Here is a 51,964-nt window from a genome sequence, read left to right as displayed (position 1 = left end):
GAACGTATCCTGCTCCAGGAAGCCGAGTAGGAGATGAGGTATCTCAACGGTTTCGGGTCGGTCGGTGATCCACCCCTGAGCAAGGTAGCCGTCGTCGGTGGCGTAGAGGGAAGGGCATCCTGTGACCTCTGAGCCACCCTTTCCGAGAAACCTTAGGCCCATGTCAAAGCCTCCTATCTAGTTGGGTGCACGAAGTTTCTCGTGCTGAGTACATGATCCCTGAATCGCCGACCTTTGTTGCCTGATAGATGAATCTGAGCAACTTTTTGCAACTTCCTGGTTTTACTGCTCAGCGACTCCTTAGCGTCTGAGCTGACCCCCGTGACATGTGACGCCACCCGGTCACGGGGTGCCTACCAACACCGGACTACAGGAGTCGAGATGGACAGGCGCACACGACTATTCGTGTTCCCAGGCGGATTCTTGGAGGTCGCCGACTACGGCGACGCGAACGACGGTCTGGGGGTGTACCTGGAGTTGCGGACTCCAACCGATCATGCGCTACCGCGACGGGTTCCGGGTGCTGCCGTCGTGGATCACCGCGTCAGCGCTGTCGAACCTGCAGACGCCGAGACATGCGCCACGGTGCTGCGACTGCTCCGAGACCTGCCGTGATCGTGCTCGGCTGGGTTGTCGCGATCGGGCTACCGCTGGCGGTGACGGTCGCAGTGATCGTGTGGCCGGAACGGATTCCGAAGGATTACACCGTCAAAGAGATCCTCGAACGGATCGAACGCGAGGATACGGGCGGGATGAAGTCCCACGCATCACATGAGTACTGATCGGCTCCCCTCGGGTCAGCTATATGAAATGGCTTACGGCACCGGTTTGCGGCGGGGCCACCCGAGTGCGATGTCGTCCAGGGCGTGTGGGTCGACTCGCAAGCGAAAGCCGTTGCCATGGGCTGGCAACGGCTTTCGCTGTGCAATCGGACCTACTCGATGATCACGATGCGCACGTCCTCGTCGGCGGCGTCCGTCGGCTCGTGCGTGGTGACGAACCAGTGGGTGACCTCGCCGTCGGCCAGGTCGTCGGCGATGTCGTCTGCGCCGGGGAGCACCGAGAGTGCGCCCGCGGTTGCCGCGGACAAGGATTCGAGGAAGGCGACTCGACCCGAGACGGCCGTGGTGAAGGTCGTCGACTCGTAATCGATGTCGTATGCCGAGCGGACCTGCTCGGCCTGCTCGAGCGCCTCGGTCTGGCTGAAGGCGCGTACCGTGCCGTCGGCCGCGAGGACGACGAAGGCCGGGTGTTCCTCCGCGAGCGGGCGCACCCGATCGGCATAGGAGACCGGATGTGCTGGAGCGGAGGCCAATTCGGACTGTACCGCCGGATCGCTCAGGACCAGCCAGTTGATCGAGCCGTCGACCGATTCCAGTGTGATACCGAAAACGGCTCCGGCGGTGGCCATTTCGGCGGCGGACAAATCACCGGCGAACAAGCAGGCGGCACCGGCCTTCTGGATGGCCCAGATCGCGACCACCGCATCCACCGAACGCGGCAGCGCCAACGCCACCACATCGCCGGGTCCGGCACCGTGTGCGATGAGCACCCGGGCCAGTTGCGAGGAACGGCGATCCAGGACGTGGTAGGCGATGTCGTCGCCGTCGGCCAGCAACGCGGGCGCCTCGGGATCGGCCTCGACCACCTCGGCGAGCACCCGCGACACCGTGCGGGCACCGACCCGACCCAGCGGCTCCGGTGCGGGCGCTGATGTCGCGATACCGGATTCGACGAGCAGACGCGCCCGCTCATCGGCATCGAGGATATCGATATCGCCGACCAACCCGGCGGGATCGCCGATCAGCGCGTCCAGGACCCGAATCAGCCTGGTGGACAGGGTTTCCACATCATCGGCGGTGAACCGGCTGATGAGGTACTCCAGGTTGAATTCGAGGGCGGACTCCGCGATCACCTGCAGGGTGAGCGGGTAGTGGGTCGCGCTGTGCACACCGACATCGGTCACCGACATGCCATCGATCGAACTCGCCGCGGCGATCGCCTCCCGATCTATCGGGTACGACTCGAACACCAGCAGGGTGTCGAAGTGCGAGGCGACGCCGGCGGCCCGCTGGATATCGGACAGACCGACGTAGTGGTGGTCGAGCAGTTCGGCCTGCTCGCGCTGCAACCGCTCGAGCTGATCGCCGATGGTCCCGCGGTCATCGATACGCACTCGCACCGGGAGCGTGTTGATGAACAGACCGACCATCGACTCCACACCGGTCAGCTCGGCGGGCCGACCCGACACCGTGGCGCCGAACACCACATCGGCGCGGCCGGTGAGCCGGCCGAGCAGGATGCCCCAGGCCGCCTGCACCAGGGTGTTGACCGTAATGCCGAGTTCGGCGCAATGCTTGGTCAACTGACGGGTGCGGTCGGCGTCGATCCGGGTGATCAGCTTGGCGGTCTCGTAGGTTTCGGCCGTCCGGGCAGGCGCGGCCAATTCCGTCGGTTCGGTCGAACCGTCGAAGGCATCGGCCCAGACCCGCAGCGACGCGTCCTGGTCGCGGGTGGCGAGCCAGTCCAGGAAGTCGCGGTAGGAGCAGACCTGCGGCAGTGCCGACTGATCGCCACGCGTCGCGTAGAGCACGAGCAGATCCCGCATCAGCAGCGGCATCGACCAGCCGTCGAGCAGCACGTGATGTGTGGTGATGGCCAGCGACCATTCTTCGGCGGCGGTGCGCAACAGCGTGTAGCGCACCAGCGGCGGAGTGGACATATCGAAGCGTTCCGCGTGGTCTGCCTCGATCCGACGTCGCAGTTCCGCGTCCCGCTCTGCCTGCGGCACTTCGGTGAGATCCACAACGCGCCACGGCACTTCGACCCGATCGAGCACGACCTGCCGGACCTGACCGGTGGAGTCGGTGACGAATGCGGTGCGCAGATTCGGGTACCGATCCATGATCGCCTGCGCGGCCGCGTTCAGCCGCGCCACATCCACCGTTCCGGCGAGCCGCACCACGGCTTGGATGGTGTAGACGTCCAGAGTGGCCGAGGACATCAGCGCGTGGAAGAGCAGACCGGACTGCAGTGGCGAGACCGGCCAGACATCGTCGAGGCCCGAGTAGGTCTGTTCCCACAGTTCGATATCGGCCTGGCCGACCTGCACCAGCGGCAGATCCGACGGCGTATGACCACCGGCATCCGGTCGCTGCGCATGCTCGGCCAGCGCGGTGAGCGCGGTGACCCACAGATCCGCCAACTCCTGCACCCGCTCCGGGGACAGCAGCCCGACCGGGAACTCGAAGGTGGCCAGCAGCCGCGGACCATCGTCCTCGTCGCCGACGGTGACGGCGATATCGAGCGCCCCGTTCGCGGGCATCGTGGCATCCCGCTCGGTCTTGATCGCGGCTTCCTGGTACCGGAAGCCGATCTGACCCGCCGCGGGCAGCGGCAGCAACCCGTGGCCGACGCCCTGATCGGGCACCGCGAGCAGCTGTTCCTTGACCGACTTGATGACCGAACCAGCAGCAGCACCACCATCGAACGCGTCGTCCAGATCGACCCCGCCCAGCCTGAGCCGGGCCGGGTAGACGGCGGTGAAAGCACCCACGGTGCGCGACAATTCGGCACCGGCGACCGCCACGCGGCCATCACCGTCGAGCCGGATCAGCACATCCGATCCGTGCTGCGCACCGCGCCAGCGCACCAGCGCCATGGCCAATGCCGACAGCAGTCCGTCCGGCACGCTGCCGTGGAACCGCGTCGGAACCGTGGTGAGCAGTACCTCCGAGATATCGGTCGGCACCTCGATGCGCACCCGTCGCGTGGTGGCGACGGTGTCCAGCGCCGGATCGAAGGCTCGCGCCCCGAGCAGCGGATCGGGGGTGGCCGAAACCTCCTGCCAGAACGGCAGTTCGGTGGCACGGTCGCGCGCCTGCTCGGTCAGAGCGTAGGCCCAACGCCGCAGCGAAGTACCGACCTGCGGCAGGGCGGCCTGGTCGTCGGCGATCAGGTCGAGCAGATCGCCGGTCAGGATGCCGAGGGACTGCGGATCGGCCGCGAAGCCGTGCACCACGACGAGCATGAATTTGCCGCCGTCGAGCCGGTCCGCGCTGCAGCACACGAACTGCGCCATAACACCGTTGGCCGGATCGAGGCGATCCGCGGCGGCCGCGCGTTCGTTGTCGGCGAGCCGCATGAGCTCGTCATAGCCGTAGTCGGCGTCGAGGGTGGTGTCGAAGGCGACCTCGTGGACCAGCGCATCGATATCGATGGCACCGCGCTCGAGCGCCTCGAACTCCCAGCCCTCGCCCGCCGGACGCAGGCGAGTGCGCAACGCGTCGTGCCGGTCGACCAGGGCGGTGATCGCCGCACGCAGCCGATCCCGGTCGAGGTCGTTGGGCAGTGCCACCGCCGTCTCGTAGGAGAAGCGCTGGTACGCCGTGCCGTTGGCCAGCACCGCCGCGATGTTCGGCGGCAGCGGAATCTCGCCGATCCCACCGCCGGGCAGTTCGGCCATGGTCGGCTGCCGCAGATCCGCGGTCGACGTCGCGATCGCGGCGAGTCCGGCGACGCTGCGCCGGTCGAAGACCTCGCGCACGGAGAACACCACACCGAGCGCCTTCGCCCGCGATACCAGCTGGATCGACAGGATGCTGTTACCGCCGAGTGCGAAGAAGTCGTCGTCGGCGCCGATCCGTTCCATGCCGAGCACATCGGCGAACACACCGGCCACGATCTGCTCGACCGGGGAGACCGGCGCGCGGAAGGTGGCATGTTCGAAGGTGGGCTGCGGCAAGGCCTTTCGATCGAGCTTGCCGTTCGCATTGAGCGGCAAGGCGTCCAACTCCAGGAAGGCGCTCGGCACCATGTACGACGGCAGCTCCGCCGCCAGTGCCGATTGCAGCGCATCCTTGTCGAATTCGCCGGTGGCCGGAACCACATAGGCGACCAGACGGTCACCCAGTGCCGGATCGGTATGCGCGAGCACCGCGGCGGAGGCGATCGAGGTCTGCCGCAACAGGGCCGCCTCGATCTCACCGAGTTCGATCCGGAAACCGCGGATCTTCACCTGGAAGTCCGTACGACCGCGGTACTCCAACTCACCGTCGGCATTCCAGGCCACCAGGTCACCGGTGCGGTACATCCGAGCGCCGGATTCGAACGGATCGGCCACGAACCGCTCCGCCGTGAGGTCGACCCGACCGAAGTAACCGCGCGCCAATTGCGCACCGGCCAGATACAACTCACCGGAGACGCCCACCGGCACCGGACGCAACCGCGCATCCAGCACGTAGACCCGGCTGTTCCACTCCGGCGCACCGATCGACACCGAGACGGTATCCGCATCGGTCACCTCGTGGTTGGTGATCGAGACCGCGGCCTCGGTCGGACCGTAGAGGTTGAACAAGGTGGCCGTGTTCGACTCACGCAACCGCTGGGCCGTCGCGGCGGGCAGTGCCTCACCGATGGCCAGCACCCGGCGCAACGACGCGGGCAGCTGCCCGTCCGATTCGATCAGCAGGGCATCCAGCATCGACGGCACCACATGCAAGGTGGTGACCGCGGTATCGCGCATCAGCGTGTTGAGGTAGCTCGGATCGCGATGTCCGTCGGCGGACGCGATGACCAGTCGACCACCCGAAACCGCCGCCGACCAGAACTCCCACACCGACAGGTCGAAGGTCGCGGCCGTCTTCAGCAACACCGCGTCCTCGGCACCGAGGCCGAATTCGGCGGTCTTCCACAGCAACTGGTTGACGATCGCCGCATGCGGCACCGCGACACCCTTGGGACGACCGGTCGAACCCGAGGTGAAGATCACGTACGCCGTATTCGTCGCGCGCAATGGCGCGATCCGCTCCGCGTCGGTGATCGGGGCGTCCGCGATATCCGCGAGTGCGTCCATCCGAACGACCTCGGTCACCGAGGTCTGGAAATCGGTGTCGGCGTTGGTCACAACACACAGCGGCCGAGCGGTGTCGAGAATGTAGTCGGTCCGCTCACCCGCCTGATCCGGATCCAGCGGCACATACGCGCCACCGGCCTGAGTCACCGCGTACATGGCGATCACCAGGTCCACCGAGCGGCGCAATGCGAGCGCCACCCGAGTTTCGGGTCCCACACCCAGCGAAATCAGATGCCGGGCAAGCTGGTTCACCCGGGAGCCGAGCTCGCCATAGGTCAGCATCGCGGAGCGATTCGGTGAGGGGTGGTGGTCGGGCGACGGGTGGGCAATGGCGGTGCCGTCGTCGCCGACCAGCGCGACCGCGTCCGGCGTGGCCGCCACGGTTCGATCCAGCAGCGACGCCAGCGTCGCCGACGAATCCACCTGGTGCGCTGTCGCATTCCAGCCGGAAACCAGTTCACGGCGTTCATGCGCGGCCATGATCTCGAGATCGCCGACAGCCGCGCGCGGCGCCGCGATGATCTCCGCGAGCACGCGGGCGAAGCGATCGGCGAAGCCACGGACGGAATCGGCGTCGAACAGGTCGGTGGCGTAGGTGAAGTACCCGCCGATGCCCGCCGCGGTGCCGTCCTGCTCGTAGCTGTCCGCCACGATCAGGTGCAGATCGAACTGCGACAGCTGGGTGTCGATATCGAATCCGGCCACCGTGAGTCCGGGCAGTTCCAGCGTGGTCCGCGCCAGGTTCTGGAACGACAGACCCACCTGGAACAACGGATGCCGCGCCTGCGACCGCACCGGGTTCAGCACCTCGACCAAACGCTCGAACGGCACATCCGCATGCGCGAACGCCTGGATATCGGTTTCGCGCTGGCGCCGGAGCAGATCCGCGAAAGGCTCGGCCGAATCCAGCCGGGTACGGAACACCAAGGTGTTGACGAACATGCCGATCAGATCGTCGAGCACGGCCTCACCGCGGCCCGCCATCGGCGTACCTATCGCGATGTCATCGGTGCCGGACAACCTGGACAGCAAGACGGCCAGCGCCGTATGCACCACCATGAACAACGTCGCACCCTCGGCGCGGGCCAGCGTGACCAGCGCGCGATGCGTTTGCGCATCGATGCTCAGCTCGACCTTGCCGCCCGCGAAGGACTGCACGGCGGGACGCGGGCGATCCGAGGGCAGATCCAGCTGGTCGGGCATATCCGCCAGCGCCGACTGCCAGTAGGCGATCTGTTTGGCCGCCAACGACTCCGGATCGTCCTCGCTGCCGAGCAGCTCACGCTGCCAGACGGCGTAGTCCGCGTACTGCACCGGCAACGGCGCCCACGTGGGGGATTCGCCGACCGAGCGGGCGGCGTACGCGGTCATCAGATCCCGGGTCAGCGGGCCCATCGACGAACCGTCACCCGCGATGTGGTGCACCACCAGCACGAGCACGTACTCGGCTGGGGCAGCAGCGGTGCCCACGCCGGGACCCGACGCCACAGCGGTGGGTGCGTCCGTCACGTGGAACAGCTCGACCCGCACCGGCACCTCGGCGGTGACGTCGAATGGCGCCGCCATCACCGCGATCACCGTGGATTCCAGCTCCGTGGTCGTGATCGGCCGCAGCCGCATTGCCGAAACAGCCTGTGCCACCGGCAGAATCACCTGGGCGGGGGCACCCGCGATCTCCGGGTACACCGTCCGCAGAATCTCGTGCCTGCCGACCAGATCCGCCATGGCCGCCCGCAGCGCGTCGACATCGAGCGCGCCGGTCAACCGGACCGCGATGGGCAGATGGTAGGCCGCCGACTCGGTGTCGAAGCGGTTCAGGAACCACATCCGCTGCTGCGCCAGCGACAACGGCACCGGATCCGGCCGCGCGGCGGCGACCAGCGCCCGCCGCTCGCCTACACCGGACAGCTGCTCCAACTTCACGGCAAGAGCCGCCACGGTCGGCGCCTCGAACAGCGCTCGCACCGGCACCCGCCCACCGATCGCGGCGCTCAGCCGGCCGACCACCTGGGTGGCGACCAGTGAGTTGCCGCCGAGTGCGAAGAAGTCGTCGTCGGCACCCACCCGCTCGATACCGAGCACATCGCCGAAGACGCCCGCCACGATCTCCTCCACCGGCGTCGCCGGGGCGCGGAATTCGCGGCTGGTGAAGCTCGGTTCGGGTAGCGCCTTGCGGTCGAGCTTGCCGCTCGAATTCAGCGGGAAGGCGTCGAGCACCACGACGGCCGCCGGAACCATGTATGCCGGAAGCACATCCGACACTGCGGCCAGCAGCTCCCGCTGGTCGACCGCCTGTCCCGGCGCGGGCACCACGTACGCGACCAACTGATCGCCGAGCGTCGACGCGGCTACCAGCGCCACTGCCTGGCTCACCGCGGCATGCGCGAGCAGCGCCGTCTCGATCTCGCCGAGCTCGATGCGCTGGCCGCGGAACTTCACCTGGAAGTCGGTGCGCCCCAGGTATTCCAGACGCTGCCCCGAACCCGCGGGTGCACGCCAGAGCACCAGGTCGCCGGTGCGGTACATCCGCTGACCGCGCGCGAACGGGTTGGCCACGAAGCGATCCGCGGTCAGATCCGGTCGGGCGAGGTAACCGCGCGCCAGCTGATCACCGGCCAGGTACAGCTCACCGGCGACGCCGGCGGGCACCGGCCGCAGCCGCGAATCCAGCACGAACACCTGAGTGTTCCACTGCGGCAAGCCGATCGGCACCGTGCGCACATCGGTGTCGCCCGCGGGCCAGTAGGTCACCGATACCGCGGCCTCCGTCGGCCCGTACAGGTTGTGCAGCGCCGCCCCCGAAACGGCCCGCCACGCCGTCACCGTTTCCGGCGGCAGCGCCTCACCGATGACGAACACATCGCGCAGGGTCGGGCAGGAGCCCGCCGCCAGCTGTGTCGCGAATACCGTCAGCATGGACGGCACGAAGTCGGTGACCGTAACCCCGTGCGCGGCAATCGCATCCGCGACGTAGGCCGGGTCGCGATGGCCGTCGTGGGTGGCGACCACCAGCTTCGCGCCCGCGCGCAGTGGCATGAAGTAGCCCCACAGCGACACGTCGAATGTGGTCGCGGTCTTCTGCAGGTACACGTCGTCCGGGCCGAGCGGGTATTGCGCGAGCATCCACTCGATCTGGTTGTTGATCGCGCCGTGCGATACCGCGACGCCCTTCGGACGACCGGTCGAGCCCGAGGTGAAGATGACGTAGGCCGGGTTGTCCGGGGTGAGCGGGCGCAGTAATTCGCCGGGTTCGATCGGAGCGGATGAGAATCCGTCCAGCTCCAGCGAATCCAGTTCGAGCACCGCGATGTCAGCGGGGACCGGCACCGCGTCGGCCGCGGTGGTAACCACGCATGCGGGCTGGGCGGTTTCCAGGATGTGCGCGATTCGCTCGGCCGGATGATCCGGATCCAGCGGCACATACGCCCCGCCGGCCGCGACGATCGCGTACATGCCGACGACCAGGTCGAGCGAGCGCCGAACGGCGAGGCCGACCAGCGATTCGGCACCGACACCTCGCGAAATCAACAGGCGGGCAAGCTTGTTCACCCGTTCGTCGAATTCCCGATAAGTCAATGTCGCGGAATGACTCGATGCGGGGTGGTGCTCGCGCGACGGATGGGCCGCTTCGGCGCCCTGGTATACCACCGCGACGGCATCCGGATGCGCCGCCACGGCGCGCCGGTACCCGTCGAGCAGCAGCTCGGGTGCCACCGGATGCGTGGTGGCGTTCCAGCCATCCAGCATCCGTTCCCGCTCCGCCACGGTGAGCAGCTCGAGATCGCCCACCACCGCCTGCGGCGCGGTGATGATCGCACCGAGCAGCCTGGTGAACCGGTCGGCGAACCCTTCGACCGTGCTCCGGTCGAACAGGTCGGTGGCGTAGGTGAATATGCCGTTGATGCCCGCCGCGGTCCCGGACTCGTCGTAGCGGTCGGTGAGGATCAGGTGCAGATCGAACTGGGACAGGCGGGTATCGAACTCCACACCGGAGACCGTGAGCTCCGGCAATTCCAAGGTGGTCTGGGCCAGGTTCTGGAACGACAGACCCACCTGGAACAACGGATGCCGCGCCTGCGACCGCACCGGGTTCAGCACCTCGACCAAACGCTCGAACGGCACATCCGCATGCGCGAACGCCTGGATATCGGTTTCGCGCTGGCGTCCGAGCAGCTCGGTGAACGGCTCGTTGCGATCCAGCTGGGTACGGAACACCAAGGTGTTGACGAACGTACCGATCAGATCGTCGAGCACGGCCTCACCGCGGCCCGCCATCGGCGTACCTATCGCGATGTCATCGGTGCCGGACAACCTGGACAGCAAGACGGCCAGCGCCGTATGCACGACCATGAACAGCGTCGCGCCCTCGGCCTGCGCCAGGTCGCCCAGACCACGGTGGGTATCGGCGTCGATGCGCACCTCGACGGTGCCACCCGCGGAGGACTGCACCGCGGGCCGCGGTCGGTCCGCGGGCAGATCCAGCTGCTCCGGCAGTTCGGCCAGCGCGCTGCGCCAGTAGGCGAGCTGCTTGGACATCAGCGAATCCGGATCGTCCTCGCTGCCGAGCAGTTCGCGCTGCCAGATGCTGTAATCCGCGTACTGGACCTGCAGCGGTGCCCAGTTGGGTGCGACACCGGCCGAGCGCGCCGCGTACGCCGTCATCAGATCGCGCGTGAGCGGTGCCATCGAGGAGCCGTCACCGGCGATGTGATGCACGACCATCGCGATCACGTATTCCGCAGCCGCACTCTGCGCCGAGGCAGCGGGTTCGAGCTCGAACAACCGCACCCGCACCGGCACCTCGGCGGTGACGTCGAACGGCGCCGAAATCAACTCGACCACGGCGGATTCGACCTGATCCAGGGTGACACCGCGGATATCCAGCTCCGGAATCGCCTGTCCCACAGGCAGAATCAGCTGCACCGGTCCCGACTCGGTCTCCGGGTAGATCGTGCGCAACACCTCGTGCCTGCGCACCAGGTCCGCGATCGCGGCGCGCAGCGCGTCCACATCGAGCGCGCCGGTCAGCCGCACCGCGATCGGGACGTTATAGGCGGCGGACTGGGTGTCGAAGCGGTTGAGGAACCACATCCGCTGCTGTGCCAGCGAAAGCGGAATATTTTCCGGCCGCGGACCGGCGACCAGCGCGTGCCGGCCGTGCCCGTCGGCCTGCTGTTCGACCCGGATGGCCAATGCGCCGACCGTCGGCGCCTCGAACAGCAGCCGCACCGGCACACGGGTGTTCAGCGTCTGGCCGAGGCGGGCCGCGACCTGTGTCGCGAGCAGCGAGTTGCCGCCCCACGCGAAGAAGTCGTCATCCAGGCCGAGCTTGCGCACCTGCGCTCCGGAATCGAGGCGCAGCACCTCGGCGAAGGTGTTCGCGACGATTTCCTCGACCGGGGTGACCGGCGCGCGGAAGACCGCCTTCTCGAAGGTGGGCTCCGGCAATGCCTTGCGATCCAGCTTGCCGTTCGCGTTCAACGGCAGCGCATCGAGCGCGACGAAGACCGACGGCACCATGTAGGACGGCAGTTCGGCGGCCAACGCCGATTGCAGCCGCGCTTTGTCGAGCTCACCGGATTCGGACACCACATAGGCGACCAGGCGGTCACCCAGATTCGGGTCGGTGTGCGCGAGCACCGCCGTGGCCGAAACCTCGGGCCGGCGCAGCAGGGCCGCCTCGATCTCACCGAGCTCGATGCGGAAGCCGCGGATCTTCACCTGGAAGTCGGTGCGGCCGCGGTACTCCAGCTCACCGGCGGCATTCCAGGCCACCAGGTCACCGGTGCGATACATCCGCGTGCCCGCCCCGAACGGGTTGGCCACGAAGCGATCCGCGGTCAAATCGACGCGTCCGAAGTAACCGCGCGCCAATTGCGCACCGGCCAAGTACAACTCGCCGGAAACGCCGACCGGAACCGGACGCAGTCGCGAATCCAGCACGTACACCTGGCTGTTCCACTGCGGAGCACCGATCGGCACCGACACCGTGTCCGCATCGGTCACGGTGTGCGTGGTGATCGACACCGCGGCCTCGGTCGGGCCGTACAGGTTGAACACCTCGGCCGCGTTATCCCGCCGCAACCGCTGCGCGGTCGTCGCGGGCAGCGCCTCACCGATCGCCAGCACCCGCCGCAGCGACGGCGGCAGGTGGCGACCGGATTCGGTGAGCAGCGCGTCGAGCATCGACGGCACCACATGCAGTGTCGTGACGCCGGTCGAGCGCATCAGGTCGTTGAGGTACGCGGGATCGCGGTGACCGTCGGGGTCGGCGATGACCAAACGGCCACCGCATACCGCGGCCGACCAGAATTCCCAGACCGAAAGATCGAAGGTGGCCGCGGTCTTGAGTAGCACCGCGTCATCGGCGCCGAGGCCGAATTCGGCGGTCTTCCACAGCAACTGGTTGACGATCGCCGCATGCGGCACCGCAACGCCCTTCGGCTGGCCGGTGGAGCCCGAGGTGAAGATCACGTACGCCGTATTCGCTCCCGTCAGCGGCCGCAGCCGGTCGCCGTCGGCGATCGGGCCGTGCGCGACGGCAGCGAGATCCAGTTCGTCGATCGACACCACCGTGGTCACGGCGCTGTCGAAACCGTCGCGGCCGGTGGTCAGCACGCAGACCGGTCCCGCGGTGCGCAGGATGTAGTCGGTGCGCTCGGCGGGCTGATCGGGATCGATCGGCACGTACGCCGCACCCGATTTCGCCACCGCGTACATCGCGACCACGAGATCCACCGAGCGCCGAATGGCCAGCGCCACTCGGTCCTCCACGCCGACACCGAGGGTGATCAGGTGCCGTGCCAGGCGGTTCGCGTGAGCGTCCAACTCGGCGTAGGTCAGCGTCGCGTCCTCGGCAACCAGCGCCACCGCATCCGGGCTCGCCGCCACCGTCGCGTCCAGCAGCGACACCAGCGTGGTCGAGGCGTCGATATCGAGCTCGTGCGCGGTGTCGTTCCAGGCGTGCAGGATTCGCGTGTTCTCGGCGGGCGAGAGCAGATCGATCTCGCCGACCCGGACCTCCGGATCGGCCAATACCGCATCGAGCACCAATTCGAAGCGGTCGGCGAAGCCCTGCACCGTCGCCTCGTCGAACAGATCGGTGGCGTAACCGAATTCGGTGAGAATCTGGGCGGGCGTACCGTCATCGGCATAGCGGTCGTACAGCGTGACGTGCAGGTCGGTCTTGGCCAGCTGCGAATCGAAGTTCACCGCGCTCACCGACAGGCCGGGCAGCGTGAAGGTGGTCTCGGCCAGGTTCTGGAACGAAAGTCCGATCTGGAATAGCGGATTGCGCGCCGTGGAACGCTCCGGGTTGAGCACCTCGACCAGCCGCTCGAACGGCACATCGGCGTTGGCGAAGGCCTCCAGGTCCCGCTCGCGCACCTCGGTGAGCAGATCGGCGAAAGTAGCGCCGGGCTCGACGATCGTCCGGAACACCAAGGTGTTGACGAACATACCGATCAGATCGTCGAGTTCGCGCTCACCACGACCCGCGATCGGGGTACCGACCGCGATGTCGTCGGTACCCGACAACCGCGCGAGCAGTACGGCCAGCGCCGCGTGCACGACCATGAACAGCGAGGCGTTATTGGCCCGCGCCAGCTCGTGCAGCCGGGCGTGCTTATCGGGTGCGATCTCGAAGCGAATCGCCTTGCCCTGGAACGACTGCGCGGGCGGGCGCGGCCGGTCGGCGGGCAGTTCCAGCTGATCGGGCATACCCGCGAGCGCGGACAGCCAGTAGGCGACCTGCTGTGCCGCCAGCGATTCCGGATCCTCCTCGGAGCCGAGCACCGCACGCTGCCACAGCGCGTAGTCGGCGTACTGCACCGGCAGCGGCTGCCACTGCGGGATCTCGCCCTGGGCCCGTGCCACATACGCCGCCATGACATCGCGGGCCAGCGGACCCATCGACGAACCGTCGGCCGCGACATGGTGCACCGTGAACGCCAGCACGTGTTCACGTTCGGCGATCCGGAACAGGGCCACCTTCAGCGGCACCTGCACGGTGACATCGAAGGTGGTCAGCGCGAATGCGATCACCGTGCGGACCAGGTCCGACTCCGGGATATCGGTGACGGTCAGCTCCGGCACCGCCTGGTCGGCGGGCAGGATCACCTGGTGCGGGCCACTGGCCGAACTCGGGTAGGTGGTGCGCAGCACCTCGTGCCGGGCGAAGACGTCGCCGAGCGCCTGCTCGAGCGCCGCCACATCCAGCGCACCGGACAACCGCACCGCGAGCGGAATATTGTCCACCGCCGAGGTGGTGGTATCGAACTGGTTGAGGAACCAGTACCGCTGCTGCGCGGGCGAGAGCGGCACCCGGGCCGGGCGCTCCCCCGCGACCAGCCGCGGCCGGCTGCGGCCGGATCCGGCATTGTGTTCGGCCTTGGCCGACAGCGCGGCCACCGTCGACGCCTCGAACAGATCGCGGACCGCGAGATGGGTATCCAGCGCCGCGCCGATGCGCGCGGTCACCTGGGTCGCCATCAGCGAGTTGCCGCCGAGTTCGAAGAAGTCGTCGTCCAGGCCGACGCGCGCGACACCGAGCACATCGCTGAAGACGCCCGCCACGATTTCCTCGATCGGGGTGGATGGTGCGCGGAATACCTTCGCCTCGAATACCGGCGCGGGCAGTGCCTTGCGATCCAGCTTGCCGGAGGCGTTGAGCGGGAACGCGTCCAATACGACGAAGGCGGTCGGCACCATGTACGCGGGCAACTCGCCCGCGAGTTCGGCGCGCACCTGGTCGATATCGACCGTACGATCCGCCGCCGCGATCACATACCCGACCAGCTGATCGCCGAGGCGCTCATCGGAGCGGACCACCACGGCCGCCTGCGCGATCGGCGCCAGCGCGGTGAGCGCCGATTCGATCTCGCCCAGTTCGATGCGCAAACCGCGCAGCTTCACCTGGAAGTCGGTGCGGCCCAGGTATTCCAGCTCACCGCTGGCGGTCCAGGTGACGAGGTCACCGGTGCGGTACATGCGCTCGCCGGTGCCGAACGGGTTGGCGACGAAGCGATCCGCGGTCAGATCCGGACGCGCCACATAGCCGCGCGCCAACTGCTCGCCCGCGAGGTACAGCTCACCGGCCACACCGACCGGAACCGGGTGCAGTCGCGAATCCAGCACATACACCTGGGTGTTGAATACCGGAGCGCCGATCGGGACCGAGACGGTATCGGCGTCGGTCACCTCGTGATAGGTGACGTCGACCGCGGCCTCGGTCGGACCGTACAGGTTGTGCAGCCAGACACCGGTCAGCTCGCGCAACCGCTGTGCGGTCACCGCGGGCAGCGCCTCACCGGAGGCGAAGACATTGCGCAGGTCGAAGCATTCGCCCGCGCGGTCGTCGGCCACGAAGACCGACAGCATGGACGGTACGAAGTGCACCGTGGTGACCTGCTCGTCGGCAATGGTGCGCACCAGGTAGGCCGGATCACGATGGCCGTCCGGCTTCGCGATGACCAGGCGCGCGCCGACCTGCAGCGGCCACCAGAATTCCCATACCGATACGTCGAAGGTGGCGGGCGTCTTCTGCAGCACCACATCGCCACGATCCAGCCCGTATTCCGCCTGCATCCACACCAGGCGGTTGACGATCGCGGCATGACTCACCGCCACCCCCTTGGGCCGACCGGTCGACCCCGAGGTGAAGATCACGTACGCGGTATTCGACGGCCGCAGCGGCGCAAGGCGTTCCGCATCGGTCAGCGGCGCGGCGGAGTATGCCGAGAGATCCAGCGCCGCGATGTCCAGCGCCGTCGTGGTGCCCGCGTCGAACTCGTCGGCGGCGGTGGTCAGCACGCAGACCGGCTGCGCGGTGTCGAGCACGTACCGGGTGCGCTCGACCGGATGATCCGGGTCCAGCGGCACATACGCGCCACCGGCCACGCTCACCGCGTACATGCCGATCACCAACTCGAAGGATCGGCGCATGCCGAGCGCGACCATCGAATCGGGTCCGACCCCCAGCGAAATGAGGTGCCGGGCCAGGCGATTCACTCGGGCGGTGAATTCGCCGTAGGACAGACTCGTCCCCTCGAACGTGAGCGCGGTCGCCTGCGGGCTCGCGGCCGCCTGCTCCACGAACATCGAGACCAGCGTGGCGCGGGCATCGACGGCATAGGCCGTCTCGTTCCACTTGTCGAGCACCGTGCTGCGCTCGGCGGCATCGAGCAGATCGACATCGCCGACCGGGGCGCCCGGATCCGCGACCACCTGGTGCAGCAGGCGGACCAGGCGCTGCGCGACGCCGGCGATCGTCTTCGCGTCGAACATATCCGTCGCGTAGGCGAATTCGGCGGTCATACCGTCCGCGTTCCCGGCCGCGTCGAACCGGTCGGCGAGGTTCAGCTGCAGATCGAACTTCGCGGTCACCACATCGAGCGGCACTGCGGCCACCTCGAGACCCGGCAACTCGAACGACGCCGCACCGGTGTTCTGGAACGACAGCATCACCTGGAACAGCGGATGCCGGGCCTGCGAACGGGCCGGGTTGAGGATGTCGACCAAACGCTCGAACGGCAGGTCGGCGTGGCCGAAGGCGGCCAGATCGGTTTCCCGGGCCCGCGCGAGCACGTCGGTGAAGGACGCACCGGCATCGACCGGCGTGCGCAGCACCAGCGTATTGACGAACATGCCGATCGCATCGTCGAGTACGGCCTCACCGCGACCCGCGATCGCGGTGCCGATGGCGATGTCATCGCTGCCGGACAGACGCGCGAGCAGTGCCGCGAACGCCGCGTGCACCACCATGAACAGGCTCGCGCCGTGCGCGCGGGCCAGTGCATTGAGCTCGGCCAGCAACTGTGCGTCGATGCCGAATTCGTAGACATCACCGCGGTTGGACGCGACGGCCGGACGCGAACGATCCGACGGCAGATCCAGCTGATCGGGCAGCCCGGCCAGATTCCGCGACCAGTACGCGACCTGCTGGGCGATCAGCGATTCCGGATCGTCCTCGGCGCCGAGGGTGTCGCGCTGCCAGAGCGCGAAATCGGCGTACTGCACCGGCAGCGGCGCCCAAGCGGGCGATTCGCCGCGGTTGCGGGCCGAGTAGGCGAGCATCACATCGCGGGCCAGCGGACGCACCGACCAGCCATCACCGGAAATGTGGTGCACCACCAAGACCAGCACGTGGATGCCCGATGCGAAGCCGTCTGTGTCTTCTGGTCGCTCCGCAGGCTCCGCTCCCGCTGGCGCCTCGAGCCGGAACAGCTTGGCACGCACCGGAACTTCGGCGGTCACATCGAAGCCGGTCAGCACCAGTTCGCTGATCGAAGAGCGAATATCGGTCTCGGACACCACGACCGGGGTCAGGTCGAGGTGGACCTGACCGGTGGGCAGTACGACCTGCAGACCTTGACCATCCGTGGTCTCCGGGTAGACGGTGCGCAGCACCTCGTGCCGATCCATCACATCGGCGACGGCCGTGCGCAGCGCATCGGTGTCGAGTGCGCCGGTGAGCCGGACCGCCAGCGGAATGTTGTTGACGGCGGTCTGGTTGTCGAAGCGGTTGAGGAACCACATCCGCTGCTGGGCCAGCGAGAGCGGAATCTGTTCCGGCCGTGGCCCGGCCGTCAGTTCCCGGCGTCCGCCGCTGCCCTGCTGCCCCTCCATGCGCGCGGCGAGCGCGGCGACATTGGGTGCCTCGAACAGCATCCGCACCGGAATGCGAGTGTCGAGCGCGGCGCCGAGGCGCGCCACCACCTGGGTGGCGATCAGCGAGTTACCACCGAGATCGAAGAAATCGTCGTCCAGACCGACCGGACGCGCGCCGCCGGCGGTCGACAGACCGAGCACCTCGGCGAAGGTGTCGGCCACGATCTCTTCGATCGGGGTCGACGGCGCCCGGAATTGCTTGGCCGCGAACACCGGTTCGGGCAGCGCGCGCCGATCCAGCTTGCCGTTGGGGTTCAACGGCATGGCCTCGAGCACCACGAGCGCCGCGGGCACCATATACGACGGGAGTTGCGCGGTCAGGTGCGCGCGCAGTTCGTCGACGTCGACGGTGGCGCCGTTCGCGGGTACCACATAACCGACCAGCTGATCGCCGGTCGTGGCGTCCGAACGCACCAGCGCCACGGCCTGTGCCACCGCATCGTACGCGGTCAGCGCGGTTTCGATCTCCCCCAGCTCGATACGCAGACCGCGCAGCTTCACCTGGAAGTCGGTGCGGCCGAGGTATTCGATCGCACCGTCGACATTACGGGTCACGAGGTCACCGGTGCGGTACATGCGCGCACCCGGTCCGCCGAACGGGTTCGCCACGAACCGATCCGCAGTCAGATCGGCACGCCCGAAGTAGCCGCGCGCCAACTGCGCACCCGCCAGATACAACTCACCCGCGACACCCGGCGCGACCGGATGCAGCCGCGAATCCAGTACATACGCCTGCGAATTCCACACCGGCAGGCCGATCGGCACCGCGCCTTCGACCTGCTCGGCCACCGGGCCGTGGGTCGCGTGGACGGTGAATTCGGTCGGGCCGTACAGGTTGTAGAGCTCGGCCGAGCTGACCCGGCGGATGGCGGTCGCGGCATCGGCGGTGAAGGCCTCACCGGCGATGAGAAGCGCCCGCAGCGATGTCAGTGCTGAGCTGACCCACCCCGTCGGCTCCGCCGACTGCCGCTCCCGGCTACCGACGGCCGCGTCGACACTGCTCGCGAAGACGCTCAGCATCGAGGGCACGAACGAGGTCATCGTGACCCCTTCGGCCGCGATCACGTCGGCCAGATACTGCGGATCGCGATGACCGTCCGGGCTCGCGACCACAATCCGACCACCAGTACTCAACGGGCCGAACAACTCCCACACCGACACATCGAAGGTCGCCGGGGTCTTGAACAACACCACATCATCGGCACCGATGCCGTATTCACCGGTAATCCAACGGATCTGGTTGACCACGGCCGCGTGCGGCACCGCCACACCCTTCGGCCGACCGGTCGAACCGGAGGTGAAGATGACGTACGCCGGATTGCTCGGCCGCAACAGCGCGGTCCGCTCCGCATCGGCGACCGGCTCGTCCGAGTACCCGGACAGATCCAGGTCATCGATGACGAGGGTGGGCAGACCGGTGGCGTCGAAGTCATCGCGCGCGGTGGTCAGCACACATACCGGTGCCGCCGAATCGAGCACATACCCGATCCGCTCCGCAGGCTGATCCAGATCCAACGGCACATAACCGCCACCCGCCGCCAGCACCGCATACGCCGCGACCACCAGATCCACCGAACGCCGCAAACCCAGAGCCACCAGGCATTCCGGGCCGACACCAGCCGCGATGAGATGCCGTGCCAACCGGTTGACGCGAGCACCGAATTCGGCGTAGGTCAGTGCGGCACCCGTCGCCGGATCCACGATCGCGACCGCATCCGGCGTCGCCGCCGCCTGCCGGGTGAATCCGTCGACCAGCGTCTCGCCCGCACCGAGATCACGTTCGGTGTCGTTCCAACCACGCACTGCCAGTTCGGCTTCGCTCGCGTCGAGCAGGTCGATATCACCGATCGCCCGATCCGGTTCGGCCGCGACGGCTCGCAGCAGCCGGTTGAACCGCTGCCCGAAGGCCGCCATGGTATCGGCGTCGAAAAGATCGGTGGCGTAGATCAATTCGGCAGCGATGCCCGATGGTGCTACGGAGGTGGCGCCGTCGGTAGTGGTGATCGAGGTCGCGGTCTGCTCCGAAAGCACCAATTGCAGATCGAATTTGGCCACATCGATCGGCAGGTCGACCGCGCTGACCGTAAGTCCCGGAAGCTCCAGACTGTTCTGGCCGGTGTTCTGGAACGACAACATCACCTGGAACAGCGGATGCCGCGCCTGCGAACGCGCCGGGTTCAAGATCTCCACCAACCGCTCGAACGGCAGGTCGGCGTGTCCGAACGCGCCGATATCGATGCCACGTACGGTGCGCAGCAAGTCGGTGAAGGTGGCCTTGCCATCGATCGGGGTCCGCAGCACCAGGGTGTTGACGAACATGCCGATGAGATCGTCGAGCGCGCGCTCACCACGTCCGGCGACGGGCGTACCGATCGCGATATCTGCCTCGCCGGACAACCGCGACAGCAGCACGGCCAGCGCGGTGTGCGCGACCATGAACAGGGTCGTGCCCCTGGTTCGCGCGAGTTCGCTGAGCTTGCCATGGGTTTCGGCATCGATCTCGAAGACGTGCGTGGCACCGCGACCCGACGCCACCGCCGGACGCGGCCGGTCGGCGGGCAGGTCGAGTTGTTCGGGCAGACCGCGCAGCGTTTCGGCCCAGAACTCGATCTGCGTCGAGATCACCGATTCCGGATCGGATTCGGCGCCGAGCACCGCGCGCTGCCACAGCGCGTAGTCGGCGTACTGCACCTCGAGCGGCCGCCAAGCGGGTTCGCCGCCCTCGACGCGGGCGGCGTAAGCCGTCATCACATCGCGGGTCAGCGGACCCATCGAGAAGCCGTCGGCCGAAATGTGGTGCACCACCAGGGCGAGCACATGTTCGGTCGGGCTGATCTCGAACAGCTGGGCCCGGAACGGAACCTCGGCGGTGACATCGAAGCCGGTCAGGATGACCTCGGCGACGCGCTGCGGCAGTTCGGCCTCGGTGACATCGATCGGCGTCAGATCCGGGATCACCCGGCCGGTGGAGACGGTCTGCTGGTAGGCGGTGCCGTCGTACTCCGGGTAGAAGGTGCGCAGCGATTCGTGGCGGGCCAACACATCGGCGACCGCGATCTGCAGCGCCTGGCGGTCGAGCAGACCCGACAGCCGCACCGCGGCCGGGATATTGTCCACGGCCGATTCCGGATCGAAGCGATTGAGGAACCACATGCGCTGCTGGGCCAACGACAGCGGCACCCGCTGGGGACGCTGCTGCGGCACCAGGGCCGTCCGCGCACCGGCACCGGCCCGGGACTCCGCGCGGGCCGCGAGCGCGGCCACCGAGGACGCCTCGAACAGTTCGCGGACACCGAGATCGGTATCCAGTGCGGCCGAGAGCCGGGCGGCGACCTGGGTGGCGCTCAGGGAGTTGCCGCCGAGTGCGAAGAAGTCGTCGTCGAGACCGACACGTTCCAGGCCGAGCACATCGGCGTAGGTGGCCGCGATGATCTCCTCGATCGGTGTGGTCGGCGCGCGGAAGACCGCGGCCTCGAATACCGGCGCGGGCAACGCCTTGCGATCGAGCTTGCCGGAGGCATTGAGCGGGAAGGCATCGAGCACGATGACCACCGACGGGACCATATACGCGGGCAACTGCCGCGCCAGCTCCTCGCGCACCGTCTCGATATCCAGCCGCAGGTTCGGCGTCGCGATGACATACGCGACGAGCTGATCGCCGGTGTGCTGATCACCGCGCACCACGACGACAGCCTGGGCGATCTCGTCCAAGGCGGTGAGCGCCTGCTCGATCTCGCCGAGCTCGATGCGCAGACCGCGCAGCTTCACCTGGAAGTCGGTGCGGCCCAGGTAATCCAGCTCACCGTCGGCCGTCCAGGCCACCAGGTCGCCGGTGCGGTACATGCGCGCGCCATTCGTGGCGAACGGGTTCGCCACGAACCGATCACTGGTCAGATCCGGACGCGCGACATAACCGCGCGCCAACTGGGTGCCCGCGAGGTACAGCTCACCCGCGACGCCGACCGGAACCGGCCGCAACCGCGAATCCAACACGTAGACCTGGGTATTGAAGACCGGCGCGCCGATCGGCACGGTGTCGGTATCGGTCGCGACCACCTCGTGGAAGGTGACGTCGACCGCGGCCTCGGTCGGGCCGTACAGGTTGTGCAGCGTCGCACCGGTCAGCTCGCGCAGGCGGTGCGCGGGCTTGGGCGGCAGCGCTTCACCGGAGGCGAATACCAGTCGCAGTGAATCACACCGCGCGGCGGCGGCATCGGCCACGAAGACCGACAGCATGGATGGCACGAAGTGGGTCACGGTGACCCGCTCGGCGGTAATGATCTCGGCGAGGTAGGCCGGATCGCGGTGCCCGTCCGGCCTCGCGATGACCAGGCGCGCACCGATCTGCAACGGCCAGAAGAACTCCCACACCGAAACGTCGAAGGTGGCGGGCGTCTTCTGCAGTACGGCGTCGGCGCCGGTCAGCCCGTAGGCCGACTGCATCCACACCAGACGGTTCACGATCGCGGCATGGCTGACCGCCACACCCTTCGGACGGCCGGTCGAACCCGAGGTGAAGATCACGTACGCGGTATTCGACGGACGCAGCGGCGCACGCCGTTGCGCCTCGGTCACCGGCTCGTCCGACTGCCCGAACAGGTCCAGCAGATCGATGCGCACCTGCGCGGTGTCGATCTTCAGATCGTCATCGGAGGTCAGCACGCACACCGGATCGGCGGTGGCGAGAATGTATTCCGTGCGCTCGGCCGGATGATCCGGATCCAGCGGCACATACGCGCCACCGGCCACGCTCACCGCGTACATGCCGACGACCAGATCGATGGAGCGCCGCATACCGAGGGCCACATACGATCCCGGGCCGACACCACGTTCGATGAGCCAGCGCGCCAGGCGGTAGACCCGGGCGCCGAACTCGCCGTAGGTAAGACTTGTCCCCTCGAAGGTCAGCGCGGTCGCCTCCGGCGTCGCGGCGAGCTGGGCCTCGAACATCGAGACCAGCGTGGCCCCGTGAGCGGAGCCCGCGGAGCGAGCCGACAACACGGCGTCCACGTCGTATGCCGTGTCATTCCAACCGGACACCACGAGCTCGCGCTCGGCGGTATCGAGCAGTTCGATATCACCGACGGCCGCGGCGGGCTCGGCGATGATCGCGGTGAGCACCCGCACCAGGCGGTCGGCGATGCGGCGCACCGTCTGCTCGTCGAACAGGTCGCGCAGGTAGCCCGCGCGAATCCGCAGCTGGGAGTCCAGCTGCGCGATCAGGGTCAGCGGGTAGTGCGTGGCATCGGCGGCCTGCATATCGACCACGGCCATGCCATCGATATCGGCGGCCTGCGCCCGGATGCCCTCGGCATCGACCGGGTAGGACTCGAAGACCACCAGCGTGTCGAACAGGCCGCCGATACCGGCGGCGGACTGGATATCGGCCAGGCCGACGTAGTGGTGATCGAGCAGATCCGCCTGTTCGCCCTGGGTCCGGGTGAGCAGCTGCTGCACCGATTCCGACGGATCGAAGCGCACCCGCACCGGAACGGTGTTGATGAACAGGCCGACCATCGATTCGACACCGGACAGCTGTGCCGGACGGCCGGACACCGTGGTACCGAACAGCACATCATCACGGCTGGTCATCCGGCCGATCAGCACACCCCAGGCGACTTGCAGCACGGTATTCGGCGTGACGCCGAGCGAGGCGGCCAGTGCGGTGAGTCGCGCGGTCGCCTGCTCGTCCAGCTCGAAGAAGTATTCGCCGGACAGCGAAGTGATCTCACGGCTCGCATCCGGGCGGGACAGCAGCGTCGGTTCGCTGACCCCGCGCAGTGCGTCGGTCCACGCGGCCACCGAGGCCGTGTGATCCTGCTGCCTGGTCCATTCGAGGAAGTGCCGGTAGGAGCGCACCGCGGGCAGCACATTGGCATCGGCGTGGGCCGCGTAGAGCACCAGCAGATCCCGCATGAGCAGCGGCATGGACCAGCCGTCGAGCAGGATGTGGTGGTTGGAGACCACGAACTGCCAACGGGCTGTGTCCGATGGGCGGCGGCCGCGGGTCCCTTCGTGGTCACGCTCCGCTACCGCCTCCGGGCCCGTCGCGGCCGCCGCCGAAGCGGTTTGGATCAACATGAAGCGGATGAGCGGCGGCGCGGTCAGATCGAAGCGCTGGGTGCGGTCGGCGGCGATGAGATCGGCGGCCTCGCCGGATTCGATCCGGTCGTGCTCGGCCCAGGCGACCCGGGCGCTGTCCAGGACGACCTGCACCGGATTGCCGTCGCTATCGGTGACGAAGGCGGTGCGCAGGTTCTCGTAGCGGTCCACCAGAGCTTGTGCGGCCGAACGCAATCGGGTCGGATCCACGTGGCCGGTGAGCGTCAGGACGGCCTGCGCGGTGTAGACGTCCACCGAGGTGGCGGCCAGGCGCGCGTGGAACAGCAGACCCGCCTGCAGTGGCGACAGCGGCCAGATATCGGCCAGTGCCGGGAAGCGCTGCTCCCAGTTGTCGATATCGCGCTGTGTCAGTTCCCGCCCCGAGCCGCCCCGCGCCGAGCGCACCAGGGCGAAGTCGGACGGAGTGTGCCCGCCCGCGCCGTTCGAATTGGCGTGCCGGGCAACCGCTTCCAGTGCGGTGGTCCACCATTCGCCGAATTCGCGGACCTGCGCGGCATCGAGCAGGGTGGTCGGGTAGCCGATATTGGCGGTCAGCTTGTCGCCGACCACGATGGCATTGATATCCAGCGGCGCCATCGCGGGCATATCCGCGTCGTAGGCGCCACCGAGCGCACCGAGTTCGGCGGCCGGGATCCAGCCGAAGCCGCGCAGCGCGTCGGGCACATCGCCCTCGGCGACGCGGCCCAGGTAGTTGAAGCTCACCTGGCCGGGCTGTTCGACGGGCAGTTCCGTCGCGGTGGTCGCGTTCAGGTAGCGCAGCAGGCCGTAGCCGATGCCCTTATCCGGCACCGCGAGCAACTGTTCCTTGACGGCCTTGAGGGCCGTGCCGAGGGCCGGGCCACCGGTCAGCGCGGCATCGATATCGATACCGGACAGGTCGAAGCGAACCGGGAAGATCGCGGTGAACCAGCCGACGGTGCGAGACAGATCCGCGCCGGGCACGATGCCCTCTTCGCGGCCGTGGCCTTCCAGGCGAATCAGCAGTGCGTCGTCGGTGCGGGCGGTGCCGCGCTGCGCGCGCCACTTCGCGGTGGCCAGCGCGAGTGCGGTGAGCAGACCGTCGTTGACACCGCCGTGGAACAGCGCGGGCACGGTGGTCAGCAGCGCCTTGGTGACCTCAGCGGACACCTCGACCTGCAACTTCTCGATGGCGCCCGAGGTATCGACCGCCGGATCCAGCGGACGGTCGGTCAGCAGCGGATCCGCCGTGGCGACGACCGAACGCCAGTAGTCGAGTTCGGCCACCCGCTGGGCGCTTTCGGCCTCGCGCCGCAGCGCGTCCGCCCAGGCCCGCATCGAGGTCGCGGGCGCGACGAGCTGCGGTTGCTGACCCGCGGTGAGCTGGCCCCAGGCGGCGACGAAGTCCGGCACCAGGATGCGCCAGGAAACACCGTCGACCACGAGGTGATGCGCGGCCACGATGAGCCGGCCGCCGCGGCTGCCGTCCGACGGTTCCAGCCAGACGAACCGAATCACCACGCCCGCGGCCGGATCGAGTCGATCCAGCGCGGCATCCAGTGCGGCAGAAGCGATGTCAAACAGTCCGGCATCGTCGATATCGGCGGCGAATTCGGTGCGGTCGATCAGCGCGTCCACGTCGACGGTGCCGGGTTCGGCGGTTTCGAGGATCCAGTCCGCGTCCTCGCGGTAGAGCCGCGCCCGCAGCATGTCGTGGCGGTCGATCACCGCGGCAACGGTTTTCGCGATGCCCGCGCGATCGATGCCGACCGGCAACTCGAGTGCCATGCTCTGGTTGAACCGGCCGAACGAGCCCGGCCGCTGCGCCATGAACCGGACCACCGGGGTCAGCGGCATGGTGCCGATGCCACCACCGGGCAGCTCGGCCAGCGCCGCGACGGCGGTTTCGGCGCTGTCGGCGGTTTCGGCGACGGCGGCCAGTCCGGCCACGGTGCGCTGCTCGAAGACATGGCGCGGGGTGAAGACCACACCGCGTGCCTTGGCCCGCGAAACCAGCTGGATCGACACGATGCTGTCGCCGCCGAGTGCGAAGAACGAATCGTCGACACCGACCCGCTCCAGGCCGAGTACCTCGGCGAAGACCTCGGCAATGGTGTGCTCGAGCGGGGTGCGCGGTGCGCGGAAGACCACTTCGGTCGCGAAGACCGGCTCCGGCAGCGCCCTGCGGTCCAGCTTGCCGACCGGGGTCAGCGGAATATGGTCGATCACCATCACCGACGACGGCACCATGTACGCGGGCAGACGCTGTTCGACGTGCGCGCTCAGCTCGGCGATATCGATCGAACGACCTGGTGCCGCAACCACATACGACACCAGCGAGGTGGCACCCATGGCGCCCTTGTGGCCGATCGTGACCGCGAAGTCGACGGTCTCGTGCGCGGCCAGCGCCGCGTCGATCTCACCGAGTTCGATGCGGAAACCGCGCACCTTCACCTGGAAGTCGGAGCGGCCCACATATTCGACCTCGCCGGTGCGGGTCCAGCGGACCACGTCACCGGTGCGGTACATCCGCGCACCCGCGACATGCGGGTTGGCGACAAAGCGCTCGGCGCTCAGTCCGGCGCGGGCGTGATAGCCGCGCGCCAGCTGGATGCCCGATAGATACAGCTCACCCGCGACACCCACCGGTACCGGCCGGAGCTGGGCGTCCAGGATCAGCGACTGCATGCCACGGATCGGCGCACCGATCACCACCGTGTCACCGGCCACCAGCGGATCGCTGATATTGGTCATGATGGTGGTCTCGGTCGGACCGTAACCGTTGTGGAAGTCGCGGACGGCTCCGTTCGCCAGCGGCACCGCCCATTTCGCGACCAGATCCGCCGGAACGGCCTCACCGCCGGCGACCAGTACCCGCAGCGAGTCCAGGCCGCTCGGGTCGAAGGTGGCCAGCGCGGCGGGTGTGATGAACGCGTGGGTGACCCGCTCGGTGCGGATCAGCTCGGACAGCTCCTCACCGCCGTACACGCCGGGCGGCGTCACCACGAGCGCACCACCGGCACCGACCGCGAGCAGCAGTTCGAGAATCGAGGCGTCGAAGCTGGGCGAGGCGAAATGCAGTGCGCGCGAACCGGAATCGAGGTCGTAGCGGACGATCTGCTCGACACTGAAGTTCGCCAGACCGGCATGGGTAACCACGACACCCTTGGGCACACCGGTGGAGCCCGAGGTGTAGATGACATAGGCCGGATGTGCCGGACGCAGCGGGCGGACCCGGTCGGCGTCGGTGATCGGGCCACCGTCGAATCCATCCAGGTCGAGCTCATCGAGCACCAGCCAGCGCACCGAATCCGGCAGACCGTCGCGGACCACCGCGACCGTGAGGCCGACAGGCGAACCGGAATCGGTAACCATATGCGCGATACGCTCGGCCGGGTAGTTCGGGTCGACGGGCACGAATGCCGCACCCGTCTTCGATACCGCCCAGGCGGCCAAGACCGAATCCGCCGACCGCGGCACACCGACCGCGACCAGATCCTCGGTACCGATGCCCTCGGCGATGAGCAAACGCGCCAACCGGTTCGACCGCTCATCGAGGTCGCCATAGGAGACACGTGTCCCCTGAAACACCACGGCGGTCGCCTTCGGATCCATCGCCGCGGCCTCGGCCAGCAGCTCGGGCAGGGTGCGTGCGGGCACGGCGGCCCCACCGGTGCGGGCGATCAACTCGGCCCGCTCCTGCGCGTCGAGCACGTCGATGGCACCCACCGCGACCGTGGGGTCGGCGGCAATGGCTTCGAGCACCCACCGCAGGCGCTGCGCGATCAGCGCCGCGGTCGACTCGTCGAACAGTTCAGTGGCGTAGGTGAGCGCCACAGTCATTCCGGCGGAACCGGTTTCGGACAGCGTGAACTGCAGGTCGAAGCGGGCCACATTCTCGTCGAGGTCCAGTGCGGACACCGAAAGACCCGGCAATTCGAGTGCGGCGCGCTCCAGGTTCTGGAAGGCGAGCATCACCTGGAACAGCGGGTTGCGCGCCTGCGAGCGTTCCGGCGCGAGCAGTTCCACGAGCCGTTCGAACGGCACGTCGGCATTGCCGAAGGCATCCAGATCGGTCGAGCGCACCCGGTCCAGCAGCGCGATGAAGGGTTCGGACTGATCGATGCCGGTGCGTAGCACGAGGGTGTTGACGAACATGCCGACCAGATCGTCGAGCGCCTGCTCACCGCGTCCCGCGATCGGCGAACCGACGGCGATATCGTCGGTGCCCGACAACCGGGCCAGCAGCACCGTGAGCGCACTGTGCATCACCATGAACAGCGACGCGCCACGCTGACGCGCAATAGCTTCCAGCGCCGCGATCAGTTCGGCGGGCAGTTCGGTCTGCAGGGTCGCGCCGCGAAGCGAGGCGATCGCGGGACGCGGCCGGTTGGTGGGCAACGGCAGTTCGTCCGGTACATCGTCGAGTGCGCGCCGCCAGTGCGCCACCTGACGCGCCATCAGCGAGGTCGGATCGTCTTCGGCGCCGAGGACTTCACGCTGCCAGATGGCGAAGTCCGCGTACTGCACCGGCAGCGGCGCCCATCCGGGTGCGGCATCCTGGGCGCGCGCGGTGTAGGCGAGCATCACGTCGCGGGTCAGCGGACCGACAGAGAAACCGTCGGCCGCGATGTGGTGTACCACGACGACGAACACATACTCGTCGGCACCGGCGCAGAAGAGCCTGGTCCGCAGCGGAACCTGTTCGGACACATCGAATCCGGTGGTCACGAATTCGGTCACCACCGCGGTCAGCTCGGCCGGATCGACCGAAACCGGCTGCAGATCGAGCGCGATCGCATCGGCGGGCACGATCACCTGGACCGGGGTGCCACCGTGCTCCGGGTAGCGGGTGCGCAGCGATTCGTGCCTGCGCACCACATCGGCCACCGCGAGTCGCAGCGCCTCGATATCGAGCGCACCGGTCAGCCGGATGGCGACCGGCAAGTTGTAGGCGGCCGATGCGGTGTCGTACTTGTTCAGGAACCACATGCGCTGCTGCGCGAACGACAGCGGCACCAGTTCGTCGGCCTTATGCGGCCGTGCCACCAGCCGGGCGCGCGCGGCGCCGTCGGCATGCGATTCCACCCGCGCCGCGAGCGCCTCCACGGTGGAGGCCTCGAACAGCGCGCGCACCGGGACGGTGGTGCCGAGCGCGGCACCGATCCGGGACACCACCCGGGTCGCGATGAGCGAATTGCCGCCGAGGTCGAAGAAGTCGTCATCGACACCGACCCTGGGCAGGTCGAGCACATCGGCGAAGACCGCGGCGACGGTCTCCTGCACCGGCGTGACCGGGGCGCGGAAGAGCTTGGCCCGCACCGCGGGCGCGGGCAGCGCGCGCCGATCCAGCTTGCCGTTGACGGTCAACGGAATCCACTCGAGACGCACCAGCGCCGCGGGCACCATATAGGACGGAAGTCGTTGCGCCGCACCGCTGCGTACCACGTCGAGATCCGGGATCACCTCGGGTTCGGCGACCACGTAGGCCACGATCCGCTGATCGCCCGGCTGATCCTCGCGCACGATGACCGCGGCTTGGGCAATGCCCGGCTGAGCCAGAATGGCGGATTCGATCTCACCGAGTTCGATGCGGAAGCCGCGCACCTTGACCTGATCGTCGGCGCGGCCGAGGTATTCGAGCTCGCCGAAGCGGTTCCAGCGCGCGAGGTCGCCGGAGCGGTACAGGCGCGTGCCCGCGGCATCCGGCTCGGCGAGCGGATTCGCGACGAACCGAGTGGTGGTCAGGTCGGGGCGGCCGAGGTAGCCGCGGGCCAATTGCGGTCCCGCGACATACATTTCGCCCGCGACGCCGACCGGAACCGGCCGCAGCCGGTTGTCGAGGACGTATACGCGCAGACCGGCGATGGCGCGGCCGACCACACTGCCCGAGGCGGCGGCGATGGTCGCCGCATCGAGCGCGCGGTAGGACACATGCACCGTGGTCTCGGTGATGCCGTACATATTGACCAGCAGCGGAGCGCGGCGCCGATCGGTACCGTCGCCGTGGCGGGCCACCCAATCCGCGAGCCTGCGCAGTTCGAGAGCTTCACCACCGAATACCACATAGCGCAGCGCCAGCGGTTCGGCATCCGGTGCGGCATTGCGATCCGCCTCGGCCAGTTGGTAGAACGCGGACGGCGTCTGGTTGAGCACCGTGACCTGTTCCACCCGCAGCAGTTCCAGGAACTGTTCGGGCGAACGCGAGGTGTAGTAGTCGACGACGACCAGGGTGCCGCCGAACAGCAGCGGACCCCACAACTCCCACACCGAGAAGTCGAAGGCGTAGGAGTGGAACAGCGTCCACACATCGCGGGGGCCGAAGCCGAAGTCGCGATCGGTATTGGCGAACAGCCGGACCACATTCCGGTGCGCGACCGCGACGCCCTTCGGGCGGCCGGTCGAGCCGGAGGTGTAGATCACGTACGCGACGTTGTCCGGGCTGAGCACCGCGAGACGGTCGGCGTCGGTGATCGGGGCGTCGTCGGCGTCCTCGATATTGCCGGTCTCCACCGCGAATCCGTCGAGGACCACGGTCGGCAATTCCTCGGGCACCCGCACCTGGACCGTGGAATCGAGGATCACGCTGGTCGGACGCGAATCCGCGAGCACGTAGGCGATGCGGTCGGCCGGATAGGTCGGATCGACCGGAACGTAACCCGCACCGGTCTTCACCACCGCGAGCAGCGCGACCACCAGATCGAGCGAGCGCGGCAGGATCACCGCGACCAGCGACTCGGGGCCGGCGCCGTCGGCGATCAGCCTGCGCGCCAGCACATTCGCGCGCCGATCCAGCTCCGCGTAGGTCAGCGATTCGATGCCGAATTTGGCCGCGGTATTGTCCGGATGCGCGGCCACCGCCTGCTCGAACAGGTCGACCAGCGTGGTACCCGGCGCATTGAATCGCGCGGCGCCGCGTCGTATCAGGGCGCTGCCGGTGCCCTCCGCGCGCGCGTACGCCTTGCCGAGCGCTGTCTCGACGGCCCCCCGTGCTGCCTGCGGGCCCGTCGCTCGCGCCAGACTGTCGAATCCGGACGATACCCAGCGCTGCGACACATTCAGCCGCTCGGCCTCACCGAGCAGATCGATATCGCCGATGACGATCTCGGGATCCTCGACCACACTCCGCAGAATCCGGACCAGGCGATCGGCGAATGACGCCACGGTCTCCGGATCGAACAGTTCGGTGGCGTAGTTCCACGACATGCCCAGCGCACCGTCGACGGTCGCACCGACGGTCAGCTGCACATCGAATTTGGCGGTGCCCGGATCGAATTCGACCACCGACAGCTCGAGATCCGGCAACGCGACGGTGCCCATATCCGCGGCCGAGGTGGCCTCGAAGGTCAACGCCACTTGGAACAGCGGGTGATGCGCCTGCGACCGAGCGGGACTGATGACATCCACCAGCCGCTCGAACGGCACATCGGCATTGGCGAAGGCCGCGAGATCGGTGCGGCGCACCTGCGCGAGCAGATCGCTGAACGTGTCGCTCGGCTCGACCGCATTGCGCAGTACCAGCGTATTGACGAACATGCCGACCAGGTCGTCGAGCGCGCGTTCACCGCGCCCGGCGATCGGCGTGCCGATCGCGATGTCGGTGCTGTTGGACAGTCGGGCCGCCCAGGTCGCCAGTGCCGCGTGCATGACCATGAACAGCGTGACGCCGCGGGCGCGGGCGAGTTCGGCCAGTGCGGCGTGCAATTCGGCGTCGATCGAGAAGCCGTGGGTGCCACCGGCATTGGAGGCGACCTCGGGGCGCGAGCGGTCGGCGGGCAGTTCGATCTGATCGGGCAGATCGGCCAGCTGCTCGGTCCAGTAGGCGAGCTGCTGTGCCGCGACGGATTCCGGATCGTCCTCGCCGCCGAGCACCGCGCGCTGCCACAGCGCGTAGTCGGCGTACTGGACCTCCAGCGGCGCCCAGGTGGGCACCTCACCGCGGCTGCGCTCGGTGTAGGCCAGCACCACATCACGCAGCAGCGGACGCAGCGAGAAGCCGTCGCCACTGATGTGGTGCATGACCAGCACCGCGACGTGGTTGTCGGCATCGATGCCGAGCAGGTTCGCCCGGAACGGCACCTCGCGGGTCACATCGAAGTGCACGCTCGCCAGCTCGACAATGCGCGCGGGCACCGCGGCGGGGGCGATCGTCTCGGTCGCCAGCTCGAAGCGCACCTCGTCGGTATGCAGGACGTGCTGGTAGCCGGTGCCTTCGACCTCCGGGTAGATGGTGCGCAGCGCCTCGTGCCTGGCCAGCACATCGCCGATAGCGGCGTTCAGCGCGGCGAGGTCGACATCGCCGGTGAGCCGCACGGCGACCGGGATATTGTTGACCGCGGTTCGGTTGTCGAAGCGGTTCAGGAACCACATCCGCTGCTGGGCCAGCGATAGCGGGACCAGCTCGGGGCGCGGCTGCGGGGTCAGCGGTGCCCGGCCGCCGGCACCGGCGGCCGATTCCACCAGCGCCGCCAGTGCCGCGACGTTCGACGCCTCGAACAGCGCGCGCACCGGGATCTGGGTGTCCAGTGCCGCGCCGAGCCGGGCGGCGACCTGGGTGGCGATCAGCGAGTTGCCGCCGAGTTCGAAGAAGTCGTCGTCCAGGCCGATGCCGTGACCGGCGCCGTGCAGTCCGAGTACTTCGGCGAAGGTGCCCGCGACGATTTCCTCCACCGGGGTGGTCGGCGCGCGGAATACCTTGGCCGCGAACGTCGGTGCGGGCAGTGCCTTGCGATCCAGCTTGCCGGAGGCATTGAGCGGGAACTCGTCGAGCACCATGTACGCGGCGGGCACCATGTAGGCGGGCAGCTGCGCACCGAGGGTGTTCTTGACGGTCTCGATATCGATGGCCCGGTCCGGATTCGCGACCAGGTAGGCGACCAGCTGATCGCCGGTCCGCTCATCGGAGTGCACCAGCGCGACCGCCTGCGCCACCGCGTCCTGTGCGGTGAGCGCCGATTCGATCTCACCGAGTTCGATGCGCAGACCGCGCAGCTTCACCTGGAAGTCGGTGCGGCCCAGGTACTCCAGTTCGCCGCGCGCCGTCCAGGTGACGAGGTCACCGGTGCGGTACATGCGCTCGGCCGTACCGAACGGGTTCGCGACGAAACGTTCGGTGGTCAGGTCCGGGCGGCCGACATAGCCGTGCGCGAGCTGCGCGCCCGCCAGATACAGCTCGCCCGGGACACCCGCGGGCACCGGACGCAACCGCGAATCCAACACATACACCTGGGTGTTGAATACCGGCGCACCGATCGGCACCGAGCTGGTATCGGCATCGGTCACCTCGTGGAAGGTGACGTCGACCGCGGCCTCGGTCGGGCCGTAGAGGTTGTGCAGCCGCGCGCCGGTCAGCTGCCGCAGGCGCTGCGCCGCGACGGCGGGCAGCGCCTCACCGGAGGCGAAAACATTACGCAGACTGGTGCATTCGGCCGCACGGTCCTCGGCGACAAAGACCGATAGCATGGACGGCACGAAGTGCACCGTGGTCACTTGCTCGTCGACGATCAGGCGCGCCATATAGGCCGGATCGCGATGACCGTCCGGCTTGGCGACGACCAGGCGGGCACCGACTTGCAACGGCCAGAAGAACTCCCACACCGACACGTCGAAGGTCGCCGGAGTCTTCTGCAGCACTACGTCCTCGGCGGACAGACCGTATTCGGCGTGCATCCACACCAGGCGGTTGACGATCGCGGCGTGCGAGACCGCGACACCCTTGGGACGACCGGTCGAACCCGAGGTGAAGATGACGTACGCGGTGTTGCCCGGACGCAGTGGGCGATGGCGGTCCGCGTCGGTCAACGGTTCGTCCGAGAACTCGGACAGGTCGAGTTCATCCAGGCGGACCTGGGGTGAGGCCGTGGTCTCCAGATCGGTGCCCGTGGTCAGCACGCAGACCGGTCGCGCGGTGTCCAGGATGTAATCGATGCGCTCGGCCGGATGATCCGGATCCAGCGGCACATACGCACCACCGGCGGCATTGATCGCGTACATGCCGACGACCAGCTCGATCGAACGCCGCATACCGAGGGCCACATACGATTCCGGACCGACGCCGTTCTGTTTGAGCCAGCGTGCCAACCGGTGCACCCAGGCGGCGAACTCGGCATAGGACAGACTTGTCCCCTCGTAGCTGACCGCGACCGCGTCCGGCGTGCGCACCGCCTGCGCCTCGAACAGCGAAACCAGCGTCGCGGCCGCATCGCCGACCGGCGAGGTCAGCGCCGCGTCCACCGGGAATTCGGTGTCGTTCCACCGGTAGAGCACCTGGGTCCGCTCGGCGTCATCGAGCAGGTCGATATCGCCTACCGCGATCGCCGGTGTGGCGGTGATACCGCGCAGCACCCGGACGAAGCGCTCGGCGAAGACGTTCGCGAATTGGTCATCGAAAAGGTCGGTGGCATAGACGAGTTCGGCGGCCATCTCGGATTCGGCACCCTCGCTCAGCGTGAGCTGCAGGTCGACCTTGGCCGTCGGCGGATCGATACCGAGTTCGGATACCGCGAGTCCGGGCAGCTCCAGCGAGGTGCGTCCGAGGTTCTGGAACGACAGCATCACCTGGAACAGCGGATGCCGCGCCTGCGAGCGGGCCGGGTTGAGCACCTCGACCAGCCGCTCGAACGGCACGTCGGCGTGCGCGAAGGCCTGAAGGTCGCGTTCGCGCACCTGGGCGAGCAGATCGGCGAACGATTCGGTCGGCTCGACCTGGGTGCGCAGCACTAGGGTGTTGACGAACATGCCGACCAGGTCGTCGAGGACCTGTTCACCACGACCGGCCACCGGGATGCCGATGGCGATGTCATCGGAACCGCTCAGCCGCGCGAGCAGGGTCGCGAATGCGCTGTGCACCACCATGAACAGCGTGGTGTTGTGCTCGTGCGCGACGCGGTTCAGCGCCTCGACGAGAGCGCCGGGCAGCTGGAATCGGTGCGTGCTCGCCGTATACGACGCAACGGCCGGCCGCGGCTTGGGCGAGAGGCGCAGTTCCTCGGGCAGTCCGGCCAGGGTTTCGCGCCAGTAGCCGAGTTGTTCGGAGATCAGCGAGGTCGGATCGTCCTCCGAGCCGAGCGTATCGCGCTGCCACAGTGCGTAATCCACGTACTGCACCGCCAGCGGCGGCCAGACCGGGATGGTTTCCGAACTGCGCGCGATATAGGCCGACATCAGATCGCGGACCAGCGGACGCATCGAGAAGCCGTCCGCCGCAATGTGATGCACGACGACCGTGAGCACGTGGTTCTGGGTGTTGTCGCGCCACTTCGCGCTGCTCAGTGGCGCACGCTCGACCTGGTAGAGCCGAGTCCGAACCGGAGATTCGGCCGTGATATCGAAACCGCGGCCGATGAATTCGTAGAGGGCACTGCCCAATTCGCTCTCGGCGACCGGGACGATCTCCAGTTCCGGAATCGCCTGCGCGGCCGGGAGCACCTGCTGGTAGGCCACGCCCTCGTGGGACGGGTAGATCGTGCGCAGCGATTCGTGGCGGGCGATCACATCGGCGATGGCACCGCGCAGCGCGGGCAGATCCAGATGCCCGTGCAGCCGCACCGCCGCCGGAATATTGTCGGCGGCCGAATCGGCGTCGAAGCGGTTGAGGAACCACATCCGCTGCTGGGCCAGGGACAGCGGCGGGTACTCCGGCCGCGACCGCACGGTCAGCGCCTGGCGGCCACCGGCCCCGGCCTTGGCCTCCATGCGCGCGGCGAGCGCGGCGACGGTCGGCGCCTCGAACAGCATCCGCACCGGCACCTGGGTATCGAGCGCGGCGCCGAGGCGCGCGACCACCTGGGTGGCGATCAGCGAGTTACCACCGAGATCGAAGAAGTTGTCATCGATGCCGATGCGGTCCTGGCTCAGCACCTCGCTGAAAATGTCGACGACGATCTCTTCGATCGGGGTCGACGGCGCACGGAATTCCCTGGCCTCGAAGACCGGCTCAGGCAACGCACGCCGATCCAGCTTCCCGTTCGGGTTCAACGGCATCGCATCCAGCACCACGATCGCCGCCGGAACCATGTACGACGGCAGCTGCGCGCTCAGGTGCGCACGCAGCTCGTCCAGATCGACCGTACCGCCGTTGACGGGCACTACATAGGCGACCAGCTGATCGCCGGTCCGGGCATCCGAGCGCACCAGCGCCACCGCCTGCGCCACCGAATCATGCCCGGTCAGCGCGGTTTCGATCTCACCGAGCTCGACACGCAGACCACGCAACTTGACCTGGAAATCGGTGCGCCCGAGGTACACGATCGCACCGTCAGCGGCCCGGGTCACCAGGTCACCGGTGCGGTACATGCGAGCACCCGACACACCGAACGGGTTGGCCACGAAACGATCCGCGCTCAAATCAGCCCGACCGACATAGCCACGCGCCAACTGCGCACCGGCCAAATACAACTCACCCGCCACACCCGCCGCGACCGGATGCAGTCGGGCATCCAGCACATACGCCTGCGAATTCCAGACCGGCAGACCGATCGGCACCGCACCGACCAGCCCCTGCGCCACCGGACCGTGCGTCGCGTGCACCGTGAATTCGGTCGGGCCGTACAGGTTGTAGAGCTCGGCGGAGCTGACATTGCGAATCGCGGTGACAGCGTCACCGGTGAAGGCCTCACCGGCGATCAGCAAGGCGCGCAGCGATTCCAGCGCCGCAGTACCGGCGGCAGCCACACTGCCCGCGAAGACGGTCAGCATCGAGGGCACGAACGAGGTCATCGTGACCCGCTCGGCCGCAATGACTTCCGCCAGGTACTGCGGATCGCGATGACCGTCCGGGCTCGCGACCACAATCCGACCACCAGTACTCAACGGGCCGAACAACTCCCACACCGACACATCGAAGGTCGCCGGGGTCTTGAACAACACCACATCATCGACACCGATGCCGTATTCACCAGTGATCCAACGGATCTGGTTGACCACGGCCGCATGCGGCACCGCCACACCCTTCGGCCGACCGGTCGAACCCGAAGTAAAGATCACATACGCGGTGTGCTCCGACCGCAGCGGCGCGGGGCGCTCCTCATCGGTTACCAGTGCAGCCGAATACTCGGACAGCTCGAGCTCATCGATGACGAAGGTGGGCAGACCGGCGCCATCGAAGTTGTCCCGCGAGGTCGTCAGCACACAGACCGGTGCCGCGGACTCGAGCACATAGCTGATCCGCTCGGTCGGCTGATCCAGGTCCAACGGCACATAACCGCCACCCGCCGCCAGCACCGCGTACGCCGCGACCACCAGGTCGACCGAGCGCCGCAAACCAAGGGCAACAAGCCTTTCCGGACCGACACCGGCCTCGACCAACCGCCGCGCCAACCGGTGCACCCGGGCACCGAATTCGGCGTAGGTGAGCGAGGTTCCGGTCGCCGGATCCACGATCGCGACCGCATCCGGCGTGGCGGCGAGTTGCGCGGCGAATTCGCCCACCAAGGTGAGCCCGCCGCTGTGGTGAATACCGGAACGACGCGGGGTGCGGCCGGGCTGCCGGCGCGGCAGCAGGTCGTGCTCGGTGTCGTTCCAGCCGATCACCGCGAGCGCGGCTTCCTGATCGTCGAGCAGCTGGATGTCGCCGACCGGTACGGTCGGATCGGCGATGATGGCCGCCAGGATCCGGTCGAGGCGCCGCGCGAAGGCCGCTACCGTGTCCTCGTCGAAAAGATCGAGGGCGTAGGAGATTTCGGCCGACATACCGGCGGCCTCGCCCGATTCCTGGGTCTCCTGCAGGGTCAGCTGCAGATCGAATTTGGCCAGTCGCGCATCGTAATCGATGCCGTTGACCGACAGTCCGGGCAATTCGAGGTTGGCCTGCTTGATGTTCTGGAACGCCAGCATCACCTGGAACAGCGGATTGCGGGCCTGCGAACGGGCTGGGTTGAGGATTTCGACCAGACGCTCGAACGGCAGATCCGAATGCGCGAACGCCTGCAGGTCGGTTTCCCTGGCCTGGGCGAGCAGATCGGCGAAACTCGCCGAACCCGCGACATCGGTGCGCAGGACGAGGGTATTGACGAACATGCCGATCAGGTCGTCCAGCGCGGCCTCACCGCGACCGGCGGCCGGGGTACCGATAGCGATATCGCTGGTACCGCTGACCCGCGCCAGCAGCACGGCGAGCGCGCTGTGCATGACCATGAACAGCGACGCATTGTGCTTGCGCCCCAGATCGATCAGCGCGCGCTGGGTCTCGGCGGAGATCACGAACGCGTAGGTGCCACCACGGTAGGAGGCGATCGCCGGACGCGGGCGGTCCGACGGCAGCACCAGCTCGTCGGGCAGATCGGCGAGTTCCTCGGTCCAGTACCGGATCTGGCTGGAGATCAGCGATTCCGGATCCCCCTCGGAGCCGAGCACCTCGCGCTGCCACAGCGCGTAGTCCGCGTACTGCACCGGCAGCGCGGACCAGGCGGGCGACTCCCATGAGGTGCGCGCCGCGTACGCCACCATGACATCGCGCGCCAGCGGCCCCATCGACCAACCGTCGGCCGAAATGTGGTGCACCACCATGCCGAGCACGAATTCGGACTCGCTGATCTCGAAAAGCCTTGCGTGCAACGGCACTTCGTCGGTGACGTCGAAGGCCATGGAGGCCAGGTCGATCAGATGGTCGACCAGGGTCTCCTCGGTGACCCGGTAGGGGGTCAGGTCGGGCACGATCTGCGCCGCGTCGAGCACGACCTGTACCGGACCGTTCTTGGTCTCCGGGAAGACGGTGCGCAGCGATTCGTGCCGGTCGATGACATCGATCACCGCGACCTGCAGTGCGGCGACATCGAGATCACCGGAAAGCCGGATCGCGACCGGAATGTTGTTGACCGCTGATGCGGTATCGAAGCGGTTGAGGAACCACATCCGCTGCTGTGCGAGCGAGAGCGGCACCGCCTCCGGGCGCTGCCTGGCGACCAGCGCATTGCGGGCACCGGCGCCGGCATGCGATTCCACCCGGGCCGCCAGCGCGGCCACCGTGGACGCCTCGAACAGCATCCGCACCGGCACCCGGGTATCGAGTGCGGTGCCGATGCGCGAAGCGACCTGGGTGGCGATCAGCGAGTTGCCGCCGAGGTCGAAGAAGTCGTCGTCCACGCCGACGCGGGGCAGGTCGAGCACCTCGCCGAAGATCTGGGCGACGATCTCCTCGATGGGCGTACTCGGCGCACGGAAGGTGTGGACCTCGAAGACCGGCTTGGGCAGGGCGCGCCGATCGAGCTTGCCGTTCGCATTGAGCGGCATGGCGTCGAGCATCACGAAGGCCGCGGGCACCATGTAGGTGGGCACCATGGCCGCCAGATGCGTACGCAACGCGGAATCGAATCCCGCATCCGGCTCGGCCTCGGTCGGCACCACATAGGCGACCAACTGGTCGCCGAGCCGGTTGTCGGAACGAACCAGTGCGACCGCCTGCGCCACCAGAGGATGGGCGCGCAGCGCGGATTCGATCTCGCCGAGCTCGATCCGGACGCCGCGCAGTTTCACCTGGAAGTCGGTACGACCGGTGTAGACGATCTGTCCCGCGGCATCGCGGGTCACCAGGTCACCGGTGCGGTACATGCGAGAACCGCTGGGGCCGAACGGATTCGCGACGAAGCGGTCGGCCGTCATATCCGGGCGAGTGAGATAGCCACGCGCCAGCTGGGGACCCGACAGATACAGTTCACCCGCGACACCCGGCGGCACCGGGTGCAGCCGCGCGTCGAGCACATAGGCCTGGGTATTCCAGACCGGCGCGCCGATCGGCGCCGCACCGCGCACCACCTCGCCGACGACCGCATGGGTGGCGTTGACGGTGAATTCCGTTGGGCCGTACAGGTTGATCAGTGTGATATCGGGGCGACCGAGCTTGCGCAACGCCTCCACTGCCTCACCGGAGAACGCCTCACCACCGACCAGCAGCATGCGCACCGAGCCGAGTGCCGCCGGATCGACGGTACCGGCGAATACGGTCAGCAGCGACGGCACGAACGAGGTGATGGTGACCTGTTCGGCGGCGATGACTTCGGTCAGGTATTGGGTGTCGCGGTAGCCGTCGTGGGTGGCGATCACGGTGCGGCCACCGGTCAGCAAGGGCGCCAACGGCTCCCACACCGACGCGTCGAAGGTGGCCGGTGTCTTGTACAGCGCGATGTCGTCGGCGCCGATGCCGAATTCGCTGATGAGCCAGCGCATCTGGTGCACCAGCGCGGCATGCGATACCCCGACGCCCTTCGGGCGGCCGGTGGAGCCCGAGGTGAAGATCGCGTACGCCAGATGGTCCGGACGCAACGGCGAGATGCGCTCGGCATCGGTCACCGGGGCATCGGAGATATCGGACAGCTCGAGCTCGTCGACGACCACTGTCGGCAGCTGTGGCGGTGCGAACCGATCCCGGGAGGTGGTCAGCACATAGGCCGGCGCCGCGGTATCGACTACATGGGCGATGCGCTCGGCGGGCTGGTCGAGATCGAGCGGTACATAGGTACCGCCGGCTTCGAGCACCGCGTGGATCGCGATCATCAGTTCGAGCGAGCGTCGCATACCGAGCGCGACCGGGACATCCGGACCGACACCCGCCTGGATCAGCCAGCGGGCCAGGGTGTGCACCCGGGACCCGAACTCCGCGTACGTCAGCGACGCACCCACGGCCGGGGTGAAGCTGTCGACGGATCGGTCGACCACGGCGATCGCATCCGGCGTCGCGGCCACCTGGCGGGTGAACAGATCGCTGACCGTGCCCGCCGTCTCGAGCTCGCGTGGCGCACCGTGCCAGCCGTCGCGGGCCAGCTCGACCTCGCGTTCGTCGAGCAGATCGATATCGCCGACGATCGCCGCCGGATCGGCGGTGACCCCGCGCAGAATCCGCACCAGCCGATCGGCGAACGACGACACCGTCGCCTCGTCGAACAGGTCGGTGGCATAGGAAATGACAACTGAGACGCCCGCGGGCGCACCCTGGCTGTCGCGCTGTTCGGTCAGCGTCCAGAGCAGATCGAATTTGGCGATGTGAACTTCGAGTTCGGCCGCCGATACCGACAGTCCGGGCAGTTCCAGCGTGCCGTGTGACATCTCCTGGAACGACAGCATCACCTGGAACAGCGGATGCCGCGCCTGCGATCGGGCCGGGTTGACCACCTCGACGATCCGCTCGAACGGAACATCGCTGTATGCGAACGCCGCGAGGTCGACTTCCCTGGTGCGCGCGAGGAATTCGGTGAAGGACCGGCTCGGCTCGACCTCCGAGCGCAGCACGAGCGTATTGACGAACATGCCGATCAGGTCGTCGAGGGCCTGTTCGCCACGGCCGGCGATCGGGGTACCGATGGCGATATCGGTGGTACCGGACAGCCGGGCCAGCAGCAGTGCCAGCGCGGCATGCAGCACCATGAAGGGAGTGGCGCCCTCGGCGCGGGCCAGTGCGGTCAGCCGGGTGTGTAGTTCGGTATCGATCTCGAAACCGAACTGCGCGCCGCGGAAGCTCTGCACCGGCGGACGCTGCCGGTCGGTGGGCAGATCCAGCTGATCCGGCAGTCCGGCCAGCGCGTCGCGCCAGTAGGCGATCTCGCGGGCGGCCATGGAGGCGGAATCGCTTTCGGCGCCGAGCAATTCGCGCTGCCACAGGGTGTAATCGCGGTACTGCACCGGCAGAGGTGCCCAGGCGGGCGCTGCCCCGGCCGCGCGCGCCAGATACGCGGTGGTGACATCGCGCGCGAGCGGCCCGAACGAGAAACCGTCCGCCGCGATGTGGTGCACGACGAAGGCGAGCGCGTACTCGGGTGTGTCATCGGAGGACGCACCGATGATCTGATACAGACGCACCCGAATGGGCAGTTCGGTGGAGACATCGAACCCCGCGGAAGCGAATTCGGTGAGCACCTCGACCAGTTCGGACGCCGCGAGCGGCTGCACGGTGACACCGAGGTCGACCGCATCGATCGGCAGCACCTGCTGGTAGGCGCCATCGCCCGAGTTGGGGAAGACGGTGCGCAGAGATTCCTGGCGGTTCAGTACATCGGTGAGCGCGGACTGTATCGCGTCGAAATCGACGTGGCCGCCCAAGCGCACCACGAACGGCAGGTTATAAGTCGGCACCGTGGAGTCGAATTGGTTGATGAACCACATCCGCTGCTGTGCCAGCGACAGCGGCACCCGCTCGGGCAGTTGCTGGGCAACCAGGGCCGGGCGCGGGCGCTCGGTCGGCGGCGCTGCTTCGGCGCGGACGGCCAGACCGGCCACGGTCGGGGTCTCGAACAGCGCGCGCACCCCGATTCGGGTACCGAATGCCGCGCTGATCCGGGCCACCACCTGGGTGGCGACCAACGAGTTGCCGCCCAGATCGAAGAAGTTGTCATCGATGCCGATGCGTTCCTGGCTGAGCACATCGGCGAAGATCGCCGCGACGATCTGCTCGGCCGGGGTGCGCGGAGCCCGGAATCCGGCCGCGTCCACGCTGAATACCGGCTCCGGCAGTGCCTTTCGATCCAGCTTGCCGGAGGTGTTGAGCGGGAAGGCATCCAGCACCATGATCGCCGCGGGCACCATGTAGCTCGGCAGCTTTTCCGCGACGAATCGGGTGAGTTCGATCACGTCCACGGAGCTTGCGGAGTGGCCGTTCGACGCAGCGATCGATTGTCCCGGCGCGGGCACGACATAGGCGACCAACTGCTGACCGGTGGCGGTGTCGACCACGAGCACCACGGCCTGGCTGAGCGCGGGATGGGCGAGCAGATCGGTTTCGATCTCGCCGAGTTCGATGCGCTGACCGCGGAATTTCACCTGGAAGTCGGTGCGGCCGATGTATTCCAGGGTGCCCGCGGCATTCCAGCGCACCAGGTCACCGGTGCGATACATGCGCTCGCCATGGACACCGAACGGGTTGGCGACGAACCGATCCGAGGTCAGATCGGGACGGCCGCGATAACCGCGCGCCAGCTGACGCCCACCCAGATACAGCTCTCCCGGTGCGCCGACGGCCGCCGGGCGCAGCCGCGAATCGAGCACGTAGACCTGGACATTCCACTCCGGAATGCCGATCGGCACCGTCACGGTGTCGGCAGCGGTGGCCTCCCAGTACGTGACCGAGACCGCGGCCTCGGTGGGGCCGTAGAGGTTGTGCAGACCAGCGTTCGTTATCGCGCGGAAACCGGCCGCTGTCTCCGGGGGTAGTGCTTCACCGATCACGAAAACCGCACGCAGCGTCGCACATTGGGCGGCGGTGGCATGGGTGACGAAGACCGTCAGCATGGACGGCACGAAGTCGGTGACGGTGACCCCGTGCCGCTCGATCATCTCGGCGACGTACAGCGGATCGCGGTGCCCGTCCGGGGTCGCGACAACAAGTTTCGCGCCGACCAGCAACGGCAGGAAGTAGCCCCACAGTGATACGTCGAAGGTGGTCGCGGTCTTCTGCAGGTACACATCCTCGGCGGTGAGGCGGTACTCGTCCAGCATCCACAGCTGCTGGTTGACGATCGCACGATGGGTTACCGCAACGCCTTTCGGGCGTCCGGTCGACCCCGAGGTGTAGATCACATAGGCGGTATTGTCCGGCCGCAGCGGTGCGCGCCGCTGCGAATCCGTCACCGGCGCGGCGTCGTACCCCGAAACGTCGAGGGTGTCGATTTCGACCCGGCGCACCGATTCCGGCAGCTCGAGGCCGTCATCGGAGACCGTCAGCACACAGACCGGTGCCGCGGACTCGAGGATGTAGGCGGTGCGCTCGGCCGGATGATCCGGATCGATCGGCACATACGCACCACCGGCCTTCAGCACCGCGTGCATGCCGATGACCAGCTCCAGCGAACGTCGCATACCGAGTGCGACCAGCGATTCCGGGCCGACACCGTCGGCGATCAGGAACCGGGCGAGGCGATTGACCCGCGCGGCGAATTCGGCGTAGGTAACCTGCGCGCCCTCGAAATCCAGGGCGATATTGTCCGGAGTCAGCTGAATCTGGGCATCCAGCAGGGCCGCCAGGGTGGTTTCCGGGACGTCCTGCTCGGAATCGTTCCACTCCAGCAGTGTCAGTTCGCGCTCGTCCTCGGTGGTGGTGGGCAGCTCCCACACCACGGCGTCGGCATCGGCGGCCAGGAACCGGTCGAAGAATTCGAGGAATCGCGAATGATGCTGTGCGGCTTCGGTTTCGGTGTAGAGGTTCGGGTTGGTCTCGAAGTCGATATGCGATCGAGTGCCGCCGACCGACTGATAGAAGTTGACACCGAGGTCCTCGATGCTGCCGGTGGACAGCACGTTGAATTGGCTGTGGGACTCGCCGAGCACGACCTCGTTGTGGAACAACATGATGTTGACCCACGGACCGAAGAATTCCGCGCCGACACCGGTTCCGGCGTTGGCGCCGCCCGCACTATCGCGCCGGATGTCCTCGTGGCGGTAGCGCTGATGGCGCAGCGCGCCCGATACTTCGACGGTCACCGAGCGCAGCAGTTCGGCGACGGTGGTGTCATAGTCGACGCGCAGCCGTAGCGGCACGATATTCGAGGTCACACCACCGGAGCGGCGCATCGCCGCGGTGGTGCGCGCGGTCACCGGCAGGCTCAGGATCACCTCTTGCGCACCGGTCCACTGAGCCAGATACGCGGCGAACCCGGCGATCAGCAGACCGGCGGGGGAATTGTCGTGGCGGGTGACGGCGTCGGCGAGCAGCGTCTCCTGCTCGGTGGACAATGCCGCACTCGATACCCCGTTGAGCGGCGCCGGCGGCGCGGACCGTCCGACCAGGCTGGTTCCGTCCTCCAAACCGGCGACCCGCTGCGCCCAGTGCTCCTTATCGGACTGGAAGCGGGTGCTGTCGCGGTAGGCCAGCTCGGATTCGTACAGGGAGCGCAGATCGACAGCCTTGTACGCCGGCGGCTCGGTGCCGTTCAGCAGCGCGGTGTAGTTATCGGCGATCCGCTTGGTGAAGGTCATCGCGCCGAAGCCGTCGAGCACGATGTGATGCACCCGCGAGTACCAGTACCAGTGCCGGTCCGCGAGGTGCAGGACCGCACTCACCAACAGGCGGTCGTTGACCATGTCCAGCGGACGGCTGTACTCGGCGCGCATCCACGCCGCGGCCGCGGCCGCGGGGTCGTCCTCGCCGCGCAGATCGACGTAGCCGATATCGTCGGAATCGGGGATCGAGTAGTCGACGTACTGCAGCGGCTCACCGTCGCGTTCGACGATCCGCAGGAAGCCCGAGCCCAACTCGCGCGAGGCGATGATGCTGGCTTCCAGCAGCACGGCCCGATCGATATCACCGTGGACGGCTACGTACTGCGCGATATTGATCGGAACCTGCGGATCGACATGCTGCGCGTACCAGATGCCCAGCTGTGCCGGCGACAGCGGAAAGTACTCCGCAGCGTCCTGCGTCGCGTCCGCCCGTGTGCCACCAGTTTCGCCGTTTCCGCCGAAATCCAGCCGGTCCAACCGTAACCTCGCTTCCGGAACACCACGCGAGCGCTCCCCGACGAACACCGGGACGCGGACGCGCACCTATGCGAGCGTGGCGTCTGTGTTCCCGCGTTCAGTTCTCATCAATCAAGCAAAAATGTTCATTGGCACTATCTGCCCGCCAGGCCGACCTCGTTACATGGGCGCGACCATGCCCGCCGCCCACCGACCGGCTCCGCCGGGAAATTCAATGCAGATCACCGAAACAATCTACCGTCGTCGCCGCCAGCCGACCAATCACCTCTCATAGCCGGGAAACATCAACGCAGGCAAGGACACATCGCAAGTTCGCTGGACAACTGTCAGTGATCTCACACCGCTTGCGAAGGTCGGTGGCGATCGCGGGCCGGATCGTAGAGATGGGACTGCGTGCAGGACGGATTCGGGGCGAGCGCGCGGCCGACGAGGATGACAGCGGCTTGGCGCAGACCTGCGGATTCGACCTGGTCGGCGATATCGGTCAGGGTGCCGCGCAGCACCAGTTGGTCGGGTTGGCTGGCCCGGTAGACCACAGCGGTCGGGCAATCGGCGCCGTAGGCGGGAATCAGTTCGGCCACCAGTAGGCGGATGCGGGTAATGGCCAGATGCAGCACCAACGTGGCCCGCGTCCGGGCGAAGTTCGTCAGAGCCTCGGATTCGGGCATGGCGGTCGAGCGTGCCTGCGCGCGCGTGAGGACCACCGACTGAACCACTTCGGGGACGGTCAGCTCGGTGCCGAGCAGGGCGGCAGCGGCGGCGTAGGCGGGGACGCCGGGGGTGAGGTCCCATGGCACGTTCGCGGCGTCGAGGCGGCGGGTTTGTTCGGTGAGGGCCGAATACAGGGAAGGGTCGCCAGAGCAGAGGCGGGCGACATCCTTACCGCCACGGTGGGCGCGCACCAGATGCCCGGTGATCTGGTCGATATCCAGATGTTGGGTGTCGATCAATTCGGTATCGGGCGCACAATGCGCGAGCACCTCGGGGTCCAGGTAGGTGCCCGCGTAGAGACAGACGGGGGCGGTGCGCAGCAGCTCGACCGCGCGAACGGTCAGCAGGTCCGCCGCGCCCGGCCCGGCCCCGATGAAATGCACGGTCATGGAGGTGAGTCTAGGGAGGAGCTCAGTCGGTCGCGTCGAAGTGGGCGATCACTTTGCTCGGGCGCAGCCGGACCACCAGTTCGCCGGGCACGCCGTTGCGCTTGCCGAACTCCTCGGCGCGGTCCGCGCCCATATAGCGGCCGCCGATCTCTGTCGCGGTGCGCAGGAGTTCGTCGGGATCCTCGGACAGGGAAACGGTGCCCTGGATCTGAACAGACGAATACGGCGCTTCCTCGAGGTCGACCACCACCGCGATGCGCGGGTCGCGGGCGAAGGCCTTGCCCTTCGCCGTGGCCTTGCCGGTATTGAAGACCAGTTCGTCACCCTCGAGGATGAACCACACCGGGGTCACGATCGGGCGGCCGTCGGAGGTCACGAAGGCGACCTTCGCGGTTCGCGTGCCATGGGAGAGGAATTCGTGTACTTCGGGATCCGAGAGTGAGGCCATCCCCCAACCCTAGGTCCATACCGTGGATCACCGGCGCACCGCCGAATACTGCGCCCGGCTGTTGAGTTACTCCGGTAATCCGAGCAGAACATTCCGCTGCTCCCGCACCCGAACCTGAATCGCGTCGACTACCGCCGCCACCTCCGGCCTGCGCAATGTCTCGGTGCGAGTGACCAGCCAATAGGTGAGCCGAACGGAGACTTCGTTGCGAAGCACTCGGATCAGATCGTCGTGCCGATCAGCCATGAAGCAGGGCAGCAAACCGAGGCCCGCGGCCGCGCGAGTCGCTTCGACATGTACGAAAACATTGGTGGAAGTGACGGATTCACGCATCGCGGGCGCGAAACTGGAAGCCAGGTCCAAATCGTCGACTTGCAGCATCGAATCGATGAAGTAGATCAGCGAGTGGCGCGCGAGGTCCTCGATGGCCGTGGGTCTTCCGTGTTCACGCAGATAGTCACGTGAACCGTAGAGCCCGAGGCAGTAATCGGCCAACCGAATTGCCCGGGCGCGGTGTACTTGTGGTTCACCCACCACAACTTCGATATCCAGACCCGAACGCTGCTGGGATGCGCGACGGGTCGCCGCGACGATCTCGACGGAAATCTTCGGGTGCCGCCGCTGTACCTCGGCGGCGGCCGGTGCGGCCATATAGGCACTGAATCCGTCGGTCGCCGAGAGCCGAACCACACCCCCCAGCACCCGGGTGCCACCGGAATCGGTAGCCAGTGACTTGACCGCCGACTCCACCGCCTCGGCCGCCGCCAATGCCTCCCGCCCGAGATCGGTCAATTCCCAACCGCCGGTCACCCTGGTGAGCACCCGCCCACCCAGCGTCTGCTCCAGTGCGGCGATACGACGCGAAATCGTGGTGTGGTTGATCCCGAGCTCCTCGGCGGCGGATACGAAGCGTCCGGACCGCCCGACAGCGAGCAGAACCAGCAGATCATCCGCGCTGGGGCGCCTGGGACCCGAGGCGGCCGAGCTCATATCTGCATTCTCGCAGACGCGCCCTGCACAACTGGTCATTGCGGCCGAAGATATGTGCACGAATACTCGTTCCGACCGAGCAATGTGGGGGCCATCACACTTTGTCGCCAGATGTGGCCCCCGGTCATGAAGGAGAAGTTCGATGAGCGTGCGCGATGCGATGGGGCCGACGGGAAACGATCCCGGCGGGATACCGGCGGGGCTCAGGCGGGTGGTGGCCGCGTCCATGGCGGGCACCGTCGTCGAGTGGTACGAATTCTTCCTCTACGGCACGGCCGCGACGCTCGTCTTCAGCAAGGTGTTCTTCGCCAAGGGCACCAGCGATCTCGACGCGATCCTCGCCGCCTTCATCACCTACGCCGTCGGCTTCGCCGCACGTCCGTTGGGCGGTGTCGTCTTCGGACATTTCGGTGACAAATACGGCCGCAAAAAACTGCTGCAATTGAGTCTGGTACTCGTTGGTAGCGCGACCTTCCTGATGGGCTGTCTGCCGACTTTCGCCCAAATAGGCTATTGGGCACCGACATTGCTGGTCGTCCTGCGCTTCATCCAGGGCTTCGCGGTCGGCGGCGAATGGGGTGGTGCGGTACTGCTGGTAGCCGAACACAGTCCGAACTCCAGCCGTGGTTTCTGGGCGAGCTGGCCGCAGGCCGGGGTGCCGGTGGGCAATATGCTGGCGACGGTCGCGCTACTGGCATTGACCTCGACGCTGTCCGACGCCGCCTTCCTGAGCTGGGGTTGGCGCGTGGCGTTCTGGTTGTCCGCGGTGGTCGTGCTGATCGGCTACTACATCCGCACCAAGGTCACCGACGCGCCCATTTTCGTTGCGGCACAGCAGGAAATCGAACAGATCAAGGCCAATTCGCTCAGTGTCGTCGAGGTGCTGCGGCGCTACCCGCGCGGTGTATTCACCGCCATGGGTCTGCGATTCGGCGAGAATATCCTCTACTATCTGGTGGTCACCTTCACCATCACCTATCTGAAGGTGCATGTGCATGTCGACACCAAGGTCATCCTGTGGTGGCTGCTGGCCGCACATGCCGTGCACCTCGTCATGATTCCGTTGGCGGGCGAACTCTCCGATCGCTTCGGCAGGCGGCCGGTGTACTTGGTCGGCGCGCTCACCGCGGGCACCTGGGGCTTTTTCGCCTTCCCCATGATGGACAGCGGCCACAACGCGATCATCATGTCCGCGATCATCATCGGTCTGATATTCCACGCCCTCATGTACGCGGGCCAGCCCGCGATCATGGCCGAGATGTTCCCGACCCGGATGCGGTATTCCGGTGTCTCCCTCGGTTATCAGGTCACCTCGATCGTGGCCGGATCGCTCGCCCCGATCATCGCCGTGCGTCTACTCGATAGCTACAAGTCGGCAGTACCGATCGCGCTGTATTTGGCCGCGGCCGCGGCGATCACCGCGATCGCGGTCCTGTTCGCGCGCGAGACGAAAGGTATCGCACTGGAGAGCATCGACACCGCCGACGCGCAAACCCTCGCCACACAATCGGCACCTGTTGCGGCAGCGTCGGCCGACAACCTTCGAGCGGAGCTCACATGAGTGATTTGACCGGACGTTGCGCCCTGATCACCGGCGGCGCCAGCGGCATCGGCGCCGCCTGCGCCCGAGAACTCGCGGCCCGCGGCGCCACCGTCACCATCGCCGATATCGATGACGTGGGCGCGAAGGCACTCGCCGCCGAGCTCGACGGAAAATCCTGGGCCGTAGACCTTCTCGACGTCGCCGGACTGGAAGAACTCACCCTCGATGTGGACATCCTGGTGAACAACGCCGGTGTGCAGAGCATCAATCCGATCGAGGATTTCCCACCGGAGCGCTTCCGGACCCTGATGACCCTCATGGTCGAGGCGCCGTTCCTGCTCATCCGCGCGGCACTGCCGCAGATGTATCGGCGGGGCTTCGGTCGAATCATCAACCTGTCCTCGGTGCACGGGTTGCGCGCGTCCGAATACAAGGTCGCGTATGTGACGGCCAAACATGCACTGGAGGGCTTGTCCAAGGTGACCGCGCTCGAGGGCGGCCGCCACGGCGTCACCAGCAACTGCGTCAATCCCGGATATGTCCGAACACCATTGGTGGACAAGCAGATCGCCGATCAGGCCAAGGCCCACGGCATCGACGAACGGGAGGTGCTGGAGCGGGTGCTGCTCACCGAGAGCGCGATCAAGCGCCTCGTGGAACCGCAAGAGGTCGCATCACTGGTGGGTTGGCTCGCCTCGCCGAATGCCGGCATGGTCACCGGCGCGTCCTACACGATGGACGGCGGGTGGACCGCGCGGTGATCGCGGCCGGCCTAGCCCAACGCCGACAGCGCCATCTGCCGCAGCACCGGCCGGGTCCGAGCGGCGGTGGCATTGGTTGCACTGTGCGGCGTGGAGTTCATCAAGCCGAAGCCCGCGTGGGCCTGGACCCGCGCGGTTTCCTCCGGCAGCTCCGGATGCAACTTCCGCAGCACCGCCACCCAGATCTCGACGTACTGACGCTGGGTGCGTCGCAGTTCGCGCCTGGGGCCGACCGGCACGTTCTCGAGGTCGCGGTCCTGGATCCGGATGAGTTCGGGCTCGCCGAGCGCGAAGTCCAGATGGAAATCGACCAGCCCGGACAGCGCCTCGCGCGCCGACCCGGTCCGGGCCACCACCGCTTTACCACCGTCGAGCAACCGCTGACTGACCCCGACGAGCAGTTCGACCAGCAGGGCTTCCTTGTTCGGGAAGTGTCGGTAGACCGCGGGCCCGCTGATCCCGACGGCCGCGCCGAGGTCGTCCAGGCGCACGCCGAGGAAGCCGCGATCGGCGATGAGCCGGGCACCCGCGTCGAGCAGCTGCGCCCTTCGCTGCAGCTTGAGTTGTTCCCTGCGGGTGGGCGCGACGGGGTCGGTGCTGGTCACACGTGCTCCTTTCAGCACACCTGGACATCTTGGTTAATCAAGATTAACCTGAATTTCAGTTATTGGCGACTAACTGGATGGCAGGACGGCGTGATGACGGTGACCGAACAGGTCGGGGTCGACAACCGCGCGGCACATGGGGAGCTACGGGAGGATCTGCGTGCCCGGCTGGCCGCCGCGGCGCTCGGCGGACCCGCGAAGGCACGCGAGCGGCATGTGGCCCGCGGCAAGCTGCTCCCCCGGCAGCGGGTAGACCAACTGCTCGATCCGGGCAGCCCATTCTTGGAACTCTCACCGCTGGCCGCGACCGGCATGTACGACGACGAATGTCCCGGCGCCGGAATCATCACCGGTATCGGCCGGATCTCCGGTCGGGAATGCGTGATCGTGGCCAATGACGCCACGGTCAAGGGCGGCACCTACTACCCGATGACGGTGAAGAAGCATCTGCGCGCCCAAGAGGTCGCATTACAGAACCGATTACCGTGTGTGTATCTCGTCGATTCCGGCGGTGCGTTCCTGCCGCGCCAGGACGAGGTCTTCCCGGATCGGGAGCACTTCGGACGCATCTTCTACAACCAGGCGACCATGAGCGCCAAGGGTATTCCGCAGATCGCCGCGGTACTCGGTTCCTGCACCGCCGGCGGTGCGTACGTACCCGCGATGAGCGACGAGGCGGTGATCGTGCGCAATCAGGGCACGATCTTCCTCGGCGGACCGCCGCTGGTGAAGGCCGCGACCGGCGAGGTGGTCAGCGCCGAGGACCTGGGCGGCGGCGAATTGCATTCGCGCACTTCGGGAGTCACCGATCACCTGGCCGAGGACGATCAGGACGCGCTGCGTATCGTGCGCCGCATCGTGGCCACGCTCGGCCCGCGCCCGGCCAGCCCGTGGGAGGTGCGGGCGACCGTCGCGACCGCGAAGCCGGAGTCCGAACTGTACGACGTGGTCCCCGTCGATCTGCGCACCCCGTATGACGTGCGCGAGGTCATCCACCGGCTCGTGGACGGTGGCAGCGACGCAGACAACGGATTCCACGAATTCAAGGCCGAATACGGTAAGACGCTGGTCACCGGATTCGCGCACATCCACGGCCATCCGGTCGGCATCATCGCCAATAACGGTGTGCTGTTCAGCGAATCCGCCATGAAGGGCGCACATTTCATCGAACTGTGCGATAAGCGCACGATTCCCTTGCTGTTCCTGCAGAACATCACCGGTTTCATGGTCGGGCGCGATTACGAGGCGGGTGGTATCGCCAAACACGGCGCCAAGATGGTCACCGCCGTGGCCTGCGCACGAGTGCCGAAGCTCACCGTGGTGATCGGCGGATCGTATGGCGCGGGCAACTATTCGATGTGCGGGCGCGCGTATTCACCGCGCTTCCTGTGGATGTGGCCCAACGCGCGAATTTCGGTGATGGGCGGCGAGCAGGCCGCCTCGGTGCTGTCGACGGTGCGCGGAGATCAACTCGACAGCAGCGGACAACCGTGGTCGGCCGCGGACGAGGAGGCATTCA

Annotated in this window: 10 protein-coding genes (1 of these 10 running past the window's edge); 5 read left to right on the top strand and 5 right to left on the bottom strand. The window is 67.3% G+C overall.

Annotated elements, in window-relative coordinates:
- Positions 1–381 precede the first annotated feature (381 nt).
- Together ACW2Q0_RS16305 and ACW2Q0_RS16300 are read left to right on the top strand one after the other, a co-directional pair.
- The gene (locus ACW2Q0_RS16305; RefSeq protein WP_457190873.1) at positions 382–615 is read left to right on the top strand and encodes a hypothetical protein; all 234 of its coding nucleotides are present in this window, start codon (positions 382–384) and stop codon (positions 613–615) included.
- Positions 612–782: a hypothetical protein gene (locus ACW2Q0_RS16300; protein WP_457190871.1), complete on the top strand. Its 171-nt coding sequence runs from the start codon at positions 612–614 to the stop codon at positions 780–782. Before ACW2Q0_RS16305 ends, ACW2Q0_RS16300 begins: the two co-directional genes overlap by 4 nt.
- 152 nt (positions 783–934) lie before the next feature.
- Here ACW2Q0_RS16300 and ACW2Q0_RS16295 read toward each other — a convergent pair whose 3' ends face one another.
- The 4 genes from ACW2Q0_RS16295 to ACW2Q0_RS16280 all read right to left on the bottom strand — a co-directional run bounded on the left by ACW2Q0_RS16295 (position 935) and on the right by ACW2Q0_RS16280 (position 47,536).
- A complete protein-coding gene (locus tag ACW2Q0_RS16295; protein ID WP_457190907.1) occupies positions 935–44,998 on the bottom strand; it encodes a non-ribosomal peptide synthase/polyketide synthase in 44,064 nt (14,687 codons plus the stop codon).
- Between the two features lie 335 nt (positions 44,999–45,333).
- Complete coding sequence (cobM, locus tag ACW2Q0_RS16290; protein WP_457190869.1) at positions 45,334–46,098, bottom strand: precorrin-4 C(11)-methyltransferase; 765 nt, start codon at positions 46,096–46,098, stop codon at positions 45,334–45,336.
- 22 nt (positions 46,099–46,120) lie between these two features.
- The gene (locus tag ACW2Q0_RS16285; RefSeq protein WP_457190867.1) at positions 46,121–46,546 is read right to left on the bottom strand and encodes a PPOX class F420-dependent oxidoreductase; all 426 of its coding nucleotides are present in this window, start codon (positions 46,544–46,546) and stop codon (positions 46,121–46,123) included.
- 66 nt (positions 46,547–46,612) lie between these two features.
- Positions 46,613–47,536, bottom strand: coding sequence for a LysR family transcriptional regulator (locus tag ACW2Q0_RS16280; protein ID WP_457190865.1), 924 nt, complete (start codon positions 47,534–47,536; stop codon positions 46,613–46,615).
- Between the two features lie 142 nt (positions 47,537–47,678).
- Here ACW2Q0_RS16280 and ACW2Q0_RS16275 point away from each other — a divergent pair, with 142 nt between their 5' ends.
- Both ACW2Q0_RS16275 and ACW2Q0_RS16270 read left to right on the top strand, forming a co-directional pair.
- Complete coding sequence (locus tag ACW2Q0_RS16275; protein WP_457190863.1) at positions 47,679–49,097, top strand: MFS transporter; 1,419 nt, start codon at positions 47,679–47,681, stop codon at positions 49,095–49,097.
- Complete coding sequence (locus ACW2Q0_RS16270) at positions 49,094–49,840, top strand: 3-hydroxybutyrate dehydrogenase (RefSeq protein WP_457190861.1); 747 nt, start codon at positions 49,094–49,096, stop codon at positions 49,838–49,840. The genes ACW2Q0_RS16275 and ACW2Q0_RS16270 overlap by 4 nt, the downstream gene beginning before the upstream one ends.
- 11 nt (positions 49,841–49,851) lie before the next feature.
- Here ACW2Q0_RS16270 and ACW2Q0_RS16265 read toward each other — a convergent pair whose 3' ends face one another.
- Positions 49,852–50,445 (bottom strand): SACE_7040 family transcriptional regulator, encoded by a 594-nt coding sequence (locus tag ACW2Q0_RS16265; protein WP_457190859.1) that lies wholly within the window; start codon positions 50,443–50,445, stop codon positions 49,852–49,854.
- Positions 50,446–50,538: 93 nt separating this feature from the next.
- Between ACW2Q0_RS16265 and ACW2Q0_RS16260 the strand changes: the two genes are divergently transcribed.
- Positions 50,539–51,964 carry the 5' portion of a carboxyl transferase domain-containing protein gene (locus tag ACW2Q0_RS16260; protein ID WP_457190857.1) on the top strand. Its footprint extends 176 nt past the window's final position, so 1,426 of the gene's 1,602 nt are visible here — the first part of the coding sequence; its start codon is at positions 50,539–50,541; its stop codon lies beyond the right edge, outside the window.

It is taken from the genome of Nocardia citri, assembly GCF_054065835.1.
Note: the sequence above shows the minus strand (reverse complement) of the source record. Positions and strands in the feature narration are given on the sequence as shown.

Bases quoted from the DNA above. Each gene is read 5' to 3' on its own strand.
- ACW2Q0_RS16305 (WP_457190873.1), top strand. From the start codon at position 382: ATGGACAGGCGCACACGACTATTCGTGTTCCCAGGCGGATTCTTGGAG.
- cobM (WP_457190869.1), bottom strand. From the start codon at position 46,098: ATGACCGTGCATTTCATCGGGGCCGGGCCGGGCGCGGCGGACCTGCTG.
- ACW2Q0_RS16285 (WP_457190867.1), bottom strand. From the start codon at position 46,546: ATGGCCTCACTCTCGGATCCCGAAGTACACGAATTCCTCTCCCATGGC.
- ACW2Q0_RS16280 (WP_457190865.1), bottom strand. From the start codon at position 47,536: ATGAGCTCGGCCGCCTCGGGTCCCAGGCGCCCCAGCGCGGATGATCTG.
- ACW2Q0_RS16275 (WP_457190863.1), top strand. From the start codon at position 47,679: ATGAGCGTGCGCGATGCGATGGGGCCGACGGGAAACGATCCCGGCGGG.
- ACW2Q0_RS16270 (WP_457190861.1), top strand. From the start codon at position 49,094: ATGAGTGATTTGACCGGACGTTGCGCCCTGATCACCGGCGGCGCCAGC.